Below are 57671 nucleotides of genomic sequence, written 5' to 3' on the forward strand. Positions count from 1 at the left end.
AGATCGCTCAGGACACCGACCGTGACAACTTCATGGATGGTAGTCAGGCCGTCGAATACGGCCTGATCGACGCCGTGCTGGATAAGCGTCCGGTATCCTGATAGCGTTTGAGTCAAGGTTTCACACGACGGCGTGCTGCGCCGTCGTCCTGACGAGGTACACGAATGGCCGACGGTAAAGGCAAAGACGACAACGGCAAGCTGCTGTACTGCTCGTTCTGCGGCAAGAACCAGAACGAAGTGCGCAAGCTCATCGCAGGCCCGTCTGTCTACATCTGTGACGAGTGTGTCGATCTCTGCAATGACATCATTCGCGAGGAGGTTCTGGAAGCCGACGCCGAGAGCGATGAAGACCGTCTTCCCGTACCCCGAGAGATTCGTAATACGCTCGACGACTATGTGATTGGCCAGGATCGCGCCAAGATGGTGTTGTCCGTTGCGGTCTACAATCACTACAAGCGTCTACGCAGTGGTGGCAAGAGCGACAGCATCGAGCTGGGCAAGTCCAACATCCTGCTGATTGGCCCGACGGGCAGCGGCAAGACACTGCTGGCGGAAACGCTGGCGCGCCTGCTCAATGTGCCGTTCACGATCGCAGACGCCACGACGCTCACCGAAGCGGGCTACGTGGGCGAGGATGTCGAGAACATCATCCAGAAGTTGCTGCAGAAATGTGACTACGACGTCGAGAAGGCCCAGCGCGGCATCGTCTACATCGACGAGATCGACAAGATTTCGCGCAAGTCGGACAATCCCTCCATCACGCGTGACGTGTCCGGTGAAGGCGTGCAGCAGGCGCTGCTCAAGCTGATCGAAGGGACGACGGCTTCCGTTCCACCGCAGGGCGGCCGCAAGCATCCACAGCAGGAATTCCTGCAAGTCGACACCGGCAATATCCTGTTCATCGTCGGCGGCGCCTTCGCTGGCCTGGACAAGGTGATTCGTGACCGTGCCGAGAAGGGCGGAATTGGTTTCAATGCTGCGGTGAAGAGCAAGGAAAGCAACAAGGGTGTCGGTGATGTCCTTGCCGACGTCGAGCCCGAGGATCTCGTCAAGTTCGGATTGATTCCCGAGTTCGTCGGACGCTTGCCGGTGATCGCGACGTTGACCGAACTGACCGAAGATGCGCTGGTCCAGATCCTGACCGAGCCCAAGAACTCGCTGGTCAAGCAGTATGCGCACCTGTTCGAGATGGAAGGGGTGGAGCTGGACTTCCGTGAAGATGCCTTGCGAGCCGTGGCGCACAAGGCCATGGAACGCAAGACGGGCGCGCGTGGGCTACGTTCGATTCTGGAATCGGTACTGCTGGAGACGATGTACGACGTGCCGTCGCTCGACGGCGTCACCAAGGTCGTGATCGACAGCTCAGTCATTACCGGCGATAGCGAACCGCTGCTAATCTACTCCAAGCAGGAAGAGAGTCGTGTCGTCAATAAAGACGGGTGATCGGGACGTGTCGTTCCGTTCAGCTATCTAGCGAGGGGGCCTGATGGCCCCCTTTTTTATGGATTCGGTCTTTCAGGGATTCGCTAGTCTATCGGATGCTACTTGTATCTGGCTGATGACGCCCCCACGTACCTTTCATATTGATATTGCCGCTCTGGTGGCTCACCCATCCGAAAGTTTGTCGAGGAAATGCTGTAATGGCGCAGAGCTCTGACCAGACATTGACGCTTCCGCTCTTGCCGCTACGTGACGTGGTAGTCTATCCGCAGATGGTCATACCACTGTTCGTGGGGCGGGAAAAATCGATCCGGGCGCTGGAAACCGCGATGGAGCACGACAAGCGCGTGCTATTGGTCGCGCAGCGTGAGGCGGCTCATGACGACCCCGGTGTCGACGATCTTTTCAGTATCGGCACGGTGGCCGATATCATGCAGCTGCTCAAGCTTCCCGACGGTACGGTCAAGGTGCTTATCGAAGGGAGCTTCCGGGCCGATATCCAGGAGGTTTCGCAGGACGAGGACGGCTTCATCAGCGCGCAGGCAGTGGCGCGGGATAGTGAGCCGCTGAGCGAACGTGAGCAGGAGTCTCTGGTTCGCGTGCTGCTCAATCAGTTCGAGCAGTACGTCAAGCTGTCCAAGAAGGTGCCTGGCGAGGTTCTCTCTTCGCTGCAGGAGATCGAAGATCCCAGCCGGCTCGTCGACACGATCTGTGCGCACCTGTCATTGAAGATCGATGACAAGCAGGAGCTGCTCGAGATGGATCGTGTGCGCGATCGGGTCGAACACCTGATGGCGCTGATCGAGTCCGAGATCGATCTGCTGCAGGTCGAGAAACGCATCCGGTCGCGGGTCAAGGACCAGATGGAGAAGTCTCAGCGCGAGTACTATCTCAATGAGCAGATGAAGGCCATCCAGAAAGAGATGGGCGAGCTCGAGAACGTGCCCAACGAGGCGGAAAAGTACGAGCAGCGCATCAAGGATGCCGGGATGCCCCAGGAAGCCGTCGACAAGGCTACTCAGGAGCTCGGCAAACTCAAGATGATGTCGCCCACCTCTGCCGAGGCGACCGTCGTCCGCTCGTATCTGGATTGGGTCCTGTCCGTGCCATGGAAAAAGCGGACTCGGGTGAAGCATGACCTGCCGCACGCTGCCAAGGTGCTGGACGAGGATCATTATGGCCTGGAAGAAGTCAAGGAACGCATTCTTGAGTATCTTGCCGTACAAAAGCGGGTCAAGAAGCTCAAGGGGCCGGTGCTGTGTCTTGTCGGCCCGCCCGGCGTAGGCAAGACATCACTGGGCCAGTCGATTGCGCGCGCCACCAACCGGCGCTACGTACGCCTGGCATTGGGTGGCGTGCGTGATGAATCCGAGATCCGCGGTCACCGGCGTACTTACATCGGCTCGCTGCCGGGTAAGCTGATTCAGCGCATGAGCAAGGCGGGTGTACGCAATCCGCTGTTTTTGCTCGATGAAGTCGACAAGATCGGCATGGATCATCGTGGAGATCCTTCCTCTGCGCTGCTGGAAGTGCTGGATCCCGAGCAGAACGACAAGTTCAACGATCATTATCTTGAGCTCGATTACGATCTGTCGGACGTGATGTTCCTCTGTACGGCCAATTCGATGAACATTCCCGGTCCGTTGCTGGACCGTATGGAAGTCATTCGTCTGCCGGGGTATACCGAGGACGAGAAGCTCGCCATCGCCAAGCGCTACCTGGTTCCCAAGCAGCTCAAGGCGAACGGGCTCAAGGAAGGCGAACTGACGTTCAGCGACGAGTCCGTGCTCGAGCTGATCCGCTATTACTCCCGCGAAGCCGGGGTGCGTGAACTCGAGCGCCAGGTCGCCAAGGTCTGCCGCAAGGTGCTTCGTGAACGTCTGGAAACGGAAAAAGGCCAGGGCGCCCAGGCCGGGCAGACTCTGTCGGCGGATGATATCGAACGCTACGCTGGCGTGCGCCGCTACAGCTATGGCCTGGCGGATCAGGAGCATCAGGTCGGCCGCGTCACCGGGCTGGCCTGGACTTCGGTCGGCGGCGAACTGCTGTACATCGAGTCTGTCGTGACGCCGGGCAAGGGGCGGGTCAACAAGACTGGCTCACTGGGCGACGTCATGAAGGAGTCCGTCAGTGCCGCTCACACCGTGGTGCGGGCGAGAGCGCGCCAGTTTGGTATCGACCCCGAGCGCTTCGAAAAGGAAGACCTGCATATCCATGTTCCCGAGGGCGCCACGCCGAAGGATGGCCCGAGCGCAGGCATCGGCATGGTAACGGCCATGGTGTCGGCCTATACCGGGCGGCCCGTACGCTGTGATGTGGCAATGACCGGCGAAGTCAATCTGCGTGGCGAAGTCATGCCGATCGGCGGGCTCAAGGAGAAATTGCTGGCTGCACGGCGCGGTGGTATAAAGACCGTACTCATACCGGAAGAGAATCGTCGGGACCTCAAAGAGGTGCCCGAGAACATCAAGAATGCATTGGACATTCGTTCGGTGAAGTGGATTGATGACGTGTTGTCAACGGCATTGACGAACCATGTCGACGACGATGACAAGCTCGCCGAAGATGTAGCTTCTTCGCAAACCAATGTCAGCACACATTGATCTCATCGATGCGTAAATTTCGTGCGTCAGGCCCGATATGACGCGGTTTTTCTGATGATCTCGATTGACAGCAGAAACTCGGCATTGCTATAAAATGCCCACTTGTTGAAATCGTGATCGCGTCTCTGATTGCGCATCGATGTCCTGTTAATTTCGTATACAGTCAAGGGGTGAAGTGTGAATAAATCCGAGCTGATTGAAGCCATTGCTGCGTCTGCCGATATTCCCAAGGCGGCTGCAACACGCGCTCTCGACGCGATGATCGAGTCCGTGTCAGACAGCCTGAAGAAGGGTGACTCTGTAGCACTGGTAGGGTTCGGGACTTTTGCGGTGAAAGAGCGCGCAGCGCGTACTGGCCGTAACCCGCAGACTGGCAAGCCGATCGAGATTAGCGCTGCCAAGGTGCCGAGCTTCAAGGCAGGCAAGGCGCTCAAAGACGCGGTGAACTGAGTTTCGCTCCGTCGCGCGGGCCGATGTTCCGGCGTCCATGGAAGACTTAGGTTTTCCAGTCGGTGAGAGTCCGCAAAACATAAGCGCATCGCCTCAGCGATGCGCTTTTTTATTGTCGTGCTGCAAGAGCGAACCTTTTGCAGAAAGGATAGCCAGTGTTCGTGCACGGATGCGCCGTGGTGGCATGGCGGTGTACGATACGCGCGCGACACATGGGTAATCGACATGCGAGGACAGCATGCTGCAACGAATTCGTGAGGGCTCCCAAGGGTGGGTGGCAAAAGTCATCGTGGGGGCCATCATCGTGACGTTCGCGCTTTTCGGCGCGGAATCCCTGGTCAGTTACTTCTCGGCAGGTAGCAACGATGCGGCGACGGTCAATGGTGAATCCATCAGTCGTCAAGCGGTCGAAACGCAAGTGCAGCGCGGCATTCGTTCGGGGCAAGTGCCGCCCGAACAGGAGCGGCAGTTTCGCGGTCAGGTGCTCGATCAGCTGATTCGTCAGCGTACGCTGGACCAATACGCGAGCGAGGGCGGGCTTCATATCTCGGATAGTCAGCTGGATCGATTGATCGTCTCGCTGCCCGAATTCCAGGATCAGGATGGTCGCTTCTCCGACGAACTATTCACCAATCGACTGGCGCAGGCCGGTTACACGCCTGCCTCCTTCCGTCGCGAACTGCGCGCAGACACGCTGCGCCGGCAGGTCCAACAGGGGCTCGCGGCGTCAGCCTTCCTGTTGCCATCGGAAAAGGCGCGATTGGCATCGTTGCAGCAGCAGCAGCGGACGTTCCGCTATGCGGCATTGACCGCCGCGGATCTCGAACAGCCCGTCACCCCGAGCGATGCCGATCTCCAGCAGTACTATGACCAGCATCAGGATGATTTTCTTCGTCCGGAGCAGGTCAAGGTCAACTATCTGGTATTGAACCAGGAGGACGTGGCCAAGGATGTCGAGGTCACCGACGAGCAGCTGCGCCAGGCCTATGAACAGGCCAAGGCCGCGGCCCCGCGTGAGGTTTCCCATATTCTGGTGACGTTCGGCGACGACCGGACCGAACAGGAAGCCCGCGACCGCATTGCCGAAGTGCAGCAGCAACTCGAGCAGGGAGCGGATTTCACTGCTCTGGCGCGTGAGTATTCTGACGATTCCTCGTCTGCCGGCGACGGGGGCGATCTTGGTGCGATCCAGAAAGGATTCTTTGGCGACAGCTTCGATGACGCCGCGTTCTCGCTCGATCCGGGGCAGGTGTCCCAGGTCGTGCAGACTCAGTATGGCCTTCATCTTATCAAGGTGACGGGCATCGACATTCCTTCTTTCGAGGAGGATCGCGAGGCGCTTACCCGGCAGGTGAAGCTCGAGCAGTCCGAGTCGCTGTTCAACGAGCGAGTGCAGAAGCTGACCGATGACGCGTATGAGGCAGATGATCTTGCAACGGTTGCCGGTGAGATGGGACTGACGGTTCAGACCAGCGACTGGTTTTCTCAGGATGCCGGTGGTGAAGGCGTCCTTTCCAATCCTGATGCTGCCGCTGCTGCGTTTTCCTCGGATGTGCTCGAAGATGGCTATAACAGTGACGTCATCGAGACAGACGACCAGCAACGTGTCGTGCTGCGCGTCGTGGACCATCGTGAGGCAAGCACGCTACCGCTCAACGAGGTTCGCGACCAGGTCCTGGCGGCGGTCAAGACCGAGCAGACTCGGCAGCAGTTGCAGAAGCGAGCGGAAGAGGTATTGGCGACGCTACGCAACGGGGATGTCGTGTCGGGGCTCGACTGGCAGCAGGCCGATAGCGTGACTCGCGATGCCGATAGCGTGCCGGCGCCGATTCTGCAGGAAGCTTTCCGTCTTTCCCGCCCGCAGGCGGATGCCGTTACCTGGGGTCAGACTGAAAGCCAGAACGGTGTTGCCATCGTTGGCCTCGAGTCGGTCACGGCGGGTGATGCCAGTTCGGACGATGCGGATTTCGTGACACGCCTGGCGCAGCGGCTGCAAGCCCAGATCGCCATTCAAGGCTTGAGCCAGACGCTGGAGGAAGAAGCCGACGTCGAGCGTCACTGACGTATCGAGACAGGGCGGAGGCGTTAGTCTGGGTTCATCGAACCGTCACTGCGACCTTGCCCGACTCCTGCCAACCCTCCTAGGCTGAACGGTATATCTACCGTTGGCCAGGAGGGTTTTTCATGACAGTCACCCGATACTTTGCACTGCTCGAGATCCCGCAAGGATTACCGCAGCCGAGTCAATTCGCCATCAGAGAAGAGGCGTTGTCGGACCTCGCGCCGAACGAAGTTCGCATCCGCAATCGCTGGCTATCTGTCGATCCCTACATGCGCGGCCGGATGAGCGGTGTCACGACGTATGTCGAGCCCTACGCGCTTGGCGAGCCGATGTCCGGCGGCGCCGTGGGCGAAGTCATTGCTTCTCGTCACCCGCACTTTCAGCAGGGAGACCGAGTTCGACACATGGCGGGTTGGCGAGATGTCGCTCAATTGCCAGGGGAAGAGGTCGAGCCGCTGCCGAAGTTTGATGTGCCGGAACAGGCTTACCTCGGCGTGCTGGGAATGCCGGGCATGACAGCGTGGACCGGGCTCAACCTCATTGCCGAGCTACAGCCACGGCAGCGCGTCCTCGTCAGCGCAGCTTCCGGCGCTGTGGGCTCGTTGGCCGTGCAGCTAGCCAAGGCGGCGGATTGCCATGTCGTCGGCGTTGCTGGCAGTCCGGCCAAGTGCGAGTGGCTGGAATCGATGGGCGCCACGGCAGTCAACTACCGGGGCAAGGATGTCGACGCGCTGTCACAGGCGCTTCATGAAGCCTCTCCCGAAGGATATGACATCTACTACGAAAACGTGGGAGGCCCTCTGCTGGAGGCGGCGCTCGCCAATCTTCGCGATCATGCCCGCATTGCGATCTGCGGGATGATCGACCGTTACAACGCGACAGGGCCGTCGGGTGGTCCCGGCAATCTCAACCAGCTGCTGTTTCGCAAGGCGCGCATGGAAGGGTTCATCGTCGGCGAACACTGGAGTCACTATCAGACGTTCCTGGAGCAGGTGGCCCCTGAAGTCGAGCGCGAGGAGATCCGTTACCGCGAAACTGTCGTCGAGGGCCTGGAGCAGATGCCTGACGCCTTTCTGAAGCTTTTTTCGGGAGAGAACGAGGGCAAGATGCTGGTCCGCCTCCCCTGAACCCGACAATATCCCCGATGGGGAGGGCGCCTACCGAGTGGCGCGCTCCCATTCTGCCAAAATGCTGAGCGCCTGTTCGCGATCGTCGCTGCATAGCTGTCTGTCGTATTCGAATTGATGGCAGACGGCCGGACGCCGAGGATCGCCAAACAACCGACACAGATTGTTTTCGTCCAGCTGCACGCAGTGCTCCCCGGCGGGTTTGCCGTTGGGCATGCCGGGGATGGGCGAGGTGATCGAAGGCGCGATGCAGCACGCGCCGCAGCCGGCTCGACAGCTCATCGTGTCTTCCTAATTCAGCGTCGTCGTACCGCGGCTCTCGGCGAGCGCACCCTTGTCGATCCCTTCGAATGCCTGCACCCGGATATGCGCACCGATGGATTGCGCAATCTGATTGGCCAACCAGGTCGCGATGTTTTCGACGGTCGTGGGCGCAGGCAAGATGTGACAGCGCTCTTTCGGCAACTGGAGCTGAAACTGCCCTTGGCCGGAGCGGTAGCGAACGCGCATGATCTCATCGTTGCGGCGGGGATCGACGATATCGGCATCGTCGACGAGATACCCGTTGTCCAGACGTTGCGCCCAAAACGCTTCTAGCTCCGGATCACGTTGACCGTTGCGCCAGATTCTCAGGTGCGAGCGGTGACCATGGGCGATGCGCTGGCAGTTCCCCTTGTGGTGCTTGAGGCCATGGCTGTAGCTATAGATCGCGCCATCGGCCAGTTCCTCCCGCAGACGAATGCGGATCGCCTCGACGCGAGGTGGCGGTCTTTTGCTGAGCTCGTTACTGAGATGTGCTCCCAGCCGCTCCGCAGTGATTTCTCCCCACGGGAACAGCGTGAAGCCTTGGCGCGGAGCGCGCACCTCGAAGGGGAAGGGGAGTTCCGCCGCCATGTGCAGCCCTTCGCTGCACTCCTCGATCCTGACGCCCGCCGCCTGGGTCGGCACGAGCAAGGTGTGGTCCAGGCCGGCGTCGAGACGTGACTTGATCCAGGGTTTGACCTCACCGAAATCGAACAGCATGCCGTCTTCCCCCAGTTCGCCGTCGAGTTCGACATCGACGTGCCAGCTGGCGCCGCTCAGGCCGCGTTGGGGTGACCAGATCGAGGCGTCGATATTGGTCAGGTTGTTCACGAACAGGGTCATCAATCGATTCCTGCAATCTTGTGGGTCTGCAGCGACAGTCGCCATTGAGGATGGCGCATGCAGTACTCGACCGTCGCCTCCATCGGGCTGCCATCGGTAACGATGGCGCCTGGCGCGAGATCCATCGGCTGCAGAAAGAAATGGGTGAAATTCAGTCCAGCGAACGTTTCGGGGTCGACGCCGGCCTGGGGATAGACCAGCTTGAGCTCGTTGCCCCGGGTCTGGCGCAATGCCGTGTCGCCTTTCGGGCTGACGCAGATCCAGTCGATGCCGTCGGGTGCCTGAATCGTGCCATTGGTCTCGACGGCGATCTCGAATCCTCTGGCATGCATGGCAGCGATCAGCGCCGGGTCCAGTTGCAGCAGAGGTTCGCCACCGGTGAAGACCACATAACGCGTGAAGTCGCCTCGAACAGGCGTTGGCCAGAGTTGTTCGAGATGTGAAGCCAGGCCGTCGGCATCGTTGAATTGGCCGCCATTCTGGCCATCAGTGCCGACGAAGTCGGTATCACAGAAAGTGCACTGGCTGGCGGCACGGTCCCGTTCCCGACCCGACCAGAGGTTGCAACCGGCAAAACGGCAGAAAACACTGGCGCGACCGGCTTGGGCGCCTTCCCCCTGCAGGGTGTAGAAGGCTTCTTTGACGCTATACATGCAAGTTTCCGTTCTGGGCTGTCAGACTCGACGCACTGGATGTCGACGACATTCTAGGCGTTACCTTTGGCGCCAGGTCTTGCCTGGCATCAGGTCTCGTCGCGAGATTGTCGTGAGATTCGGATATCAGCGTTTGGCATACGGCAGTGGGTCCGTCTTTCCCTGGCTGGCAAACGCAGCGAGCCGCTCTCGACAGCTGCCGCATTCGCCGCAAGCGGTGGCTTCGCCCAGGTAGCAGGTCCAGGTTTGGGCGTAATCCAGGCCCATCTCGATCCCGTCGGCAAGAATCTGCGCTTTATCGCTATGCAAATATGGGGCTTCGATCCTGACGGCCTCGAAGTTGGCGATGGCGGCCACATCGTTCATGCGTTCGACGAAAGCCGGGCGACAGTCGGGATAAAGGACGTGATCGCCGCCATGGGCGCCATAGAAACAGATCGGTGCCCCGATATTGACGGCATGACCGATCGCCAGAGACAACAGGATCATGTTGCGATTGGGGACCACGGTATCGGCCAGATTGTCCTCGGCGTAGTCAGCCTTGGGCATGGCTCGATCGCTGTCGGTCAGCGCCGAATTGCCGATCAACTGATGAATGGCACGGATATCGACGATTCGGTGCGAGACACCCAAATCGCTGCATACCTGGCGAGCGACATCGAGCTCGCGAGCATGGCGCTGACCATAGTGAAACGATAGCGCATGGACGTCATGGCCCTCGCGCAACGCTCTATGCAAGACCGTGTAGGAGTCCATGCCGCCGGAATAGATCACGACGGCCGGTCTGGACGTAGTCTGGGAAGTCGAGGATGTCATGCTGTCAACCTATAACAAGCAAGCTGTCTGGAACTTGAAGTGATGGAAGGACGGCCGACGCGGCGTACGATCACGTCGCGAAGGCGCCTCTTTCGCCGACCAGGGGGGTTAGAAAGCGTTGTCTCAGCGTCTCTTGTGACGATCCCTGGGCGAGCAGATGAATGAGCTTGCAGTGGGCTGCTTCCGGCGTCATGTCATCGCCGGACAGAATGCCGATTTCCTCGAGTATTCGACCAGCGGCGTAGGTGCCGAGATGGACGCCGCCGAAGGGGCATTGGCTGATGGCGACCAGCACCTTGCCTTCCGCGCTGGCGCGGGCCAGAACACCGAGTAGTGCTTCGTCTTCCGGCAGATTGCCGCTGCCCCAGCACTCGATCACGACGCCCCGGATGCGGTCGTCATCCAGCCATCGGTCCACGTCCTGAGCACGAATGCCTGGCCACAAGGTCAGGCGAACGACCACCGGCGTCGGGCCGGTGGCCAGTTCGAAACGAGGAGCACCCTGAATGTCACTGCAGCGTGCAGCGTAAATGACCGGGGCGTGATCCACTATTTCGCCCAATAGCGGCCAATTGGGGCTTTCGAAGCCCTGAGCGTCCTGAGTGTACCATTTTCGTGTCCGGCACCCTCGCATCAGGCGATTTGCGAAACTCACGCAGACTTCTCGCAAGTCGGTTTGTGCCGCGAACATCAACGAGGCTTCCAGATTGTCGAGTGCGTCGCTGCCCTCGATACCCAGTGGCTTCTGCGAACCCGTGACGATGACCGGTTTGGACAAGCCCTGAAGCTGAAATGCCAGACTGGACGCACACCAGGCGAGAGTATCGGTGCCGTGAAGCACCACGAACCCGGCATAATCCTGATATCGCTCGGTGATCAGCAGTGCCAGCGCAGCCCAGTCGGCTGGCGTGGCACTGCTGGAGTCGATCGGGCGTGGTGTTTCCCAGACTGCATACCGGGGCAGCTTGCCCTGTCGGTCGGGCGGCAGTGTCGACAGCGCTGCCGCCATGCGGGAACCGAAGTTACCGGCGGCCACCAGGCCGCGGTCGCTGTCGCGCATGCCGATGGTGCCGCCGGTGTAAATCACCAGAATAGGGAGAGGGGCTTGGTCGTTAGCTGTGAGGCACATGGCTGTCTAGAGATCGTGGCCCAGGATGACCTGACAGATCGACGAGAAGGTACGTGCTTCCGGCGGGTGGTTCAGGTCGACGCCCAATGCTCGGCTGATATTGGAGGCCGAGATGATGCCGCGAATCCTGCTGCCGCCGCTGCCGTCCGGCTCGGTAATCAACACGTGCTGATCGCCCGAAGACTTCAGCGTTTCGACCAGATCGCCGACGCTGGCATGGGAGATCTTGGCATACGAGAGCGAATGCAGCTCGCTGCGCGGGGTCTGGATCATCTCTGCGGTGACTTCGTCCCGGCCGATCTGGTGTTTCTGCATCGCCAGTGTGATGCGACGCCCGCCAATCAGTTCGCGGGCATTGACCACGCCGGTGAAATTGCCGCTAGCATTAACCAGCATCAGCAGGCGTACCCCGGCCTGCTTCATCGTTTCCAGCGCTTGCGCAATAGAGCTCCCGGTAGGCAGGGTATACGGATGACTGACGCTGAAATCTGTGACCAGCATGGTGGCGGAACTTTCCAGCGTCACGGATTGCGTCTGGGTTGCCGGCTGTACAATGCCGCTGACACCATCCAGGTTTTCCAGGGTCAACGCCGAAAAATGGACCTTTGAAGGGTGAAGTGTGTTGGCCATCGAGAAATCTCCAGCAAGCCAAAATGTTGAAATCGAGATTGGGAGGTCAGGTCCGAAACTGGATTGAAGCGTTACAGATACTGACGTAGATCGCCGCGCACGCTGTCCAGGAAAGTGATGAAACGAGTATCGCGTTCGTCGTCCTGACGATCGATACGGCAACCCAGTTTCATGGTCTTCTGGACCAGGAGTTCGTCGTAAATGTCCAGCGTGACCTTTTTGGGGCTCTCCGCGGAGGGCGTGATATCGCCGTCTTCCAGGGTGAAGGTTTCGAAAAGTGTGGCGCGAACTCGCGTCGTGCCACCTTCGGCCAGCACGCGACGCACGAACAGCCAGCCTTCGCAGGCGAAATTGTCGCCGTTGTCACGTTGGCGCTGGAACACCGTGCGATAGCTCGCTCCCTCTTTCGCGGCGCGATCCGCCATGCTGCGATAGGCTTCGGTAACACGGGACGCCATCGCACCGGTATCCGCCAGCTTGCGCAGTGCCGCCTGGTGTTCGCGCCCCAGTTGTTCCTGGCGCTGAAAACGCTGCCATAGGCGATAATTGGCATGCAGGGAGTTCGCGTCCATGTTGTCTCCGGATAGTGGCGAATAGTTCGGTGGCCTATGATCGCTTAAATGGCGGCTACCTGACCACCCACGGTTCGCCTTTCCCCACACCGGCGGAGCGAAAAAAGAAGATCAGCCAGCGCTAAAGTTTACGGATCATCGGCCGATCAGGAAATCAACATACTAAAGTGCGCCTAAATCGGCGCCTGCTGTCGTGATCGGCGTGTTACAAATTGCGCCAGGCAAAGAGAGGTTATATGGCTTCCATATCGTCACTAGGTATCGGTTCCGGACTGGATCTGAGCGGGTTGCTCGATGACCTGGAAAGCGCAGAGCAGGAAAAGCTCACGCCGATCGTCTCGCAGCAGCAGAGTTACAAGACCAGGCTGTCGGCCTTCGGTACGCTAGAAAGCTCGTTGACCGCGTTGCGCGACGCGGCAACCAAGTTGAGCGATCCCGAGACGTTTACCGCGGTCAAGAATTCGATGACCGGCGATGCCGTGACGGCCAGTACTACCGGTGATGCGGTCGCGGGTCGCTATCAGGTCAGTGTTTCGCAGCTAGCGCAGTCCCAGTCGGTAGTATCGAAGGGCTACGGGCTCGAAGACTCTCTGGAAATGTCTGGCACGCTGACTTTTAGCGTTGGAAAAGATACCTTCAACGTAGAAGTGGCGGATGGCGACACCCTGGCGGATCTCCGCGATGCGATCAATGCTAAAAAGGGTGGGGTGAGCGCCACGATCATCAACGACGGAACGGCTTCTCGCTTGGTGCTTTCGTCAGGTGAAACGGGTACTGACTCCGTCATGTCGGTTAAGTCGGCTGTCGCCGACGATGCGTTGGACCAGGCATTTGGGTTCACCACGACGACCAGCGCCGATGAGAACGGGAACTTGAAGTCCTCTATTGTGGGCGCTTCAATGACACAGTCCGTAGCGGCTCAGGATGCGAAGCTTCAAGTCAACGGCATCGATATCACCAGTCAGTCCAATACGGTCGAAGATGCCCTTCAGGGCGTGACGTTCAATCTGACCTCGACCACGGAAAGCGCAGAGACGCTCAGCGTATCCAAGGATACGGCTTCGATGACGAAGGCCGTCAAAGCCTTCGTCGATGCTTACAACAGTTTTCAGAGCACCGCCGACAATCTGACCTCCTACGATTCCGAGTCGGATACCGCTGGGACGCTGCTGGGTAATTCGACCATGCGCAGTATCGAATCCCGATTGCGCAGCGTTCTCAGCTATAGCGATAGCGACGGTACGTTCTCGATGCTGTCGGATCTCGGGATCGAGCGGCAGTTGGACGGCACGCTGAAAATCGACGACGACAAGCTCAGCGATGCCATTACGAACGACACTGATGGCGTCAGCCAGTTCTTCTCCGGTGCCGATGGCAAGAATGGTCTGGTCGCCAATATCGACGAGACAATGGGCTCGATTCTCGATGACGGGGGCCTGCTGCAGACTGCCACCGACGGTATCGATACCACGCTCAGTCGTCTGGATGATCGATATACGCGGATGCAGGAGTCGATTGACGCCACGGTCGAACGTTACCGAACGCAATTTGCCAGCCTGGATTCGCTGGTGGCACAGATGAATTCGACCAGCAGTTACTTGACTCAGCAATTCGATGCCCTTAGCGCACAAACCAATCAGTGATAGGGCGATAAAATGATGAATATCAGGCGTGGTGCCGGTGCGTATGCCAGGGTCGGGGTCGAGTCGGCGGTCATGTCCGCAGATCCTCACCAGTTGATCGTCATGCTCTTCGATGGTGCGCAAGCGGCCATCAACAGCGCTCGTCTGCATATGCAGGATGGCAATCGTGCAGCCAAGGGAGCGGCTATCTCCAAGGCGATAGATATCGTCAATAGCGGTCTGGCGGCAGCGCTGGACCATGAGCGCGGTGGGGATATTGCTGCCAATCTCGGTCAACTCTACGATTACATTGCACGACTGCTGTTGCAGGCCAATCTGCGTGACGATATCGCCAAGCTGGACCAGGCGGCGGCATTGCTCGACGATATCGGTTCCGGCTGGCGCGAGCTTCGGCATTCGTCGGCCGAGTTGGCTGGAGGAGCATGATCACATGACGTCAGGCTCGCCGGTGATCGACCAGTATCATCAGTTGCTGGAAGTGTCGACCCAGATGCTGGGTCTGGCGCGGGAGCAGCAATGGGACGCGCTCGTTCAATGCGAGGCGGGCTATCTGGTGTCTTTGCAGCGTGTGAAATCTCTGGATCGCGAGCAGTCGTTGAATGGCTCGGAGCGTGAGCAGAAGCGCGATCTGCTCGAGCGGATTCTGGAGCAGGATGCCGAGACTCGTCGCATGCTGGAGTCCCGCCGGGAAGAGCTGAGCCATCTTATCGGCAGCTCGCGGCGGCAGCAGGCGCTAGGGCAGGCGTATCAGGCGGGACGAGGCAGCATTGCTTCGCGCCTGCGCGCGGTGCCAACCGATGAACGGCCGTGAGCGGCATCACGCCGCTAATCGACACCCTGCTGCATCAAGTTCTCGGCAGACGGGTCGATACGCCGGTTGTCAAGGATCAGCCATTGCCGGTTTCAGCGACGGCATCGACGGATGCCATCCAGCCGGCGCGTAGCGACTCGAGATTGCATCAGCAGGGCGGGGAAAGAGTTTCCGCCATGCCCTCTGGCGCAGGGCGTGAAGGTGTCTCTCAGCTACCAGTAGCCCCTGGGCTGGCGAAAGTCCCCTCGGCGCAGTTGCACTTGAGCCATACCGCGACCGAGATTGCCGATATCCTCTCGCGCTTTCCTGCGACTCAATCCCCCTCGATTCGGCCATTATTGGCGCTCATGGCTCATCCGATAGAGAAGCCCGACGTGCTGGCGGCGGCGCTTTCACAGAGCGTGCGGGAAAGCGGCGTTTTCTATGAGTCGCATCTGTTGCGCTGGATGTCCGGTCAATACCCTCGTGCATCATTGATGCGTGAGCCCCAGGCCTGGCTGAGTCTGACCTTTCGACCGTTCACGCCAACGTATTTGCTGACAAGTTACGGCTTCCCCTTTGCCGCAAGCGATGGTCGAGCAGCGCCTCGGCCCGGCGCTTCGTCCGGGACGATGACCGGGGCGAATTCGAGCACCCAGTCCGCCTCGTCATCGAGCATGGGCCGTGGGGGCGATGTTCCCGCAGCTTCCATGGTTTCCGACCGAAGCTTGCCGTCTGCCGCGCGGAGCGGTACTGCCGGGGAGTGGGCGTCCTCGGGGAAGGGCATGGCGGAGGATCCATCGTCGCTTTCGATGACGCGCGCCCACCAGTTATCGCAGTCCTCATCGGATGCGCTGCAAGCACTGGTTCGGCAGCAGCTGGAACTGATCGCGGCACCCAATCTGCGCTGGGAAGGGCAGCTTTGGCCCGGCGTGTCCATGACGATGATGCTGACCGAGCTGCCGCGCGAGAGCATTCCTGACGACGCCGGCGACTCTGCCGGTCGGTCGGAGCAAGAGGAGGGCGCCAGCGACTGGCGTGCCGAAGTTCAGGTTCGTCTGCCATCGCTGGGCGTTATCGATATCATCTTTGTGACGCGTCGCAATGCCGCGCTGCAGGTAGAGGTCAAGCCTGCCGAGGAGACAACCCGGGTTCAGCTCCGTCAGGAGTTGATACCCATGCGCGAACGGTTGGCGTCACTGGGAATGAGCGTGGAGCTGATAGTAGGAGAATCGGAGCATGAGTGACGACGATAGTGTGTCCGACTCTCGGCGACGTGCGGTCGCTCTGGCTTATAGCGGCGAACGCACGGATGCGCCACGGGTGGTTGCCAAAGGCTACGGGAATCTGGCTGATCGTATTCTCGAGCTCGCCAATCAGGAAGGGGTCTTCGTCCATGAGTCTCCTGAACTGGTCGCTCTCCTGATGCAGGTCGACCTGGACGCCCGTATCCCCGAGTCGCTCTATCAGGTGATAGCAGAGTTGCTGGTGTGGATCGGGCAGATCGACCGCTCGATAGTATCCAGAACAGACGAAGAACGTTGATTTCTGGCTGCAAGGTTCAACGCTGAAGTATCCTAGTGTATCACTTCGCTTCAAAGCCTTGTGTAACGTACATGTTCTTACATGTAGTGTGATTTTGATATTGTCCAATAATAACAATAGTTTATATAAATAAATGTTCTGCGATGCGAGATCAATCCGTTACTTCGATACAAATTTGGTTACGGAGCTTGATTTTTTTCATCAAAAAGTCGCAAACTAGCTCCATCATAAAGAGCTGATGTGGCCGATGGCTGCAGGCAGATGAAGCATCCGGTCAACGGGTGCCAATAAGACGATACGCAGGGAATCCAAGCATGCACTCGAATAGTCTTCTGGATGACATCCAGGATCTCAATCTTTCCTATCTTCTGCTGGTTCAGCGCCTGCTGAACGAAGATCGCGAGACGGCCATGTTTCGACTGGATCTGAATGCGGATCTGGCGGATGTCATTGGCAGGCTGTCGATCAAGCAGTTGACTCAGCTGTCGCGTAGCAACCAGTTGCTTTGCAACTTGCGCTTCACCGATGCGGACCAGCTGAATCTGTTGATTCACAATCCGCGTGCGCAAGGGCTCGAGCAGACTCATGCCTCGCTATTGATGGCGGGCGCGAGCCATGCCCGGTCTTCTGTTCAGCAGAGGAACTGAGTCATGGCAGATAAGAGTCTCGTTGCGGAAATGCTCCAGGTCCAGCTGGCAATTGAATTGATCGAGTTGGGTGCCCGCTTGCAGGTTCTCGAGACAGAGACCGACCTGAGTCGCGGCCGTTTGATCAAGCTGTACAAGGAAGTCAAGGGGATGTCACCGCCCAAGGGAATGTTACCGTTCTCTGCTGACTGGTTCATCACCTGGTTGCCGAATATCCATTCGTCGCTGTTTTACAACATCTATCGTCGCCTCAATGAAGAGTTGGGGTGCGAGCGGATGCCGGCCTTCGTCAAGGCTTACCGCCTTTATCTCGAACAGGTCGAACTCGATGGCGTGGAGCCGACTCTGGGTCTGACGCGTGCCTGGACGTTGGTGCGTTTTTTCGAGAGCGATCTGCTGCAGTTATCCCGATGCAAGGGATGCCACGGCGACTTCGTGGCACACGCGCATAGTCCCGTGCACGATTATGTCTGTGGTATCTGTCAGCCGCCGTCTCGCGCAGGCAAGACGCGCAAGGCCAAAGAAGTGGCTAAATCGGCAGGGCGTACCTTCATTCCCGTGGAGGTGCCGCTGGCTCGTCGCCTAGCGGTCTAGTCAAACAATGTCTTCCCGAGGCGGGCCATCATGGCCCGCCTTTTTTGCCTTTGCGGTTCCCATTCCAGGCATGAGCATGATGTCGGATTCGTCGCACTGTTGTCGACGAATCACGCTTTTCTGATATTTCTACCCTCAAGAGCAGAGGTCCCGCTGCCGATACAGTTATCAGGTTTGCCACGCATTGTATTCGGGAGCATTTCCGTGCTGATTCTATTGGGCTACATCATCGTTTTGGGTAGTGTGTTCGGTGGCTATGTCGCCATCGGCGGGCACCTTGGTGCCTTGGTGCAGCCTGCCGAGTTCGTCATGATCATCGGCGCTGCACTTGGGGCTTTCGTATGCGCCAACAACGGTAAGGCGATCAAGGCAACGCTGCGTTCGTTCTCGAAGCTCAAGCGCACCAAGCGCTACAACAAGATGATGTACATGGAGCTGATGGCGCTTCAGTACCGGCTTCTGACCAAGGCGCGTCGAGATGGCATGCTGGCGATCGAGCGCGATGTCGATTCGCCGCAGGACAGCGCCATCTTTGCGGATTACCCCAAGATTCTGTCGGATCCCATGATCATGGCATTCCTGACCGATTATCTGCGCCTGATGGTCAGCGGTAACATGGACCCGTTCGAAATCGATGCGTTGATGGAACATGAAATCGAGACCTTTCAGCATGAGGCAGAATTGCCGTCGCATTCACTCGCTGCCGTTGGTGACGGCTTGCCGGCCTTCGGGATCGTTGCAGCGGTCATGGGCGTCGTTCATGCCCTCGGATCGGCCGATCAAGGCGCCGCCGTAATGGGACAAATGATCGCCCAGGCACTCGTGGGAACCTTCGCTGGCATTCTGCTGGCTTACGGCTTCGTAACGCCTATTGCTCACCACATCAACCTTCAGGTAACTGAAGCGACCAAGATGCTGCAGTGTATTCGCGTGACGCTGATGGCCAGCCTCAACGGCATGGCGCCGCAATTGGCAGTCGAATTCGGTCGCAAGGCACTGTTTACTGCAGTTAGACCTTCATTCAGCGAGCTCGAGGAGCACGTACGTTCGAGCGGTCAAACCTTGAGAAGTACGGGGACGGATAACTCATGAGTGCCGGTAGTGAACGGCGCCCCATCATCGTCAAGCGCAAGCGCGTCCGGGCAGCCGGGTATCACAGCGGTTCATGGAAAATCGCCTACGCCGATTTCATGACGGCGCTGATGGCTCTGTTCCTCGTGTTGTGGATATTGTCCACCGTTAACGATCACGAACTCGAAAGTATCGCCGAATACTTCCGTACCCCGTTGGCCGTCGCCTTGACGGGTGGGGACAAAACGACGGCGAGCACCAGTGCCATCCCGGGTGGCGGTAAAGACCCGACCAAGACCGAGGGTGAAGTGCGCCGTGTGAGCCCTCATGAGCAGACACGCCCGAGCGATGAGCAGCGTAACTTGCGCTTTCTGCGCGATCGTCTGGAACGCGTAATCCAGAATGACCCTCAGCTTCGCGAGCTGCGCTCGCAGCTGCGTATGGATTTCTCGCCGGAAGGGCTGCGAGTACAGATCGTGGACAGCGACAAGCGTCCGATGTTCGAACTCGGTAGTGATCGGCTGGAGCCCTACATGCAGAAGATACTCCGGCGGATCGCACCGGTGCTCAACGAAATGCCCAACCCGATCAGTATCAGTGGTCACACTGATAACCTCCCTTATGCCGGGGGGGAGAAGGGATACAGCAATTGGGAACTTTCCGCCGATCGTGCCAATGCTTCGAGACGTGAACTGGTGGCCGCAGGACTTTCTCCCGACAAGTTGTTGAGAGTCGCGGGCATGGGATCACGCGTCACCCTCCCGAATACCCTGCCCAGCGATGACGTCAATCGCCGTATCAGCATCGTGGTGCTGGACAACCGGGCAGCCAAGGCAATCGAACAGCAGGAGCAAGCGCCGCTTTCCGATAGCGTACCGGTGCCCGTCGAGGGGAGTGGGGCGACGGCGACCGGGCAGGATTCAGCGGACTGACGCAAACGCGTTCATGCCCTTATTTTGCGGGGCTTCTATGGCAGGTGCTCATGGATATTTCAGATTTTTACGAGACTTTCTTTGAAGAAGCCGAAGAGCTGCTGGCGGATATGGAGCGCCTGCTGCTGGATCTAGATGTCGACGATCCGGATGTCGAGGATCTCAACGCGATCTTTCGCGCTGCACATTCCATCAAGGGCGGCGCAGGTACCTTCGGATTTACCGTCCTGCAGGAGACGACCCACCTGCTCGAGAACTTGCTGGACCATACCCGGCGTGGCGAACTCGGTCTGCGGCGCGATATCGTCGACACGTTTCTGGAAACCAAAGATATGCTTCATGACCAATTGGATGCCTACCGTAATGGCGGAGAGCCTGATGCCGAGGCGTTCGAAAGGATTTCACGTGTTCTGCAGCAGATAGCGCTGGATGAGTTGGGCCAGCAGCAAGTAGGAACCAAAGCATCAGCGACACCGGTCGCCGAGCCGATACCGCCGGCACAGACGCCGGGGGGCGAGACAGCCCAGTCGTCCGTCGATGACCAGGCGACTCGAGATGGCGCAGAGAACGCAAAGCGACGGCTCTCGATTGCGTTGATGGGCGTCAGCGACAAGGATCGTGCCCTGCTGGTCGAAGAGTTGCAGCATTTCGGCACGATCGTTTCGCAGTCGGGGGATGCGCAGCGGTATCAGGTGTCTCTGGACAGCGCCGAATCCCAGGACGATATCGAAGCCGTTCTCTGCTTCATCATCGAGCCGGAGCAGCTGTCGATCGAAGTCGACGGCAGCGCCTCTCCCGGCGCTGGTACGGAGGCCCTGAAGACCTCGGCGGCGCCAGCAGAGCGCGAGCCAGCCGAGGAAGCGTCAGCACCGGTAAGCGAACCGGCAGCACCAGCGATTCCCGAACAGACCACCAGCCCTGAGCCAGCCAAGAGCCAAGCCGCTCCGGCTCGTGCTGCCGGCAAGTCTGGCGGCAAGAGTGCCAAAGGCAGCGAGTCCAGCACGATCCGGGTGCCGGTCGATAAAGTGGACCAGATCATCAATCTGGTCGGTGAGCTGATCATTACCCAGTCAATGCTCGAACAGACGGCCAGCGATCTGGATATCGTCTCTCACGGGCCACTGGTCAACGGGATGAACCTGTTGCAGCGCAACGCCCGGGACTTGCAGGAATCGGTGATGTCGATCCGCATGATGCCGATGGATTACGTTTTCAGTCGCTTTCCACGCCTGGTTCGGGATCTGGCTGCCAAGCTGGACAAGGATGTCGAACTGGTGACGGAAGGCAAATCCACCGAGCTCGACAAGAGTCTGATCGAACGCATCATCGACCCCTTGACCCACCTGGTGCGCAACAGCCTGGATCACGGGCTGGAGTCGCGGGAGAAGCGGGTAGCCGCCGGCAAGTCGCAGACCGGGCGTCTTACCCTTTCTGCCCAGCATCAAGGCGGCAACATCCTGATCGAAGTGATCGACGATGGTGCCGGGCTCAACCGGGACAAGATTCTGGCCAAGGCCAGATCCAACGGCTTGGCGATCAGCGATACCATGAGCGACGACGAGGTCTGGCAACTGATCTTTGCACCAGGTTTCTCGACTGCCGAACAGGTCAGCGATGTCTCCGGGCGTGGCGTCGGTATGGACGTCGTGAAGCGCAACATCCAGGAGATGGGCGGGCACGTCGAGATTCTCAGCAAGCCCGGCGAAGGGACGACGACGCGGATCGTGCTGCCGCTGACGCTGGCGATTCTGGACGGCATGTCCATTCGCTGCGGCCGGGAGACGTTCTTGCTGCCGCTCAATGCGGTGCTCGAATCGTTGCAGCCTCAAGCCGACGACGTTTACTCGATGGCGGGCGACGACCAGCTCCTCAAGGTCCGCGACGAGTATCTGCCGATCATCGCGCTACACCATGCCCTGGACGTGGTTGGCGCCAAGACCGAACTGACCGAGGCCATTGCCGTCATCGTGCAGGGCGAGGGCCGCCGCTATGCCTTGCTGGTCGATGATCTGATCGGTCAGCAGCAGGTCGTGGTCAAGAACCTCGAAACCAACTATCGCAAGGTGCCGGGAATTTCCGCCGCTACCATTCTCGGCGACGGTAGCGTTGCGCTGATTCTCGATATTGCCGATCTCCATCGCCTCGATCGTCGCAAATCGCAACAGCGACATGAAGCGAAACGCCAACACTTACATGAGGTATCGCGAGTATGAGTCCGCAAGCGAGCACAGATGCCCACATCGCTGATGCAGTGAGCAGTGAATATCTGGTCTTCTCCCTCGGCGATGAGGAGTATGCCGTCGATATTCTCAAGGTGCAGGAGATCCGCGGCTACGAAAATGTCACCCGGATTGCCAACGTGCCCGAGTTCATCAAGGGGGTAACCAACCTGCGTGGCGTCATCGTTCCCATTATCGATCTGCGACTGAAGTTCCATCTCGACAAGGTCGAATATGACGGCCAGACGGTAGTGATCGTGGTCAATGTCGATGATCGTATCGTCGGCATCGTCGTGGATGGCGTCTCGGATGTGATGAGTCTGTCGCCGGATCAGATCAAGCCGGCGCCGGAGTTCGGTGTCACACTATCGTCGGATTATCTCAGCGGCATCGGCAGCCTGGACGATCGCATGCTGGTACTGGTCGATATCGAAAAGCTGCTGACCCACGAAGAAATGCAGCTGGTCGAACGTACGGCCGAACGTGCCTGACTTTTGCCAAGAAAGCTCGTTATCAACCGCAGCCTCGGCTGCGGTTTTTGTATCCAAGGGAAATTCGTCAGCTTTTTAAGGCTTTGGTCTAATAAAGATAAAGTTAATCCATCGGCGGGCCGATAAAGTCTCTGTCGCGCTGAGAAATCGGCTTCATCGGGAGCGAGCGGGGCGCCCATCAAGCAAATTTTCGAGCAATCCGGATGAGATGCCAATGCTGAGTTTTCGTGAATGGACGATGCGTCGGAAGTTATGGACCACGTTAGGGTTGATGTGGGTCGGCTTGATCCTGGTGGCGGGTTGGTCGCTCTATTCCATGCGGGAAAACCTGCTGGAGCAGCGTGTTCAAAGCCTGCAGTACTTCATCGGTAGCGCGAAGCAACTGGTCGATAATTACGTTGATCAAGCTGAAAATGGTGCGTTGAGCGAAGCGGATGCCAAGCAGCTTGCACGCAATGCCCTGGCGCATCTCAGTTTTGGCGCCGATGGCTACATTTTCGTTTTCGATTCCAACCTGGAAATCGTCCAGCACCCGAGGCGCGCAGTCGGCGATAGCATGCGGGATTATCAGGATCCCAATGGTGTCTATCTCTATCGGGACATGTTCGCTGCCGCCCAGCAACCCGATGGCGGACTCGTCTCTTACGCCTCGCGTCGCAGCGACGGCGACGCCATGTACGACAAGCTCAGCTATGCCATGCGCGTGCCGCAATGGGACTGGCAGATTGCCACGGGCGTCTACATCGACGACATCGATGCCATGCTGATCGATGGGGCCGTGGTCTATCTGGCGCTCATCGCGGCGGTCGGTGGCCTGCTCTCTCTTATCGTCGCCTGGATCATTCGCAACGTCCTTGGCCGGCTGGGTGGTGATCCGGGGCATGCCCGCAACAGCATCCAGAAAATTGCCGAAGGGGATTTCTCCCAGGCGCTGGTGCTCAAGTCGAAGGATACCGACAGTCTACTGTTCGCGATAGAGCGCATGCGTCAACGGCTGTCCAGGACCTTTGCCGATGTTCGCGCCAGCGCCGAATGGGTCAATGTCGGTGCCGGACAGATCGCGAGCGGCAATCAGGACCTGGCGGTACGCACCGACCAGCAATCCGCCGCCATCGTCGAGACGGCCTCCAGCATGGAGCAGCTGACCCAGACCGTTCGTCACAATGCCGATAACGCCGAAGCGGTCACCCAGGCCGCAGAGCAGACACGTCAGCGGGCCCAGCAGGGTGGCGAGATGATGCGTGAGATCGAAACCACGATGTCTCATATCCAGGATGGCTCACGTCAGATGTCGGAAATCATCGACATGATCGACAACATCGCCTTCCAGACGAACATCCTGGCATTGAATGCCTCCGTGGAGGCCGCACGTGCCGGTTCGGCCGGGCGCGGATTCGCCGTCGTTGCCGAAGAGGTTCGCAATCTGGCCAGTCGTAGCGCAGAAGCGTCCAGAGATATTCGGGCTTTGATTGCCAGCTCGAGCGAGCAGGTGAACGGTGGTGCCACGTTGGTCGAGCAGGCAGGGCGCGCCATGGAGGAGATCGTCTCCTCGGTGACCAGCGTCAGCGGTTTGATGGATGAAATCGCCAATGCCTCGCGTGAACAGCACAGCGGGATCGAGCAGGTCAACCAGGCGATCACGGAACTCGATCAAGTCACCAGCCAGAATGCCGCTCTGGTACAGCAGACGGCCAATGCCTCGCAGTCATTGGTGAGCCAAGCGCAAAAGCTCGAGTCGACGCTGGAGCAATATCGCGTCGCGGCAACCGACATTGACCGCAATACAGGGTTGACGCAGTGGCAACCGAACGCTGACCGAGAGCGTCATGACGCTGAGCAACTCGTGTGAGCAAGTATCACTGCGGAAGGCTCAAGAGTATTTCCAATCGGCCGATAACAATCCGCAACGACGACGTTTGATCTGCCCATGTCTTTCGGCAGATTGCGAGTGAGCATAACAACACCAGGGATGCTGTGATGCGAAACAACCAGCCTGTCACCGACCAGGAATTCGTCATAAACGAATCGGATTACCTGATCTCGCGAACCGATCTGAAAGGCAGGATCACTTACGCCAATCCGGCTTTCATCAAGGTCAGCGGATTTACCCGGGAAGAGCTGATCGGTGCACCTCATAACATCATTCGTCACCCGGACATGCCTCCGGCAGCTTTCGCGAACCTGTGGGAAACGCTGCAGAAGGGCGAGAACTGGTCTGGGGTCATCAAGAATCGTCGCAAGGACGGGTCGCATTACTGGGTTCAATCGACCGTTACTCCCATCGTCGAAGGGGGCAAGGTCGTGGGCTACACCTCGGTGCGGGTCAAGGTCACCGATAAATCGCGCCGTCTGGCGGAAAAGCACTATCCACAGCTGCTGGCGGGGCGCAAACGGGGCGTCAAGCTCGACCATGGCGAGTTGAAGCCGCGAGGAGTGCTCCCGGCGATCCGGCGTCTCAACTTGCGTTCGCTGAAAGGGCGGCTGGTTTCGATGACGGTGCTGGCGTTGGTCGTGCTGGCGGGTAGCGGTGGCGTTTCGCTGTATGCGCTGCATGAAAGTGGCCAGCGGTTGCAGCAGTTGACCAACGACGGGCTGGAGGATCTGGCACGACTACAGAAGATCGATCAGCTGATGTCGAAAGGGCGAGACTTGGTCGACAAGCCGGTCAGCAATCCGATGGCGGCTGACCTGGCACCGGTCAACAAGCAGGTCGATGCACTCATCGCCGAGCTCAACAATACCTGGAATGCCTACTATCAGGATCGTCCCGTCAATCAGACGGCGGCGGCGGAAACCTTTGCCGCCGATCTCCAGAGCTACCGGGAGGATGGTCTGAAAGGCGTCATGGCGGCGCTCAACGGGGGAGATTTCTATCAATCCTACGTGGCATACAACGACGTGCTGGAGGCCAACAGCGATAAGATCAGCAGTGATCTGAATGTCCTGGTGGAAGCGAAGCGTGCGAGCGGGGCGGAGATGGCAATCAGCGCTGCCGAATCCCAGCGCACCACGATGCTCATCTTTATCTCGTTGCTGGCAGTAGGCGCCGTCCTGCTGATTGCGGTGGGGTGGACGACGATACGCGCGACACTGAAGCCGGTTCGCGAAGCCCTGGAATTCTCACTGCAGATCGCTTCGGGCAATCTGGGTGCCACGTTGAAGCAACGCGGTGATGATGAGGTGGGGCGTCTGGTCGGCGCACTCAATCGCATGCGCCAGAGCCTGGGCACGATCGTGGGAGACGTCAACTCGAACGTGGCGGTTGTGGTCCCGGCCACGCGGGATATCGCCAGCGGTAACGAAGATCTCTCCTCACGTACCGAACAGCAGGCCGCTTCACTGGCGGAGACCGCGACCAGCATGGAGCAAATGACGGCGACCGTGAAACAGAATGCCGACAATGCTCGCCAAGCCAGTCAGCTGGCTGACGGCGCGACCGACACCGTGCGCCGAAGCGGCGAGGTGATGGGGCAGGTCGTTGGCACCATGGATCGTATTACCGATAGCTCGCGCAAGGTCGCCGATATTATCGGCGTGATCGACTCGATCGCGTTCCAGACCAATATCCTGGCACTCAATGCCTCCGTCGAGGCGGCGAGAGCCGGCGAACAGGGGCGTGGTTTTGCCGTGGTGGCCGGCGAAGTGCGCAACCTCGCCAGCCGCAGCGCCGATGCCGCGAAGGAAATTCGCAATCTCATCGAGAGTTCGACCCAGGAAGTGGGGCGCGGTGCCGACCTGGTACGTCAGGCCGAAGGATCGATCGAGGAAGTGATCAGTGCCGTGACGCGCGTCAACGATATCATCAGCGAGATTTCCGCAGCCTCCGAAGAGCAGACCAGCGGGATTCAGCAGATCAGCCAGGCGGTCACGCAAATGGATCAAGTGACCCAGCAGAACGCCGAGCGTGTGCAAATCACGGCAACCACGGCCGCCGAGTTGCGGGCCAGCGTCGAACATCTGACCACGTCCATTGACGTATTCCGCCTGGCGGGTAGCGGTGACGAACGCGTGATTCGAATCGGAAACTCTGCCTCCGACGCGCATGCAGACGACCGGCAGCATAAAGCCAAGCCGGCGAAATCCCTGGCCAAGCAACCAGAGGCCGATCGTCGCGCGGTGACGGATGACAATGAGGAGTGGGAGGCATTTTGAAAACCGAGGCAGCCATGTTTTCGAGCCCCGGATCCCAGGGTGGCAACGGTGACAATGGCACAGGTTTCACGCGAGACCTCGATTTCACCTCGCGCGATTTCGAGCGGGTTCGAGACCTGATCTACCGCCGTGCCGGTATCGTCATGGCGGACAATAAGCGCGAAATGGTCTACAGCCGCCTGGCCAAACGGCTGCGGCTGCACGGCATGAATCGTTTCAGCGATTATCTGGACAGGCTCGAGCGTCGGTCAGATTCCAAGGAGTGGGAAGCCTTTACCAACGCCTTGACCACGAACCTGACAGCTTTCTTCCGTGAAGCCCATCACTTCCCGGCATTGGCCGAAGAGGTGCGTCGGCGCGGGCCCGGCATCAAAATCTGGTGTGCCGGTGCGTCTACCGGGGAAGAGCCTTATTCCCTGGCCATGACAGTGAGGGAGACGCTGGGAGCCGCAGCCTCCCAGGTCAAGATCCTGGCGACGGACATCGATACCGAAGCGCTCAATGTCGCTCGCGCCGGTATCTATCCGCTGGAAGTGGTGGAGAAGCTCGGTGAGGCCCGTTGCCGGCAATTTTTTCAGCGTGGTAGCGGGGCCCGCGCCGGCAAGGCGCGAGTGCGCCCCGAACTGGCGGCCATGATCGATTACCGGCCGCTCAATCTGGTCACGGGAACATGGTCCATCAATGGCCCGTTCGACATCATTTTTTGCCGCAACGTCATGATTTATTTCGATAGAGAGACACAGACGAATATCCTGCGTCGTTTTGCGTCCCAAATGAAACCGGATGGCTTGCTGTTTGCCGGTCACTCCGAGAATTTCTCCTTCCTGAGTCAGGCTTTTCGCTTGAGAGGCCAGACCATCTATACGTTGGCATCGCCGTCGGCGCGAACGACGCCGGACGTCTCGCGCTAGGGAGTGAAACGGTGAATCCGAAGATCAAAGTACTTTGCGTCGATGATTCGGCGCTCATTCGCGACTTGATGACCAAGATCATCGATGCTCAGCCGGACATGACCGTGGTTGCCACGGCGCCGGATCCGCTGGTAGCGCGGGACCTGATCAAGAAGCACAATCCCGACGTCCTGACTCTGGATGTCGAAATGCCGCGCATGGACGGGCTGGATTTTCTCGAGCGTCTGATGCGTTTGCGTCCGATGCCGGTGCTGATGGTTTCCTCGCTGACGCAGCGGGGCTCCGAAATCACGCTGAGGGCATTGGAATTGGGTGCCGTCGATTTCGTCGCCAAGCCGGAAGTCGGGATCCGCGATGGCATGCTGGAATATGCCGGCATGATCGCCGAGAAGATCCGGGCTGCCGCGCAAGCCCGGCCAAGCCGCCAAGGCGCTCTGGCCAAGCCGGCTGCACCGCGTGAGGTGTTGAGGGCTCCGATGCTCTCGAGCGAGAAAATCATCATTATCGGCGCCTCGACGGGGGGGACCGAAGCCATTCGCCAGGTCATCGAGCCATTGCCGGCGAACAGTCCCGCGGTGTTGATTACGCAACATATGCCGGGAGGCTTCACGCGTTCCTTTGCCGAGCGGCTCGACCGTCTTTGCCGGGTCACCGTCAAGGAGGCCGAAGACCGTGAGCGTGTCCTGCCCGGGCATGTCTATATCGCGCCGGGGGACTGGCATATGCGCCTGACCCGCTCGGGAGCGAACTACGTGATTGCGCTCGATGACGGACCTCCCGTCAACCGCCACCGGCCCTCGGTCGATGTGCTGTTCCAGTCCGCCGCCGCCTGCGCTGGCCGTAATGCGCTGGGTGTCATCCTGACCGGGATGGGGCGTGACGGTGCCGCCGGGCTTCTCCAGATGCGCGAGGCAGGCGCCCATACCGTGGCGCAGGACGAGGCGAGCTGCGTGGTGTTCGGCATGCCCAAGGAAGCGATCGCGCTTGGCGGGGCCACAGAGGTCATTGCACTGAATGACATTGCAGGACACCTGGTTCAGCAGATGCACTTGGCCGGACGCGCGCAGCGCGTATAAACAGGATGTTTAAAGCGAGCAGGCATGCTGCCGATAACTTCAACATGCCCGCCTAATGAAGTGAAGAGGAAAGACGATGGCTGACAAGAACATGAGCATTCTGGTAGTGGACGACTTCCCGACCATGCGTCGGATCGTCCGCAGTCTGCTCAAGGAACTCGGGTTCGAAAACGTGGAAGAGGCCGAGGATGGGCAGGAAGCGTTGACCAAGTTGCGAGCCGGTGGCTTCGAATTCGTGGTTTCCGACTGGAACATGCCCAATCTCGATGGCCTGGAGATGCTCAAGGAAATCCGTCAGGACCCAAAGCTCTCCTCGCTCCCCGTGCTGATGGTGACGGCCGAAGCCAAGAAGGAAAATATCATCGCGGCTGCTCAGGCCGGCGCCAACGGCTACGTCGTCAAACCGTTCACGGCGGCGACGCTCGAGGAAAAGCTCAACAAAATTTTTGAAAAACTGGGCAAGTGACGCCTACGGAGGGTAGATCATGAGTGGTGCCACCCCTCAAGGCAGCGGTGCGGAAAGCGTGCCTTCCGACGATCTGATTCGCCGTATCGGCCACCTGACTCGCATGCTGCGCGAGAACATGCGTGAGCTGGGCCTCGATAAAGAGGTAGAGAAGGCGGCACAGGCGATTCCGGATGCTCGTGACCGGCTCAGCTACGTCGCGTCGATGACCGAACAGGCGGCGGAACGCGCACTCAATGCCATTGATCATGCCCAGCCTCTGCAGAATGCACTCGAGAGCGAAGCGAGTGCGCTCGACAAGCGTTGGGACGAGTGGTTTGCCGAACCCAAGGCGCTCGACGAGGCCAAGGCGCTGGTCAAGGACACTCGCTCCTATCTGCAGAACGTGCCACAGCAGACCAGCGCCACCAACGCCCAACTGCTCGAGATCATGATGGCGCAGGATTTTCAGGATCTCACCGGCCAGGTCATCAAGAAGATGATGGACGTGATCCACGAGATCGAGCAGCAACTGCTCCAGGTGCTGATCGATAATGCGCCCGAGGGAACCGAGCGTCGCGAACGTACCACTCGCGTGGCCGATCAACCCGACTCGCTACTCAATGGCCCTCAGGTCAACCCGCAGGCTGCCGATGTCGTCAGCAGCCAGGATCAGGTCGACGACCTGCTGGATAGTCTCGGGTTCTGATCCCGGCTGAGAGGGCCTGTCCCGGCCTTCGACAATGTCCAGCCTCTCGAAATAGCAGGGTGTACATCCTGCTATTTCTCCGTTTGATATTCCTTCTCTCCAAGCAGAATAGCGTCCAGGTATTCATCCCCTTTCGTGGCGGAGTGCGCGCTTGGCCGAGCAGAACGACAGCGATCAGGAAAAGACCGAACCGGCGACGCCCAGGCGAATCGAGAAAGCGCGAGAGGAGGGGCAGGTCGCGCGGTCACGTGAACTCGCCACCTTCCTGCTGCTGGTCAGCGGTGTGCTGGGTCTATGGGTCATGGGCAATAATCTCTATGACGAGTTGAGCCTCGTCATGGAGCAGTCCTTCCTTTTCGATCACGGCCTGGCATTCGACAGCGCCCGGATGTTGAGCCACGTCTGGGTGTTGGGGCAACATACGCTGGTTGCGTTGCTGCCTCTGTTTCTGTTGTTCACGACCGCGGCGATCCTGGGGCCGACGATGCTGGGTGGCTGGCTGATCTCGGCGAAATCGCTTCAACCCCAGCTGAGCAAGCTGAACCCGCTCAAGGGTTTGAAGCGCATGTTCTCGACGCAGGCGTTGGCGGAACTGGCAAAGGCCATCGCCAAGTCGATGCTGGTTGGTGGCGTCGGCGTGGCGTATCTTTGGTCGCAGCACGGTACGCTGCTTGGCCTCATGGAAATGCCGATCCAGCAGGCGCTGGCCACGGCGATGCGATTGGCGGCCGTGGGATGTGCGCTCATCGTGACCTCTTTGATACTGGTTATCCTGATCGATGTTCCCTATCAGCTCTGGAGTCACAGCAAGAAGCTGCGCATGAGCCGCGAGGACATTCGCCAGGAACACAAGGAGAGCGAAGGCGACCCGCACGTCAAGGGCCGCATACGTTCCCAGCAGCAGGCCATGGCGAGACGGCGGATGATGAGCAAGGTACCGACCGCCGACGTGATCGTGACCAACCCGACGCACTATGCCGTGGCGCTGAGCTACCAGCAGGATTCCATGTCCGCTCCTCGGGTCGTCGCCAAGGGGGCCGATCACGTCGCTGCCAGGATCAGGGAACTGGGCGACGAAAATCGCATACCAAGGCTGGAGGCGCCGCCGCTGGCACGCGCCCTGTATCATCACGTCGATCTGGAACAGGAGATTCCCGGCGACCTCTATACGGCGGTTGCCGAAGTCCTGGCCTGGGCATTCCGTCTCAAACAGGTCGAAACCGACGGTGGCGATATACCGCCAACCCCCCGCGACCTGCCCGTGCCGCCAGAGCTCGACGAAGCGGCGTCAGATTCATCCAAGGAGAGTGAATGAACGCGCTCACCCAGTGGTTCGGTCAGCGCAAATGGCCGGCAGAAACGCAATACAAGGTGCTCGCGGGCCCTGTACTGATCATCATGATCCTGAGCATGATGATCCTGCCGTTACCGCCATTCGCGCTCGACCTCTTCTTCACCTTCAATATCGCACTGTCGATCATGGTGCTGCTGGTCAGCATGTTCACGGAAAAGCCGCTGGATTTCGCGGCGTTCCCGGCGGTTCTGCTGTTCTCGACGCTGCTGCGACTGTCGCTGAACGTGGCATCCACCCGGGTGGTGCTGATGGAAGGGCACGAGGGGGGCGATGCCGCGGGCAAGGTGATCGAGGCCTTTGGCGAGTTCCTGATCGGCGGCAACTTCGCCGTCGGCCTGGTGGTGTTTCTGATTCTGGTGGTGATCAACTTCATGGTCATCACCAAGGGTGCCGGGCGAATCGCCGAGGTGGGCGCGCGCTTCACCCTGGATTCCATGCCCGGCAAGCAGATGGCGATCGATGCCGACCTCAATGCCGGTCTGATCGGCGAGGAAGAGGCTCGCAGGCGGCGTACCGAGATCAATCAGGAGTCGGAGTTCTACGGCTCCATGGACGGTGCCAGCAAGTTCGTCCGCGGCGATGCCATGGCGGGCCTGCTGATCATGGTGATCAACCTGATCGGCGGGTTGATGATCGGCGTGGCGCAGCATGGCCTGCCATTCGGCGAAGCCGTGAAGACCTATACCCTGCTGACCGTGGGCGACGGCCTGGTCGCCCAGATTCCGGCGCTGGTGATATCGACGGCGGCGGGCGTCACGGTATCGCGCGTCAATACCGATCAGGACGTCGGGCAGCAGCTGTTGAGTCAGCTGTTCAACAACCCGCGGGTCATGTTCCTCGCGGCTGGCGTCATGGGGCTGCTCGGTCTGATCCCTGGCATGCCGAACGTGGTCTTCCTGCTGTTTGCCGTGATCCTGGGATCGCTGGGCTGGTGGATGTCCCGACGCGAGCAGGTCAAGGCCGTGCGCGCGGTGGAAGAAAAGGCACCGCCGGCAGTGCAGGAAACGCCGGAGGCGAGCTGGGACGACGTGCAACTGGTCGATACCCTGGGCCTGGAAGTGGGGCACCGCCTGATCCCGCTGGTAGACCAGCGCCAGCAGGGAGAACTGCTGGGACGCATCAAGAGCGTGCGCAAGAAGTTCGCCCAGGATGTCGGCTTCCTGCCGTCGGTCGTCCATATTCGCGACAATCTCGAACTCAGCCCCAACACCTACGTGATCACCCTGAAAGGCGTGGAAGTCGGTCGTGCAGAGGCATTTCCGGGCAAGTGGCTGGCAATCGACCCGGGCCAGGTTTCCGGAACGCTGGACGGCACCAAGACCCAAGACCCTGCATTTGGCCTGACCGCCTACTGGATCGATACGGCGCAACGGGAACGGGCCCAGATCTACGGCTATACCGTGGTGGACGCGAGCACCGTGATCGCCACGCATCTCAATCATCTGCTGCATGAAAACGCCGGTGACATGCTGGGACGCGCCGAGGTTCAGCAGCTTCTGGACAAGGTGGCGGAGCAGCAGAAGTCGCTGGTGGAAGACGTCGTGCCCAAGCTGCTGGCGCTGACGACGTTGCAACGCATCCTGCAGAACCTGCTTGCCGAAGACGTCCCGATCCGCGACATGCACACGATTCTCGATGTGCTGGCGGAGTACGCGCCGCAGCAGTCGGATGCCAATGAATTGACCGCGCTGGTGCGTGTTGCGCTGGGCCGGGCGATCACCCAGCAGTGGTTCCCGGGACGCGAGCCGATGCATGTGATGGGGCTGGAGCCGCGGCTGGAGCAGGTCCTGGCGCAAGCGCTCAACAACGGTGGGGCGCTCGAACCGGGGCTGGCCGAAACACTGATGCAGCAGACCGCCGCCGCGGTGGAGAGACAGCAGAACCGTGACGAACCGACCGTGCTGGTCGTTCAACACGGCCTGCGGGCGCTGCTGGCGCGTTTCCTGCGTCGCCAGATCAAGTCTCTGGTCGTGCTTTCCCAGGCTGAAATTCCCGACGATCGCAACTTGCGAGTCACGACGACCATCGGGGCGCCGTCGTCATGACGGTCGGTATTCGACCGGTGAGGAAGAGAGCGCTATCTGCGGTGTCGACGGTGGCGTTGCTGCTGCGAACGTCTTCCCTGGTGCCGAGAATGCGCGCAATGATCATTCGCATGCTAGGCGGGGCGATTGCCATGGGACGGCCGGTCGTCATAGGTACGGTTGCCATGGGTACGGTCGTCATAAGTACGATCGCGCCGGCTTCGGCGGCCCAGAGCACCTGGGTAGGCCAACTGCCGCGCCAGACGGTCGTGGTGTCGGAGCGACCCCTGGAAAGTGCGCCGATCACGCTGCCGTCATCGGCGGAGCAGGCCGAGATCGCGGCCGTTCGTTGGGTATTCGAGACCGATGCGCCCGCGCCGACGTTGAAGACCTGGCTCTGCCATGGCCAGCTCTGTCTACCGCTGGTTCGATCGCGAGGCGAAACGCAGCGCTTTGCGGGGCGGGCCGCGTCCCTTCCGTTCCGGCTGCGTTTCCTGTGGCCACCGGGAAAGCATGCCAGTGGCGATCGGGTGATCACCGGCGGGCAACTGATCGTCGACTATCGCCAGTGAGGCTGACAAACAGCCGAAATAGCCACTGGAAAACAGGCAGTTTGCCGCCTTGGCTTGGCGTCCGCGCGGCATAATGGGTATAGGTCATGCCCCCATGACCGTAAGGTGTTTTGCACGAGGCCATTCGATGTATACCGCACAGGGCAAAATCGATCAGCACGCATTGATTGAGCAGTACATGCCGATGGTGAGACGCCACGCGCTCTCCCTCCAGGTGCGTCTACCCGCCAGCGTGGAACTCGATGATCTCGTTCAGGCCGGCATGCTGGGCCTGCTGGACGCCATGGGGCGCTACGACAATTCACACGGCGCGAGCTTCTCGACCTATGCCAATCAGCGCATTCGCGGCGCGATGATCGATGAGCTGCGTAGTCGTGACTGGATGCCGCGCAGCGTGCGGCGAAACGCCCGGGCGCTGGATCAGGCCGTGCGCCGGCTAGAGCAGCAGTTGGGGCGGGCGCCGGATGAACGCGAGATCGCCCAGGAGATGGGCATATCCCGGGATGACTATCATCAATTGCTGATCGATGCCAACAACGGTTTTCTGCTGACGTACGACGAGAGCGACACCGAAAATGGCGTCGCCACGGTCGCGGAAGGCAGTCTGCCATCGCCGCTGGAGGCACTGCTCGATGCGGACAACCGTACCAAAGTGATGGCGGCGATCGATGCCTTGCCGGAACGGGAAAAGCTGTTACTGGGGCTCTATTACCAGGAAGAGCTCAACCTGAAGGAAATCGGCGCCGTGCTCGGCGTCAGCGAATCCCGCGTCTGCCAATTGCACAGCCAGGCGGTAACGCGTCTGCGAAGCCGTCTGAACCACTGAACGCCTGAATCACTGATCGCCTGAGCCACGGATCATCTGATTCCCTGATCGACGTCCGGCTCCCGGCCGAAGCCGGAATCTCTGCCCACCCGCAAACACGCAAACATTCGATGGCACCCGAGCGCCTATCGAGCCCGGCATGGCGACTTTGTCTGACTACATTGCCATGCAGGTTCGATAGGCGCTCTGTCGTTGGGCGCTGCTCTGTCGTTGGGCGCTGCTCAATCGTTGACTGGCGACGTCGTCGAGACTGCGCGGATATCGGCGGCGATCTGCCGCGCCACATCGTTCCACACGGCACCGAGAGTGCGCACCAGGGCAGGATAGCCGTCGTCGCTCAAGGGTTGCGTGACCTCGAAGTGACGCTGCGCCACCAGGTCGTTGCCCTCGTGAAGCTGCCATTCCCCCGATGCCACGGCCTGACCGTCATAGCGGCCCTGGAACTGGTCGACACTGAGCGTCAGTCGTTGCGCACCCGCTTCGCTGCGGGCGGTGTTCAGGACCACGACATTCGGCAGATCCGCCGCCAGCGATTGCCGCAGACGGCGTGTCAACTGCTGCCCCAGCGACTCGGCCCACAGGTTCTGGTTGGCCGCGTTGAGTTCGATATCGCTGGTCTGCATGACGATCCCTTCCTGGTCGAGGTAGCTGGCCACCTCGACAGGACCGACCGCCAGCGCGGGCGCTTGCAACGAAGGCTCACCCGTCTGCTGCGGACTGTCGGTCTTCGGCAGGGTATATCGATTGGTCGGCGTCGATTGGGCAGCACAGCCGGCGATCGCCATAGTGGCGATCGTCAGCAGGGCGGTGGCGCCAACTCGGCGCCAGCGAGACAGGGACGACTTCATCATTGGGGAGCCCTCGGCACGGGATCGGTTTGGACTTCACGGTCGAAAATCAGCGCGTTGGGTTTTTCGCTCAAGGTCTTGGCGACCGGCTGCAGATCCCGCATCAGCACCTCCAGCTGCTTGAGCGTGTCATTCAACTGACGATACCCCGAAGAACCGGCAGAGAAACCATTCAGCGTATTCTGGAGTTCTTCCAGCGTGTCATTGAGACTGCCTGGCAACTGCTGCGTCGCGGGATCGGAGACGATGGCATTGACCGATTCGGCGATCTGACGCACTTGCTCGAGCGTCTGCTGGGAGGTCTGCATGGTCTCGTCCAGGCGATCGAGAATCGGTTCGACCTGCAGCTCGTTGAGCTTGTCGAGCAGATTGGAAACCTTCTGCTCGATCTGTGCGAAGCCGCCGGAAATGGTCGGGAACACCGGCTTGCCGTCGAACGTCATCGCCTCGTAGGGAGGCGCGTCGTCGCTGAAGTTGAGATCGACAAACAGCGCGCCCGTCAGCAGGTTGCCCGCCTTGAGCGTGGCGCGCAGACCGTACTCCTTGAACATGGTCTCGAAGCGGTTCCGAACCTCCTGGTCGTCGATATCCGTATTGATATCCTCGTTGCTTTCCAGGCGCTGCGGTTCGATACGAATCAATACCGGAATCGCGAACTGGGTCAACGAATCGGGTTGGGGCGCGGTGAAGTGCCAGGGCACGCTGACCACGGTACCCACCCGGACGCCACGATATTCGACGGGCGCGCCGCGGCTGAGCCCACGAACGGTATCGTCGACCAGCAATACGTATTCGATGTACTGATCGTAGGTGCCTTCACGCGCGCTCTCTTCGTTGTTGTAGAGCGTATAGGTCGCATCCTGCTTGGCGGGGTTGCCACGCGTGATGTCTTCCGGCACGCCAAAGGTCACGCCGCCACTGATCAGCGTCTCGAAGGAGTCCAGGTTGACGTTGACGCCCTCGGAATCGAGCTGCACGTCGATGCCTGACGAGCTCCAGAACCGCGTGGTATCGGTAACCAGACTGTCGTAGGGCGCCTGAATGAAGATGCGGTGGCGCATCTCCCGCTTGTCGGGATCGAAGTCGGTACTCTCGACGCGACCGACGGTATAGCCCTGATAGGTGATGGGATCCCCGGCGCTGAGCGAGTTGCCCACCTGGCTCACCAGGTTGATGCGCAGACCCGGGGCGTCGGGCGGCGCGACCGGCGGCTGCTCGAGCACGTCGAAACTGTCCTGGGGCTCTTCGCTCTTGCCCGGCGCGAGCTGGATGTACGCCCCCGAAAGCACAGTGTTCAGGCCGCTGATGCCTTCGCGTCCGATACGTGGCTTGACCACCCAGAAGCGTGTATCGCTGTTGAGCATTCTTCCCGCGTCGTTGGACATGCGCGCGGTGATGACGGTATGCGAAAGGTCCTCCGACAGCCGCACGGCCTCCACGTGCCCGACCTGGACGTTGCGCGTCTTGATCAGCGTCTTGCCGGCTTCGATGCCCTCGGCATTCTTCATGTTCAAGGTGATCAACGGCCCGCGGCTGGAGAAATTGTCCCAGACCATCCAGGCGCCAATCAGCGCGGCCAGCAGCGGCACTATCCAGATCGGGGAGAGCCGCGATTGCGACACCCGTTTGGCGCGTTGCATCGAATCAGGCATCGTCGACTTCCTTGACAGGCGAATAGGGGGATTGTCGCTTGAGCGCGGCCGGCATGGGAGGCTGCATGTTGCGCGCATCCCAGATCAGGCGCGGATCGAAACTGATGGCGGCCAGCATGGTGATGACGACCACGGCGGAAAAGGCCAGCGCCGCTGGGCCGGGCGTGATCGACAGCAATGACCCGGCATCCACCAGCGACACCAGGATGGCGACCACGAAGACATCGATCATCGACCAGCGGCCGATCAGCTCGGTGATGCGATAGAGCGTCTGACGCTTGTGCTTGAATCGGGATTCCCCGCTGCGCCGGACCGTGACGCAGAGCCAGGCCAGCGCGAACACCTTGCCGATCGGCACCACCACGCTGGCGGTAAAGATGACCAGCGCAATCGGCCAATCGCCATGACCGAGAAAGATCAGCACACCGCCAATGATGGTCGAAGGAGTCGAATCGCCCAGCGATGTCGTGGTCATGATCGGGTAGAGATTGGCCGGGATATAGCACAGGGTCGCGGCAATCAGCAGGGCCCAGGTCTTTTGCAGGCTATGCGGGCTTCGAAAGCGCAGCGGTTCGCCACAGCGTATACAGCGGCCACGGCCGAAGTGGCTTAACCGGGTGACCAGCCCGCAGGTCGGGCAACCGGCGAGATCCTGCTCGGCCGCCGGTTGGCCGGGGCGGCAGCCCTCCGGTGCCAGCGGCTCTCCCGCCAGCGAGAACCACATCCAGTCGGTATCGATCGAGCGCATGGTCAGCAGCAGCAGCAGGGCATAGACGCAGAAAGACCAGAACGACAGCCCCAGGTCGACCGATGCCATGCCGGCGATCTTGATCAGGCTGACGAGGGCGCCGATCACGAAGACATCGGCCATCATCCAGGGACGCAGATGCGTGAGCGCACGCGCAATGCGATAGCTGCGGGGCAGCGGGCGACGTTGCAGCAAGCCGAGATGCAGCCAGATGACGGCGAACAGATAGACGGCGGGCAATATGACGATGGTCAGCAGTACGAGAATGCCGACGAGCGGTTCGTGCAGTGCTACCAGGCTGGAGGACGTATCCGCCAGCTGGATGGCGTTGCTGACACCGCGTGACTCGAAGCGAATGAACGGAAAGCAAAGCGCTGCCAGCAGGGCGATCAAGGCGCTGATGGCAAACGCAAGGCTGCGTTCGGCCGGACGAAAATGGCGATGACTCAAGGTATGGTCGCAACGCGGGCAACTGGCTCGCTGGCCGGGATGCAGTGGCGGCAGCGCGACCAGCAAGTCACATTCGTGACAAGCGCGAAGACGGCGTCGCGTACGCCAGGGCGCAAGGGAAGTCGCCTTTTCGGTGCCGTCGTCATTCGTGCCTGATGCCAAAGCAGTACCTAACACGGAAACAGAATTGAGGAAGCGTCACGCTGCGTAAACGGCCATCTTACTCGAATACATACGCGCGTGCATGTTTATCGGTGGCCGTTTCGACGGCAATGCCGTCGCTGAAAAATACCCGATAGTTCAGTCGTTTGGATACTCTAGTTCAGTCGTCTGAACACTATGGTTCAGCCGTTTAAACACTTCAGCCCAATCGTCTGGACACTATAGTAGGTGATGACCACTTTGCCGAAGAAGTACAATCACCAACATTTCGTTTCTCTGCCATTTTTTCCGGCGGGGTAGGATGCCAGAAAGCCGATGAGTGGCTCGTTCGTCGCGAACCGGCAGCGGGATGCAAGATGATCAACGCCCTGGATGGCATGGGCGATGAACACGATTGATGAAAACACGAACGATTGATGAAAACACGATTGATGGAAACAAGGAGAGCATGACGTGTGGATGGCGCTAGGGGCGATTGTGGCCGGTCTTGTCGTACTGGTGTGGAGCGCGGATCGCTTCGTGGATGGGGCGGCTGCTACCGCTCGCCATCTCGGGCTGCCGCCGCTGTTGATTGGCATGGTGGTGATCGGTTTCGGCACCTCCGCGCCCGAACTGATGGTCTCCGCGCTGGCGGCCGTCCAGGGGAACCCCGGCCTGGCTTTGGGTAATGCCTATGGTTCGAACATCACCAACATTGCCCTGATCGCGGGCCTGGTGGCGTTGATCAGCCCGTTGACCGTGCATTCCCAGGTGATTCGCCAGGAGCTGCCGGTGCTCGGCGTGATGACGCTGATCTCGCTCTGGTGCCTGTACGACGGTGTGATCTCACGCATCGATGCCGTCATCCTGCTGTTGCTGCTGGGTGGATTCCTGGGTTACAGCATCTGGCGCTCGCGACGCCCGGGGACCAAGGATGCCTTGCAGACCGACGTCGAAGCCGATGCCGCAGGGCAAGACATGTCGCTCAAGCGCAGCGTGGTCTGGACGCTGGTCGGGCTGGTGCTGCTGATCGTCAGTTCGCGTTTTCTGGTGTGGGGCGCGGTGACGATCGCCGAGGCGTTCGGCGTCAGCGATCTGGTCATCGGTCTGACCGTGGTCGCCATCGGTACGTCGTTGCCGGAGCTTGCCTCTTCCATCAGTGCGGTGCGCAAGAACGAACATGATCTGGTGATCGGCAACGTGGTCGGCTCCAACCTGTTCAATACGCTGGCGGTGGTCGGGCTGGCCGGCGTGATCCAGCCCATCGGCGTCGATCCGGAAGTGCTGGTTCGGGACTGGCCCGTGATGGCCGCGCTGACCCTGGCCCTGCTGGTATTCGGCATCGGGATCAAGGGGCAGGGGCGGATCAATCGTCTGGAGGGCGCTTTGCTGCTTGCCAGTTTCGTGGCCTACACCGCATGGCTGGTCTACAGCGTGATCGGCGCACGGTAGGTGATCGGCATGTGGGGCAGGTGTTCGACACGTGAAAGACGATAGACTAAGGCCTGTCCTTCAGGCGTGAGCGTGCCAGGGGGCCAGCCCGCCCAGCGCCTCCTGGAGCGGCGTCAGGTCGTCGCAGGAAGCCGGCGCATGGGGCTGGTGGTCGATGCGTATGCGCTCGCGGTCGGGGAAAGACGCCTCGAGATGCTCGATCCAGGGGCGTTGCTCCTCGCGCCAGTTGGCGAGCCATTGACTGTCGACTTCGGCGGGCAGGCACTTGTTGATGACCACGGCGCCGACGTGCAGGCCGTGGCTTTCCAGCAGCTCGCGGGTGCGTGCGGTTTCCAGTGCCGGCAAGCGTTCCGGGTTGGCGACCAGAATCACCGCCGAATGCGCGGGGCAGGTCAAGTGCTCGCGGGCAGCGGCGAGGCGTCCGCGGCGGCGCATCAGCGTTTCCTGAATGGGATCGTCGACGACCTCGCCGTCGCCGAGCCATGCCTTGTAGTCGCTGCGCACCTTGCGCCGGCGTTGCATCAATCCTTCCACCCAGGCGCCCATGATCTCGGGGAGTGCCAGCAAGCGTACCGTGTGCCCGCCGGGCGCGGTGTCGAAGATCAGCCGATCGTACTTATCGCCGGTATCCAGCAACAGGCCGACCAGGGCGTCGAACAGGGCGGCTTCCTCGGTGCCGGGAGCGTGCCGTGCCAGATCGAGCTGGCGAAACACCGTCGCGCTACGCTCGCCGCTGACCAGAGGTCGCAGCGTGGCCTTGACCTGTTCCAGGTAGCGCTGCGTTTCATGGTCGGGGTCGAGTTCGACGACATCGAGGCCAGCCTGCATGCGCGTTGGTGTCGGCCCCGGCGCGCGTCCGAACAGGTCGGCCAGGTTGTGCGCCGGGTCGGTGGAAACCAGCAAGGTACGCCAACCGGCCGCCGCGCAGCTCAGCGCGTAGGCGGTGGCGCAGCTGGTCTTGCCGACACCGCCCTTGCCGCCGAAGAAGAGGCTCTTGGCCATGGAAAATTCCTCGTTGGACATGCTTCTAGCTAACCGCTAACCGCTAACCGCTAACCGCTAACAGCAGCGAAAGCCCGCCAGGGGCGAACGTGGCATGCCCTGGCGTGTGTGCCACTCGTGAAAGCGGTCGAGCATGTGCGGGTAGAGCTCCAGGGTCATGTCGCTGGCGGGGTTGGGGATGCCCATCATGTCGCAGAAGCACAGCAGCATGAAGAGGTCTTCCTCATCCTGCAGCTCCCGGGCGATTTCGCGGCGATGCGGCAAGCTCAGGACCGCATCGTAACCCTGGATCGCGCGGTGTAACCGTGATCGCCACAAGGCGATCACGGAACCCTTGTCGTCAGCGTGACTCATCGGAGCTCAGCGATTGCTGCTGCGGAGCCACGTCACCCTGGCGGAAGCTGCGCGACGCCTCGAGCAGAATCCACAGCGTGAACACCATGATCAGCCCACCGAAGGTGAACAGCAGCCAGTTGCGATCGGCATCGCCGAAGCCCGACCAGGTGAAAATCACCTGTTGCCCCATGGCCCACAGTGTCATGACCAGCAGGAACAGCATGGGTGCCAGGGTGTAGATCACCGGACGGCCCTGCCGTTTGAGCCATACCGAGACCAGCATCAGCGTAATGCCGGCCAGCAACTGGTTGCTGGTGCCGAACAACGGCCACAGCAGGTAGCCGCCCGAGCCGAAGCCGTTGGGGCCTTCCGGCAGGATGACCAGCGCGGCGCTGGTGACGACGGCGATGCTGGTCGCGACGTGCTTGCGAGCGATCACCGGCATGCCGTACTCGTTGCCCAGCTCGGCGATGATGTAGCGCATCAGGCGCACGGCGGTATCCAGGGTGGTGGCGGCGAAGCTCACCACGATCACCGCGATCAGGGTCGACCCTACGTGCGCGGGAATGCCGAGATTGCTGGCGAGCTGCCCGGCGCCGCGCACGAACGAGCCCAGGCCGTTGGAGCCGGCCGCGGAAAAGCTCGAGTAGGTCGCGGTGAAATCGGCGCCGGAAGCGAACAGGGTGCCCACCGCGATGATCGCGATCATCGCCAGCATGCCCTCGCCCAGGGCGCCGCCATAGCCGATCATGCGAGCGTCGGTCTCCTTGTCGAGCTGCTTGGACGTGGTGCCCGAGGCGACCAGACCGTGGAAGCCGGAGATCGCCCCGCAGGCGATGGTAATGAACAGCAATGGATACCAGCTGATGTCCGCTTCACCGTTGATGCTGGGCGCGGTCATTTCCGGCGCGCCGAACAGCAGCCCCAGATACAGCAGCGCCAGGCCGACCACCAGCTGATGCGAATTGATGTAATCGCGCGGTTGCAGCAGCTTCCAGACGGGGAGCGTCGAGGCGATGTAGACGTACACCATCAGCACCACGATCCACACCAGGAAGGCCATCGAAGTGCCGTTGAAGCCGCCGACGACCGGTGCGTCAGGGCCACCGAACCAGCTCACGAGGTCGAACTGCAGCCAGGGCACTTCGCTGGCCAGCAGCACTGCACCGTACATCACCGCCAGCGCGATCACCGATGGCAGCAGCATCGAGCCCGAATGACGGTAGACGCGATAGCCGATCCACACGGCGAGCGGAATCTGGATGAAGACCGACAGCACACTGGCCGGAAAGGTGATGAACAGCTTGGCGATGACCCAGGCGAAGACCGCGTTGACCATCAGCACCAGGATCAAGATGATGAACAAGAACAGCAGCTTGGCGCGCTGCCCGATCAGCCGGTTGGCCAATGTGCCGATCGAGTGGCCCTTGTGGCGGTTGGAAAGTACCACCGCCCCGAAGTCATGCACCCCGGCGGCGAATACGGTGCCCAGCACGACCCACAGGATGGCCGGCAACCAGCCCCAATAGATCGCGATGGCCGGCCCCACGATGGGCGCTGCACCCGCGACCGAGGTGAAATGGTGGCCCCAGAGAATCCACTTGTTGGTGGGGACGTAGTCGACGCCGTCACGATAGGTATGCGCCGGGGTTTGGAAATCGGCGTCGAGTCGGTAGATGCGTTCGGCGATGAACTTCGAATAGAAGCGATAGCCCATCACGAAACACACGGCGCCAAACAGGGCGATCCAGATAGCGTTCATGCGCGTTCCTTGATTGTTATGGCGAGCGTGGAACGGACCACGCCCACGTGCGTTGTTGTGGTACGTCTACCCTACCGAAGAAGAGAGGCGCGCTCCGTTAGACGAATGCATCAGGCGCGAAGGGGGTAGGGGTATTCGAGGCGTCCCGCCGGCGCGGTAGGCACGCGATCAATGATGCTGGCGATCGAACCGCAAGGCGCTCCTCAGTGCGATCTGGCCAATGATGGCAGCGGTGGCGAGCACCATGGCTGCCGCCTGCGCCGGGTTGTCTCCCAGCCCGGCAAGCCCGGTGCAGAGCGCGCCGATACCCATCTGCGCGAATCCGTAGAGGCCGGCCGCCGAACCCACGACCCGAGGATTGACGCCGACGGCCAGCGTCAACGCCGTCGGCCCGGTCATGCCCACGCCGAAGGTGAACAGCAGCATCGAGGCTTCGAGGGTGACGACCGAGGTCCAGCCGGCGAGCACGATGGCCAGCATCGATATCCCGCCGGCCAGGCTCAGAAAGCTGGCCGACAGCATCAGGCGAACCAGCCCGATGCGATGGATGGTGCGGTTGGTGATGAAATTGCCCAGCGAGATGCTCAGGATCAGCAGCGAAAGATAATACGCCACATGGCTTGCCGGCTTGCCCAGTTGTTCGACGAAGATGAACGGCGCCGAGGCAACGAAGGCAAACATCGCGGTGGTGACACAACCGCCGCCGATGGCATAACCGATGAAGGCCGGCGAGCGGATCAGCGTCCGGTACTCATGCGCCAGGTTGGGAAGGTCGACCCGGCCGCTGGGCTTCGCCGTCTCCGGCATCAGCCGCCAGACGAACAGCAGGTTGCCCACGCCCATCAGGCACAGCGCCAGCAGCACGGTGCGCCAACCCAGCGTAGCGGTCAGCAGGCTGCCGATGAGCGGCGCCATGGCCGGCCCGATGGCCACGACCAGATTGAGCACGGCCAGCCGTTGCACGGCGCGGTCCGGCGCAGCGGTATCGCGGATCATGGCGCGCCCCAGCGCCAGCCCGGCGCAGCCGCCGAAGGCCTGGAAGAACCGCGCCGTAATCAGCGTCTCGACGCTTTGCGCCTGCCAGGCGACGATCCCCGCCACGCTGTAGATCAGCATGCCCAGCATCAGGGCCGGTCTTCGGCCCAGGGCATCGGACAGCGGTCCGTAGAAGAGTTGGCCGATTGCCAGCCCCAGGATGTAGAGACTGATGGTCAACTGCATCTGGGCGTTGTCGGCGCTCAGCGCCTCGCCGGCAATGGGCAGTGCCGGCACGAAGATATGCATGGCCAGCGTACCCGCCAGCGTGATGAGCACCAGCATCCATAGCGCTGGCACCGCGCGTGCCGGCGTGGCTTGCGTAGCGGAGGAAGACGTCGAAGTGGCGGGGTCGGTCACGAAGCGCCTCGTGAAGTGACAGTGGTTGGCGAGCGATCGAATAGCACAGTAGCCATTAGGACCTTACGCGATTCGACTTTGTATGACTATTTGACCAAAGCCTTGCGTCTGACCGGAACGCTTGCGCGTCGCCGAAGCGCTTGCATATCGTCGGCAAGAGCCTGGTTCACGAACAGCACCCGGCGAATGGAGGGATTCCGCCTGGAGCAGCGAGGGCGGGCGAGGAGAGAGGCGGGTAGGCGGATTCGATCTGACAGATTGTCGCAGAGATGAATTCCATGGAGGCCATGACGTCGCACTCGGTAAGCCTCGAGGCTGGTCGCAAGCCCTCACCATTGGCGCCTTTCGGCACTATTGCCTAGGTTGTCTAGGGAGAAAAAGGGAAAGGTCGGCGCTGGCATGCGACATCAGGACACGGCGGCCGACGGGAGCACTTTCCTTATGATGTAAAGCGATGTTAAGCATCGACGGCTGCAATGGTCGTTCGACGGGCAAACAGAACGAAGAAACATCTGTCGTCGGGGCATGAGGGAACCGCTGCCCTGAACGCTTGCGAGGAGTCAGCCATGGCGTTAGATCCTATCCTGCTTTCACGATTGCAGTTCGCTTTCGTGGTTTCTTTTCATGCGATCTTCCCGGTCTTCACGATCGGACTCGCCTCCTATGTGGCGGTTTTGCAAGGTCTCTTCGTCGCGACGGGCAATACGGTCTGGGATCGTCTGGGCCTGTTCTGGACCAAGATCTTTGCCGTCGTCTTCGGCATGGGCGTGGTTTCCGGCATCGTCATGGCGTTTCAGTTCGGCACCAACTGGAGCAACTTTTCCCAGTTCGCCTCGAACTTCATCGGGCCGATGCTGAGCTATGAGGTCATCACGGCGTTCTTCCTGGAAGCGGGCTTCCTCGGGGTGCTGCTGTTCGGGCGCCACCGCGTTTCGCCATCGGTGCATTTCTTCGCCGCCTTGATGGTCGCGGTCGGTACCTTCATCTCGGCATTCTGGATTCTGGCGACCAACAGCTGGATGCAGACGCCGCAAGGCTACGAGATTCGCGAGGGCATGGTGCATGTCACCTCCTGGATCGAGGCCATTTTCAACCCTTCCTTCCCGTATCGCTTCGCGCATATGGCGATGGCGGCGTTTCTGACCGGCGGTTTTGTGGTTTGCGGCGTCAGTGCCTGGTTCCTGCTGCGGCGGCGTGATGTGGAAGCGCACAAGCGAGCGCTCTCCATGACCATGTGGTTGCTGCTGATTCTGACCCCGCTACAGGCCTGGATTGGTGACGAGCACGGGCTGAACACGCTCGAGCATCAACCAATGAAGATCGCGGCCATGGAAGGTAACTGGGAAACCCAGTCCAATGTGCCATTGCTGCTGTTCGCGCTGCCGGATCGCGACCTCCAGGCCAACCGCGCCGAGATCGGCATTCCCAATGGCGCCAGCCTGATTCTGCGTCACGACGCCGACGGCGTCATACCGGGGCTCAAGGAGATTCCCGTCGAAGAACAGCAGCCGGTGTGGATGGTGTTCTACAGCTTCCGCGTAATGGTCGCGCTGGGCATTCTGATGATCGCGTTCGCCATCGCCGGGCTGGTGCTGCGCCGCGGAGGGCGGCTGTATACGTCGCGCTGGTTCCTGCACGGCTTGCAGGGAATGAGCCTGGCACCCTTCGTGGCGGTACTGGCCGGCTGGTTCGTGACCGAAATCGGGCGCTCGCCGTGGCTAGTCTATGGCGTTCTTTCCTACGCCGACGCCGTCACGCCTTCGCTTTCCGGCGGGATGGTGCTGGCGACGCTGATCGGCTATCTCGCGGTTTATGCGGTGATCTTCTGGGCCGGTATCTACTACCTGTTCAAGGTCGTGCGCCAGGGGCTGGATGATCTTCGCGGCGATGAAGAAGTCCACGATGCCGATCGCCCCATGCGTCCGATGTCCGCCTCCCATGTGCCGTTCGATGGCACCACAGTGTCTTCCAGGAGTTAAGCCCATGGAAATGTACGATCTGTCGCTGATCTGGGCCATCATCATCGCCTTTGGCGTCATCATGTACGTGCTGATGGACGGTTTCGATCTGGGATTGGGGATCCTGTTCCCGTTCGCGCCGGACGAGGATGCCCGAGACGTGATGATGAATTCCGTCGCGCCGGTGTGGGATGGCAACGAAACCTGGCTGGTGCTGGGCGGCGCCGGGCTCATCGCGGCCTTCCCGCTGGTCTACACCATCTTGCTGCCGGCACTTTATCTGGGCGTCTTCCTGATGCTGGCCGGCCTGATCTTCCGCGGGGTGGCGTTCGAATTCCGCTTCAAGTCCAAGCGTACGCGCGGCTGGTGGAATGCCGCCTTCGCCGGTGGCTCCTTCGTTGCAGCGTTCGCGCAGGGCTGCGTGGTGGGTGCCTATATCCAGGGTTTCGAAACTGCCGATCGTGTCTACACCGGCGGGGCGTTCGACTGGCTGACACCGTTCTCCATCCTGACCGGTCTCGGGCTGGTGGTCGGCTATACCCTGCTGGGCGCGACCTGGCTGGTGCTGAAGTCGGAAGGGCACGTTCGCGAATGGGCGCGTGGTCTGATTCCCAAGCTGCTGATCGGTGTGCTGGCCGTGTTCGTCATCGTCAGCCTGTGGACCCCGTGGATCGATCCGGGCGTGTTCGATCGCTGGTTCGATCACATGCAGGTGATCTGGCTGCTGCCGTTCGCGGCGCTGCTGTGCGCCGTGGGCATCTATGTGGCGACTCGCCGCCGGCGTGAAGGTCTGGCCTTCCTGCTGACATTGGGCCTGTTCATCTTCACCTACCTGGGACTGCTGGTGAGCCGCTGGCCTTACGTCATCCCGCCGGACTACACGCTCTGGGACGCTGCCTCGGCGCCGGAATCCCAGTTCTTCATCCTGATCGGCGTGCTGTTCGTGGTGCCGATCGTGCTGACCTACACCGCTTGGTCCTACTGGGTCTTCCGCGGCAAGGTCCGCGTGGGTGAGGGCTACCATTGAGTGCCGCGAGGCGAACCGCAGGACTATCATCCACGAACGCGTCACGCACGAACGCTTCGCCACGCACGAGCGCTTCGAGAGCGTGGTTGAAGCAGCAAGCGGCCGGCGTCCGGCCCTGGTATCGAGGCGCCGTCGGCTGCGGCCTGCTGGCGGGCCTCGCCACCCTGGTCCAGATGGGCGCACTGGCCTGGGTCGTCGACGATGTCGTGTCGAACCAGGCCACGCTGGGCGATGTCGCCTTCGGCGTCGCGCTGATCGCGATCGCCATCGGCGTCCGTGCCGTGGCGCAATGGGGGCAGGAAGTCTGCGGTCAGGCGTGCGGCCTGCGGGTCAAGCAGCAGGTGCGGGCGCGTCTGCTGGTGCGCCTGCAGCAGCTGGGGCCGGTGCGCCTGGCTGCCCGCCACAGCGCGGGACTTGCCAGTCAACTGGTGGATCAGGTCGAGTCGCTGGAAGGCTATTATTCCCGCTTCCTGCCGCAGATGGTGTTGGCGGCGCTGATTCCGCTGGTCTATCTCGTGGTGGTGTTCTGGCTCAACTGGCTGGCGGCGATCTGGCTGTTGATCGCCGCCCCCTTGATTCCGCTGTTCATGGCGCTGATCGGCATGGGCGCCCAGCGTCTCAACGAGGCGCAGTTCCAGGCGGTCACCCGGCTTTCCGGGCATTTCCTCGATCGGGTGCGGGGGATCGCCACGCTTCAGCTCTTCGGGCTCGCCGAGCGCAGCGTCGAAGAGGTCAGCGAGGTCGCCCACGACTATCGCCGGCGCAGCCTCAAGACGCTGCGGGTGGCGTTTCTGTCATCGGCGGTGCTCGAATTCTTCGCTGCCGTGTCGGTCGCCGTCGTGGCCATCTATATCGGTCTCGGCCTGCTGGGCTACATCCAGTACGGGCCGGCCGAGCAGCTCGATCTGTTCAGCGGGCTGTTCATCCTGCTGCTGGCGCCGGAGTTCTTCCAGCCGCTGCGCACGCTCTCCCAGCACTATCACGATCGGGCCTCCGCTCTGGGGGCCGCCGAAGGGCTGGTGTCACTGCTCGAACCGGATGCCGACGAAGCCGCACCTGCGGAAAGCGACCGATCCGACGAGACGGCCAGTCGTGAGCTTGTCCCGGGTGCCGTCGAGCTCGTGAACGTCGAACTGCGCCACGCAGGGCGCGAGCGAATTCTCGGGCCGCTGTCGCTGCGTGTCGATGCCGGTGAAGTGGTGGCGCTGATCGGCCCATCCGGCAGTGGCAAATCCAGTCTGCTGCAACTGATCGCCGGCTTCATCGCGCCCAATGAGGGAACTGTCGGCGTGCAGCGAGAACCTGCGATTGCCTGGCTGGATCAACGCCCGCTGATCATCCAGGGCACGCTGGCCGACAACCTGCGGCTGGTCGCGCCCGATGCCAGCGACGAGTCTTTGCGCAACGCGTTGACGCAGGCCGGGCTGGGCCAGTGGCTGGCATCGGCACCGGGCGGGCTCGAGACGCCATTGGGCGAGCGCGGCGTCGGGCTATCCGGTGGCGAAGGGCAACGGCTGGCGCTGGCCCGGGTGTTTCTCTCCCCGGCCAGGCTGGTCCTGCTGGACGAGCCGACGGCGGCGCTGGACCCGGAGACCGAACAGCACGTGATCGCGGGGCTGACGCAACTGGCGGCGAGCGGGCGGACGCTGATCGTCGCTACCCACCATCCGGCGATCATGGCGATGGCCGGCCGGGTCTTCGCGATCGAACAGGGGCGGTTGTCACGGATCGAGCGCTCGGCCGATGCGCGGGAGACGAACTCATGAAAGCACTGCTATCTCTGCGGCCGTGGCTTGGCGTCCTGGCCGAGCGGCGCGGGCGCCTGCTGCTGGGGGCAGTGCTGATGCTCGCCACGCTGCTCAGCGCGTTGGGGCTGCTGTCGCTCTCCGGCTGGTTCATTACCGCCACGGCGATCGCGGCGGTCAGCGCCTCGGGCTATCTGGACGTGTTCACGCCGGGAAGCGGGATCCGGTTCTTCGCCGTCTCGCGCACGGTCAGCCGCTATCTGGAGCGGCTTTACAATCACGACACCATACTGCGGCTGCTGGCCGATCTTCGCGGACGCGTGTTCGCGAGGCTGGTCACGCTGGATGCGCGCACGCTGGCACGGGCGCGAGCTTCCCAGTGGCTCAACCGGCTGACGGCGGACATCGACACCCTCGACAACCTCTACCTGCGCCTGCTGGCGCCGCCGCTGGTCGCGCTGCTCAGCATCCTGGCGTTCGCGGCCTTCGCGGCGGCGTTTCTGCCCATCGCGGGGATCGTCCTGCTCGCCATTCTGTTGCCGCTCGGGCTGGTCGCCACCGCCGGCTGCGCCTGGTGGGGGTGGCGAGCCAGCCATCGCCGGGTCGATCGTCAGGAACGACTGCGCGTCCGCGCGATCGAGCAGGTCGAAGGGCTGGCGGAACTGACCAGCTACCGCGCGCTGGATGCCCACCGCGCGCTCTGGCATCGCGAAGAGCGGGCGCTGCTCGACGACCAGCGCCGACTCGGCCAGCGCACCGCCATGGGCAATCTCGTCGTCACCGTGGGCATTCAACTGGCCACACTGGCCGTGCTGCTGCTGGGGCTCGAAGCCTTTCGTAGCGGGCAGGTGAGCGGTCCGGTCATGGTGATGCTGGCGCTGGGGACGCTCGCGGTGAGCGAGGGCCTGGGCAACCTGCCGATGGCCTTCACGCAACTGGGCGCAACGGTGCGGGCGGCGGAGCGACTCAACGCCCAGGCCGAACTGAAGACACCGCTGACCGGAGAGCGCTTGACCTCAGGCGGCGCCGCGCCGTCGCTGGACTATCGAAACGTCGAGGTCGCCCACGGGGCGCGCGTCGTGTTCAGCGGCCTGAATCTTTCCCTCGACCCCGGCCAGCGTGTCGGCATCATCGGCGCCTCGGGGATCGGCAAGTCGACGCTGGCGCAACTGGCCGTGCGCGCCTTCGATCCGCAGGGCGGACGTGTCGAATTCGATCATCAGGATATTGCCGGGCTCGCCCCCGACTCGCTGAGAGCCAGAATCGGTTACCTCACCCAGCGCAGCGAGCTGTTCCACGACACCCTGGCCGCCAACCTGCGCATGGGCGACCCGGATGCCAGCGACGCGCAGCTGTGGGATGCGCTCGAGCGCGTCGAGCTCAAGGCCTGGGCGGAGGCGCTGCCGGAAGGGCTGGAAACCTGGGTCGGCGAGCAGGGGCGCCAGCTTTCCGGCGGTCAGGCGCGCCGGGTCGCACTGGCGCGGGTGATGTTGCGCGATTCGCCGCTGGTGATCCTGGACGAACCCTTGAGTGGACTGGACGCCGCCACCGCCGCGTCGCTCGCAAAGACACTGGATGCCTGGCTGGCCGGCCGCACGGCGCTATTGCTGGGACACGACGAAGCGGCGCTGCCCCGATGCGACCGCTACTGGCGGCTGGTGCCCAGCGGTGTAGGCGGAAGGTCGGGTAGTGAGTTGGTAAAAACGTAGACATTTTGCCAATAGTGTCGACATTGTGAATGGCGCTATCGTAGTGGCTTCTCACGAACGGCATCGACGGTGCCAGGAGCCAAAGACATGTCCGTCTTCCAATGGGACGATCCCTTCCTGTTCGACCAGCAGCTCAGCGACGAAGAGCGCCAGATTCAGCAACTGGCGCGCGACTATTGTCAGGAGCGCCTGCAACCACGCGTGCTCGAGGCCTTCGAGAAGGATCTCTTCGATCGCGAGATCCTGCGCGAGATGGGCGGGCTCGGCCTGCTGGGCGCGACGGTGGCCGAGAGCTATGGCGGCGCCGGTGCCAATCACGTGGCCTACGGGTTGATCGCGCGAGAGGTCGAGCGGGTCGACTCCGGCTACCGTTCCGCCATGAGCGTGCAGTCCTCGCTGGTGATGTATCCGATCGAGGCCTACGGCACCGAGGCGCAGAAGCAGCGCTATCTGCCCGAACTGGCGAGCGGCGAAATGGTGGGCTGCTTCGGCCTGACCGAGCCCAACGCGGGTTCCGATCCCGGCAGCATGCAGACCCGGGCGAAGAAGGTCGAAGGCGGCTATCGTCTCAACGGCCAGAAGATGTGGATCACCAACAGCCCCATCGCCGATATCGCCGTGGTCTGGGCCAAGTCCGATGCCCACGAGGGCAAGATCAAGGGCTTCGTGGTCGAGCGCGGTGCCGAGGGCTTCTCGACGCCGACCATTCACGCCAAGGCATCGCTGCGGGCCTCGGTGACCGGCGAGATCGTGCTGGATGACGTCTTCGTGCCGGAAGAGGCGCTGTTGCCCGGCGCTTCCGGGCTCGGCGGGCCGTTCGGTTGTCTCAACAAGGCCCGCTACGGCATTAGCTGGGGCACCATGGGCGCGGCGGAATTCTGCTGGCATGCCGCGCGTCAGTACACGCTGGATCGCCAGCAGTTCGGGCGGCCGCTGGCGGCGACTCAGCTGGTTCAGCTCAAGCTGGCGGACATGCAGACCGAAATCGCCCTGGGCCTGCAGGCCTGCCTACGGGTCGGCCGCCTGCTGGACGATGGCCAGGCGACGCCGGAGATGATCTCGCTGATCAAGCGCAATCACTGCGGCAAGGCGCTCGATATCGCCCGCGTCGCGCGGGACATGCACGGCGGCAACGGCATCTCGCTGGAATTTGGCGTGATCCGCCACATGATCAACCTGGAGACGGTCAACACCTACGAGGGCACGCACGATGTCCATGCCCTGATCCTGGGCCGCGCCCAGACCGGCATCCAGGCGTTCGGGTGAGCGCGATGGGCGACGTCACCCAGCCGCTGGCCGGGCTCAAGGTGCTGGATCTCTCGCGGGTGCTGGCTGGCCCGTGGTGTACGCAGCAACTGGCGGATCTCGGCGCCGAAGTGGTCAAGATCGAAAGGCCAGGGCAGGGCGACGACACCCGCGCCTGGGGGCCGCCGTGGCTGGAAGATGCGGAGACGGAATCGCTGGCGGGTACGGGGCAGCAGACGAAAGCCTCCGCCTATTTTCTCAGCGCCAATCGCGGCAAGCGCTCGGTCGCCATCGATCTTTCGACTGCCGAGGGGCAGGAGCTGGTCCGCCGGCTGGCAACGAAGGCCGACGTGGTGATCGAGAACTTCAAGGTTGGCGGGCTGGCCGCCTACGGGCTCGATTACGCCAGTCTCAAAAGGCTCAAGCCGGAGCTGGTCTACTGTTCGATCACCGGCTTCGGGCAGGACGGCCCCTACGCCGGCCGCGCCGGTTACGACTTCCTGATCCAGGGCATGGGCGGATTGATGAGCCTGACCGGCGAACCCGACGACCTTGGCGGCGAACCGATGAAGGTGGGCGTCGCGATCACCGATATCTTCACCGGGCTCTACGCCGCCAACGCGATTCTCGCGGCGCTGCGCCGACGGGATGCCACCGGCGAGGGCGGCTATATCGACATGGCGTTGCTGGACGTTCAGGTCGGCGTGCTCGCCAACCAGGCGCTCAACTATCTGACCAGCGGGCAGACGCCGCAGCGCATGGGCAACACGCATCCCAACATCGTGCCGTATCAGGCCTTTGCCGCGTCGGATGGTCACCTCATCGTCACCGTGGGCAACGACACCCAGTTCCGGCATCTCTGCGAGGCGCTGGACGAGAGCGAATGGGCGGCGGACCCGCGCTTTGCCACCAACGCCCAGCGGGTCGCCCACCGCGAGCTTCTCGTCGAGCGCTTGAGCGAACGCCTGATCGCCAGGCCGAGGGATGAATGGCTTGCGCTGCTGGAAGCCCACGGCGTGCCTTGCGGCCCCATCAATACGCTGGATCAGGTATTCGACGATCCGCAGGTGTGCCACCGGGAAATGGTGGTGGAGCGCACCATGAGCGACGGCCACCGTGCGCGGCTGGTCGCCAACCCGATCACTCTGGATGGTCAGCGGATGGCCTCGTCCCTGTCACCGCCGCGCCTGGGTGAGCACACCGAGAGCGTGCTGAGCGATTGGCTGGCGCTGGACGCCGAAGCGGTCGCGGCGTTGCGTCTGGAAGGCGCGATTCCCTGAGCGGGGAAGAGCTCAAAAGCTCGGGGCGTTGAAACCAGAGACGCTTAAACCCAGCCCTGTTCCTGCAACCGCTCCCGGGTGATCGGCACCGGCGTCATCAGGTGTTCCCGCATCAGTAAACTGGCGGCGGAGGCGTCGCGGGCCAGAATCGTATCGAGCAGTGCCTGATGCTCGCGCTGCTTCTCGGCGAGCGCCTGCTCGGAAAAGACGGTCTGGCGCAGCCACAGGTGGCGATAGCGCTGGGCCTGATCGAACAGCGCCGCACGGGACTGCAGTAGCGGCAGGCAGCCGCAACCCGCCACCATCGCATCGTGCAGCGCCTGATGGCGGGTATCCCAGCGTTCGAGCATCTCGTCGGCGTCCTGTACCCGTGTGACCTTGGCCAGGGTATGGGTACGTGCCAGCACCGTCGCCTCCCATTCGTCGTCGCCGCGCTCGATGGCGAGCCGAATCAGTAACCCTTCCAGCTGCGCCCGCGCGTCGTAGATCGCTTCCAGTTCGGCGATCGACATCGGCGCCACCCGATAGCCCCGCTGGCTGATGCCGGTGACCAGGCGCTCGCCGATCAGCCGTGTCAGCGCCTCGCGCAAGGGGCCGACACCGGTGTCGTAGCGGGCCTTGAGCCGGCTCATCAGCAGCTTTTCCTGCGGCGCGTAGAAGCCACGAATGATGTCCGCCTTCAGGCGATGATAGACATCGAGCGCGGTGGGAGAACGGTCGGAAATCGCGGTCATGTCTCGGGCCATGTCGGAATCGATCAGTGTGTTATTCGGGTCTGTCGATATTGAATAAAAATATCGACGCCTGTGTCGAGACAAAAGGTACTCGACGAGAGGCGCATTGTGATGGGCCGGACCGACGACCAGACTAGCAAGGAAGACTTCGACGTTGCCAAGGTCAGGCGCATTCAGGCGCATGGTTCGTCGTGAGAGACGTTCGCGGCGAAACGTCGTTCTCGATCACGAGATATGCCCGATCAAGGAACGTTCGTGATGAAGCGTTTGCGATAGAAGCGTTTGCGATAAAGCGTTTGCGATAAAGCGTTTGCGATGAAGCGTTTGCGATAGAGAGAGATCCGTCATGCCGCTGACCACACCGCACCAGATCGAGCAGCACATCGCCAGGATCATGGCGTTCTATCACCCGCGCTGTATCGACCCTCAGGCAGGGTTCCATCACTACCTTACCGACGACGGGCATCTCTACAACCGCCACCATCGGCATCTCGTCTCCAGCGCTGGCTACGTGATCCTCTATGCCCGCTATGCCATGCAGACGGGCGACCCGGAATACCTGGGTTGGGCGCGGCACGGACTGAAGTTTCTGGAAGAGAGCCATTACCAGACCCGCACCCAGGGCTATGCCTGGACGCTGGACAACGGCAAACCCGATGACACCACCCAGCACTGCTACGGGCTGGCCTCGGTCATGCTGGCCTACGCCACGGCCCTGAAGGCAGGAATTGCCGAAGCCCGAGCCGGACTCGACCGCGTGCATGCGTTACAGACCCGGCGTTTTTTCGAGCCCCATCGGCAGTTGTACGCCGCCGAAGCGGACGACCAGTGGCAGCTGACCGGCTACCGGGGCCAGAGCGCCAACCTGCGCAGCTGCGAAGCGTTGATCGGCGCCTTCGACGCGACCGGGGATGCCGCCTTTCTGGAGCGGGCGCTGAATATCGCGCGGACGCTGTGGCACAAGCTCGCGCCGATGGGGGATGGCTGGCTCTGGGAGCATTACGACCGCGATTGGCACCCCGATTTCGATTACCACCGCGACCAGCCCGACGACCTGTTTCGCCCCTGGGGCTTCCAGATCGGGCATCAGACCACCTGGGCCAGGCTGATGGTAATGCTTTCGCGCCATTGCCCGAGGGAGACCTGGTTGATCCCCACAGCCAAGCGTCTGTTCATCGAAGCGGTCGAGAAGGGGTGGGATAGCCGATACGGCGGGCTAGTCTACGGCGTGGATTTCAACCGCCAGTTTCTCAATCGCGACAAGGTGTACTGGGTGCAGGCCGAAAGCCTCGCCGCCGCCGCGCTGCTTGGCGACCTGACGGGCGAAGCCCGCTACTGGCGCAGGTATGACAAGATCGCCAATTACTGCTGGCAGCACATGATCGATCACGAGCACGGCGCCTGGTATCGGATCCTGACGCCGGACAACCGCCGCTATTCCAGAGAGAAGAGCCCGGCCCCCAAGACCGACTGCCAGACTCTCGGCGCCTGTTGCGACATTCTGCCGATCATGCGGCGCCAGCATGGCGAGCGGCAGGCAGCGTCATCGGCCTGAGGTTTCGGAAGCCGTCCCGGTCGACGACGCTTTCGACGCCAGAAGCGCGGCCCGTTCATCGTCGAGCCGATGGCGGATGTTGGTCCAGGCCGAAAAGGTGCTGAGGTAGGACTCCCCGGTCAGGTGCTCCAGGAAGTCGCTCTTGCTGAGTCGATCCATGACCGGCCCTTTCACCTCCGCCAGATGCAGCGTGACCTGCGAGTCCTTCAGGCGGGCATTGATCGCCTCCAGGCTTTCCAGCGCCGAGGCATCGATCAGGTTCACCGCCGAGCAGATCAGCACCAGGTGCTTCAGGTTGGCGCGATCGGCCAGCAGGCCGTAGACGGTATCCTCGAGATAGCGGGCGTTGGCGAAGTAGAGGCTTTCGTCGATGCGCAGCAGGGCGATTTCGTCGTCGACTTCCGCCTCGTGGCGCTGAATGTTGCGGAAATGCTCCGTGCCCGGCAGGCGGCCGACTTCCGCCGTGTGCGGCCGGCTGGTGCGATAGAGATAGAGCGCCAGCGACACGCCGACGCCGGCCATGACACCGGCTTCCACGCCCTCGACGAACGTCAGCACGATCGTGATCAGCATCGCGGCGAAATCGCTGCGGGAATAGTGCCAGGTCCGCTTCAGGCCGGGCAGGTCGACCAGCGTCATCGCCGAAACGATGATGCTGGCCGCCAGAGTCGCGATAGGCAGGTAGGCGATCAGCGAGGTCAGAAACAGGATCACCAACCCGACGCCCAGCGCCGCGAATGCCCCCGCGGCCGGCGTGCGGGCGCCCGAATCGAAGTTGATCACCGTGCGTGACAGGCTGCCCGTCACCGGCATGCCGGAGGTGAAGGCCGCCGCGAGGTTGGCGGTGCCGAGGCCCACCAGCTCCTGATCCGGCGAGATGCGCTCGCGCCGGCGCGCCGCCAGCATCTGCGCCAGCGAGACCGACTCGATGAACCCCACCACGCTGATCAGGAACGCAGGCAGCAGCAGGTCGCGCAGCAGGCCCGGATCGAACGACGGCAGGCTCAGCGGCGGCAGGTGAGCGGGGATATGGCCGACCACATCCACCCCGAGCGCCGGCAGGTCCAGCGACCAGGAAACTAGCGTCGTGATCGCGACCGCCATGACCGGCCCCAGGCGCACGATGAACGTCGCGACGCCGGCCCGCAGCCCCATCTTCCGCAACACCGGGCCGGCGCGGCGCATGAGCAGCAAGAACACCAGCGCCGAGGCGCCCAGTATCAGAGTCGGCCAATGGATGTCGCTCAGGTGGGTCAGCAGATGGGCCAGTTGATCGATCAACGTGAAGCCCGAACCGCCGACGCCGATCAGGCTGGCGAACTGGCTGGCGGCAATCAGCACACCGGAAGCCGTGAGCAGGCCGGAAACCACCGGATGACTGAGGAAATTGGCGAAGAAGCCGAGCTTCAGCAGGCCCATGACGGCCAGCACCAGACCCGACAGCATGGCAAGCGTCGTCGCGGCCTGGCTGTAAGCCGCCGTACCGCTGGCGAACAGCGGCGAGAGCGCGGCGGCCGTCATCAGCGAAACGATCGCCATCGGCCCCACGGCCAACGTCCGGCTGGTCCCGAAGATCGAGTAGAGAATCAGTGGCAGCATGCTGGCGTAGAGGCCGGTAATCGCCGGCAGCCCGGCGAGAATGGCATAGGCCAGCGCCTGAGGGATCACCATCAGCGTGACGATGAGGGATGCCACCAGATCCTCGTTGAGGAGATGGCGGTTGTAATAGGGCGCCCAACTGATAATCGGAAAATAACGTGCCAGACGAGCACGGAAATGGATCTGCTCTCGCGTATCGGTTCCCCTCAGTCGGCGCCAAAGGCTCATCGTGCTATGTAGCTCCCTTGCATAAGCTTATCGTTCGAAACGATAAATGGTGCGCCTCAAGGCTGGCGCATGCAAGCCGGACGCATGCAAGCTGGAAAGGGAAGCCGGCCGCCCGCGCTCCACGCACCGTCAAGCGGTCTGGATGGCCCGCGCCCGCTCATAGAGTTTCCTGGC

General features: G+C 61.3%; 51 protein-coding genes (1 of these 51 only partly in view). 35 read left to right on the plus strand and 16 right to left on the minus strand.

Annotated elements, in window-relative coordinates; all coding sequences use genetic code 11:
• The 6 genes from clpP to BC443_RS02075 form a co-directional block, all read left to right on the plus strand.
• Positions 1-101, plus strand: the 3' portion of a protein-coding gene (clpP, locus tag BC443_RS02050) for an ATP-dependent Clp endopeptidase proteolytic subunit ClpP (protein ID WP_071230174.1). It extends 520 nt beyond the left edge of the window; only the last 101 of its 621 coding nucleotides appear in the window; its start codon lies beyond the left edge, outside the window; the stop codon is at positions 99-101.
• Positions 102-164: 63 nt separating this feature from the next.
• Entirely contained in the window at positions 165-1445 is a 1281-nt protein-coding gene (gene clpX / locus BC443_RS02055; protein ID WP_071230175.1) for an ATP-dependent Clp protease ATP-binding subunit ClpX, read from the plus strand.
• A 197-nt stretch (positions 1446-1642) separates the two neighbouring features.
• The gene (gene lon, locus BC443_RS02060; protein ID WP_071230176.1) at positions 1643-4045 is read left to right on the plus strand and encodes an endopeptidase La; all 2403 of its coding nucleotides are present in this window, start codon (positions 1643-1645) and stop codon (positions 4043-4045) included.
• A gap of 177 nt (positions 4046-4222) precedes the next feature.
• Positions 4223-4495, plus strand: coding sequence for a nucleoid-associated protein HU-beta (gene hupB / locus BC443_RS02065; RefSeq protein WP_071230177.1), 273 nt, complete (start codon positions 4223-4225; stop codon positions 4493-4495).
• A 238-nt stretch (positions 4496-4733) separates the two neighbouring features.
• Positions 4734-6557, plus strand: coding sequence for a SurA N-terminal domain-containing protein (locus tag BC443_RS02070; RefSeq protein WP_071230178.1), 1824 nt, complete (start codon positions 4734-4736; stop codon positions 6555-6557).
• Positions 6558-6679: 122 nt separating this feature from the next.
• On the plus strand, positions 6680-7684 hold the full coding sequence (locus BC443_RS02075) for an NADP-dependent oxidoreductase (RefSeq protein WP_071230179.1): 1005 nt from the start codon (positions 6680-6682) through the stop codon (positions 7682-7684).
• Between the two features lie 30 nt (positions 7685-7714).
• Here the strand turns inward: BC443_RS02075 and BC443_RS02080 are convergent, their stop codons facing one another.
• From BC443_RS02080 to BC443_RS02110, 7 genes are all read right to left on the minus strand, one after another.
• Positions 7715-7966, minus strand: a complete 252-nt coding sequence (locus BC443_RS02080) for a YkgJ family cysteine cluster protein (protein WP_071230180.1) — start codon at positions 7964-7966, stop codon at positions 7715-7717.
• Between the two features lie 9 nt (positions 7967-7975).
• On the minus strand, positions 7976-8830 hold the full coding sequence (locus tag BC443_RS02085) for a 6-carboxytetrahydropterin synthase (protein WP_071230181.1): 855 nt from the start codon (positions 8828-8830) through the stop codon (positions 7976-7978).
• Positions 8830-9483, minus strand: a complete 654-nt coding sequence (gene queE, locus BC443_RS02090; RefSeq protein ID WP_071230182.1) for a 7-carboxy-7-deazaguanine synthase — start codon at positions 9481-9483, stop codon at positions 8830-8832. Before queE ends, BC443_RS02085 begins: the two co-directional genes overlap by 1 nt.
• A 126-nt stretch (positions 9484-9609) precedes the next feature.
• Positions 9610-10299, minus strand: coding sequence for a 7-cyano-7-deazaguanine synthase QueC (gene queC / locus BC443_RS02095; protein ID WP_071230183.1), 690 nt, complete (start codon positions 10297-10299; stop codon positions 9610-9612).
• 70 nt (positions 10300-10369) lie between these two features.
• Positions 10370-11428: an asparaginase gene (locus BC443_RS02100; RefSeq protein ID WP_071230184.1), complete on the minus strand. Its 1059-nt coding sequence runs from the start codon at positions 11426-11428 to the stop codon at positions 10370-10372.
• 6 nt (positions 11429-11434) lie between these two features.
• Positions 11435-12058, minus strand: a complete 624-nt coding sequence (locus BC443_RS02105; RefSeq protein WP_071230185.1) for a CBS domain-containing protein — start codon at positions 12056-12058, stop codon at positions 11435-11437.
• A gap of 71 nt (positions 12059-12129) precedes the next feature.
• Positions 12130-12630, minus strand: coding sequence for a hypothetical protein (locus BC443_RS02110; protein ID WP_071230186.1), 501 nt, complete (start codon positions 12628-12630; stop codon positions 12130-12132).
• Between the two features lie 236 nt (positions 12631-12866).
• Here BC443_RS02110 and fliD point away from each other — a divergent pair, with 236 nt between their 5' ends.
• The 21 genes from fliD to BC443_RS02220 all read left to right on the plus strand — a co-directional run bounded on the left by fliD (position 12867) and on the right by BC443_RS02220 (position 34631).
• The gene (fliD, locus tag BC443_RS02115) at positions 12867-14273 is read left to right on the plus strand and encodes a flagellar filament capping protein FliD (protein WP_071230187.1); all 1407 of its coding nucleotides are present in this window, start codon (positions 12867-12869) and stop codon (positions 14271-14273) included.
• Positions 14274-14288: 15 nt separating this feature from the next.
• Positions 14289-14699, plus strand: a complete 411-nt coding sequence (gene fliS, locus BC443_RS02120) for a flagellar export chaperone FliS (RefSeq protein ID WP_071230188.1) — start codon at positions 14289-14291, stop codon at positions 14697-14699.
• 4 nt (positions 14700-14703) lie between these two features.
• A complete protein-coding gene (fliT, locus tag BC443_RS02125; protein ID WP_071230189.1) occupies positions 14704-15084 on the plus strand; it encodes a flagellar protein FliT in 381 nt (126 codons plus the stop codon).
• Positions 15081-16310 carry a flagellar hook-length control protein FliK gene (locus BC443_RS18420; RefSeq protein WP_139284227.1) on the plus strand — a complete coding sequence of 410 codons (1230 nt, stop codon included), beginning with the start codon at positions 15081-15083 and terminating at the stop codon, positions 16308-16310. Before fliT ends, BC443_RS18420 begins: the two co-directional genes overlap by 4 nt.
• Positions 16303-16608 carry an EscU/YscU/HrcU family type III secretion system export apparatus switch protein gene (locus tag BC443_RS02140; protein ID WP_071230192.1) on the plus strand — a complete coding sequence of 102 codons (306 nt, stop codon included), beginning with the start codon at positions 16303-16305 and terminating at the stop codon, positions 16606-16608. Before BC443_RS18420 ends, BC443_RS02140 begins: the two co-directional genes overlap by 8 nt.
• Positions 16609-16922: 314 nt before the next feature.
• Positions 16923-17255: a flagellar transcriptional regulator FlhD gene (flhD, locus tag BC443_RS02145; protein ID WP_071230193.1), complete on the plus strand. Its 333-nt coding sequence runs from the start codon at positions 16923-16925 to the stop codon at positions 17253-17255.
• 3 nt (positions 17256-17258) lie between these two features.
• Positions 17259-17849: a flagellar transcriptional regulator FlhC gene (flhC, locus tag BC443_RS02150; RefSeq protein WP_071230194.1), complete on the plus strand. Its 591-nt coding sequence runs from the start codon at positions 17259-17261 to the stop codon at positions 17847-17849.
• A 204-nt stretch (positions 17850-18053) separates the two neighbouring features.
• Complete coding sequence (gene motA / locus BC443_RS02155) at positions 18054-18941, plus strand: flagellar motor stator protein MotA (protein ID WP_071230195.1); 888 nt, start codon at positions 18054-18056, stop codon at positions 18939-18941.
• The gene (motB, locus tag BC443_RS02160; RefSeq protein ID WP_071230196.1) at positions 18938-19852 is read left to right on the plus strand and encodes a flagellar motor protein MotB; all 915 of its coding nucleotides are present in this window, start codon (positions 18938-18940) and stop codon (positions 19850-19852) included. Before motA ends, motB begins: the two co-directional genes overlap by 4 nt.
• Positions 19853-19902: 50 nt before the next feature.
• Positions 19903-22065, plus strand: coding sequence for a chemotaxis protein CheA (cheA, locus tag BC443_RS02165; RefSeq protein WP_071230197.1), 2163 nt, complete (start codon positions 19903-19905; stop codon positions 22063-22065).
• Complete coding sequence (locus tag BC443_RS02170) at positions 22062-22562, plus strand: chemotaxis protein CheW (RefSeq protein WP_071230198.1); 501 nt, start codon at positions 22062-22064, stop codon at positions 22560-22562. The genes cheA and BC443_RS02170 overlap by 4 nt, the downstream gene beginning before the upstream one ends.
• Positions 22563-22776: 214 nt before the next feature.
• Entirely contained in the window at positions 22777-24411 is a 1635-nt protein-coding gene (locus BC443_RS02175; protein ID WP_071230199.1) for a methyl-accepting chemotaxis protein, read from the plus strand.
• A 128-nt stretch (positions 24412-24539) separates the two neighbouring features.
• A complete protein-coding gene (locus BC443_RS19190; protein ID WP_071230200.1) occupies positions 24540-26714 on the plus strand; it encodes a methyl-accepting chemotaxis protein in 2175 nt (724 codons plus the stop codon).
• Positions 26715-26728: 14 nt separating this feature from the next.
• On the plus strand, positions 26729-27625 hold the full coding sequence (locus tag BC443_RS02185; protein WP_071230201.1) for a CheR family methyltransferase: 897 nt from the start codon (positions 26729-26731) through the stop codon (positions 27623-27625).
• A gap of 11 nt (positions 27626-27636) precedes the next feature.
• Positions 27637-28701, plus strand: coding sequence for a chemotaxis response regulator protein-glutamate methylesterase (locus BC443_RS02190; protein ID WP_083387160.1), 1065 nt, complete (start codon positions 27637-27639; stop codon positions 28699-28701).
• 76 nt (positions 28702-28777) lie between these two features.
• Positions 28778-29167 carry a chemotaxis response regulator CheY gene (gene cheY, locus BC443_RS02195; protein ID WP_071230202.1) on the plus strand — a complete coding sequence of 130 codons (390 nt, stop codon included), beginning with the start codon at positions 28778-28780 and terminating at the stop codon, positions 29165-29167.
• 19 nt (positions 29168-29186) lie between these two features.
• A complete protein-coding gene (gene cheZ / locus BC443_RS02200) occupies positions 29187-29855 on the plus strand; it encodes a protein phosphatase CheZ (protein ID WP_071230203.1) in 669 nt (222 codons plus the stop codon).
• A gap of 151 nt (positions 29856-30006) precedes the next feature.
• Positions 30007-31170 (plus strand): flagellar biosynthesis protein FlhB, encoded by a 1164-nt coding sequence (gene flhB / locus BC443_RS02205; protein WP_071230204.1) that lies wholly within the window; start codon positions 30007-30009, stop codon positions 31168-31170.
• Positions 31167-33254 (plus strand): flagellar biosynthesis protein FlhA, encoded by a 2088-nt coding sequence (gene flhA, locus BC443_RS02210; RefSeq protein WP_071230205.1) that lies wholly within the window; start codon positions 31167-31169, stop codon positions 33252-33254. Before flhB ends, flhA begins: the two co-directional genes overlap by 4 nt.
• Positions 33255-33343: 89 nt before the next feature.
• Positions 33344-33805, plus strand: coding sequence for a flagellar protein FlhE (locus tag BC443_RS02215; protein WP_170835836.1), 462 nt, complete (start codon positions 33344-33346; stop codon positions 33803-33805).
• A gap of 127 nt (positions 33806-33932) precedes the next feature.
• On the plus strand, positions 33933-34631 hold the full coding sequence (locus BC443_RS02220; RefSeq protein WP_071230207.1) for an RNA polymerase sigma factor FliA: 699 nt from the start codon (positions 33933-33935) through the stop codon (positions 34629-34631).
• Positions 34632-34852: 221 nt separating this feature from the next.
• Here BC443_RS02220 and BC443_RS02225 read toward each other — a convergent pair whose 3' ends face one another.
• The 3 genes from BC443_RS02225 to BC443_RS02235 are packed head-to-tail and all read right to left on the minus strand — an operon-like array spanning position 34853 to position 38395.
• Positions 34853-35482 (minus strand): ABC-type transport auxiliary lipoprotein family protein, encoded by a 630-nt coding sequence (locus BC443_RS02225; protein ID WP_071230208.1) that lies wholly within the window; start codon positions 35480-35482, stop codon positions 34853-34855.
• Entirely contained in the window at positions 35479-37131 is a 1653-nt protein-coding gene (pqiB, locus tag BC443_RS02230) for an intermembrane transport protein PqiB (RefSeq protein WP_071230209.1), read from the minus strand. Before pqiB ends, BC443_RS02225 begins: the two co-directional genes overlap by 4 nt.
• Positions 37124-38395 carry a paraquat-inducible protein A gene (locus tag BC443_RS02235; RefSeq protein WP_348769666.1) on the minus strand — a complete coding sequence of 424 codons (1272 nt, stop codon included), beginning with the start codon at positions 38393-38395 and terminating at the stop codon, positions 37124-37126. Before BC443_RS02235 ends, pqiB begins: the two co-directional genes overlap by 8 nt.
• Before the next feature lie 555 nt (positions 38396-38950).
• On the opposite strand from BC443_RS02235, the gene BC443_RS02240 reads away from it, so the two are divergent.
• Positions 38951-39922 carry a calcium/sodium antiporter gene (locus BC443_RS02240; protein WP_210766229.1) on the plus strand — a complete coding sequence of 324 codons (972 nt, stop codon included), beginning with the start codon at positions 38951-38953 and terminating at the stop codon, positions 39920-39922.
• A gap of 60 nt (positions 39923-39982) precedes the next feature.
• Here the strand turns inward: BC443_RS02240 and BC443_RS02245 are convergent, their stop codons facing one another.
• From BC443_RS02245 to BC443_RS02260, 4 genes are all read right to left on the minus strand, one after another.
• Positions 39983-40924, minus strand: a complete 942-nt coding sequence (locus BC443_RS02245) for an ArsA family ATPase (RefSeq protein WP_071230212.1) — start codon at positions 40922-40924, stop codon at positions 39983-39985.
• 57 nt (positions 40925-40981) lie between these two features.
• Positions 40982-41278 carry a cory-CC-star protein gene (locus tag BC443_RS02250; protein ID WP_071230213.1) on the minus strand — a complete coding sequence of 99 codons (297 nt, stop codon included), beginning with the start codon at positions 41276-41278 and terminating at the stop codon, positions 40982-40984.
• Complete coding sequence (locus BC443_RS02255) at positions 41265-43022, minus strand: carbon starvation protein A (protein ID WP_071230214.1); 1758 nt, start codon at positions 43020-43022, stop codon at positions 41265-41267. Before BC443_RS02255 ends, BC443_RS02250 begins: the two co-directional genes overlap by 14 nt.
• 168 nt (positions 43023-43190) lie before the next feature.
• On the minus strand, positions 43191-44417 hold the full coding sequence (locus BC443_RS02260; RefSeq protein ID WP_210766227.1) for a multidrug effflux MFS transporter: 1227 nt from the start codon (positions 44415-44417) through the stop codon (positions 43191-43193).
• 566 nt (positions 44418-44983) lie between these two features.
• Here BC443_RS02260 and BC443_RS02265 point away from each other — a divergent pair.
• From BC443_RS02265 to BC443_RS02290, 6 genes are all read left to right on the plus strand, one after another.
• The gene (locus tag BC443_RS02265; protein WP_071230216.1) at positions 44984-46396 is read left to right on the plus strand and encodes a cytochrome ubiquinol oxidase subunit I; all 1413 of its coding nucleotides are present in this window, start codon (positions 44984-44986) and stop codon (positions 46394-46396) included.
• Between the two features lie 4 nt (positions 46397-46400).
• Positions 46401-47402, plus strand: a complete 1002-nt coding sequence (gene cydB / locus BC443_RS02270) for a cytochrome d ubiquinol oxidase subunit II (RefSeq protein WP_071230217.1) — start codon at positions 46401-46403, stop codon at positions 47400-47402.
• 86 nt (positions 47403-47488) lie between these two features.
• Positions 47489-49168 carry a thiol reductant ABC exporter subunit CydD gene (cydD, locus tag BC443_RS02275; protein WP_071230218.1) on the plus strand — a complete coding sequence of 560 codons (1680 nt, stop codon included), beginning with the start codon at positions 47489-47491 and terminating at the stop codon, positions 49166-49168.
• Positions 49165-50856: a thiol reductant ABC exporter subunit CydC gene (gene cydC, locus BC443_RS02280; RefSeq protein WP_071230219.1), complete on the plus strand. Its 1692-nt coding sequence runs from the start codon at positions 49165-49167 to the stop codon at positions 50854-50856. Before cydD ends, cydC begins: the two co-directional genes overlap by 4 nt.
• An 87-nt stretch (positions 50857-50943) precedes the next feature.
• Positions 50944-52122 carry an acyl-CoA dehydrogenase gene (locus tag BC443_RS02285; protein ID WP_071230220.1) on the plus strand — a complete coding sequence of 393 codons (1179 nt, stop codon included), beginning with the start codon at positions 50944-50946 and terminating at the stop codon, positions 52120-52122.
• A gap of 5 nt (positions 52123-52127) precedes the next feature.
• Complete coding sequence (locus BC443_RS02290) at positions 52128-53381, plus strand: CaiB/BaiF CoA-transferase family protein (RefSeq protein WP_071230234.1); 1254 nt, start codon at positions 52128-52130, stop codon at positions 53379-53381.
• A 44-nt stretch (positions 53382-53425) separates the two neighbouring features.
• On the opposite strand, the gene csiR is transcribed toward BC443_RS02290, so the two are convergent.
• The gene (gene csiR, locus BC443_RS02295; protein WP_071230235.1) at positions 53426-54115 is read right to left on the minus strand and encodes a DNA-binding transcriptional regulator CsiR; all 690 of its coding nucleotides are present in this window, start codon (positions 54113-54115) and stop codon (positions 53426-53428) included.
• 346 nt (positions 54116-54461) lie between these two features.
• Here csiR and BC443_RS02300 point away from each other — a divergent pair, with 346 nt between their 5' ends.
• On the plus strand, positions 54462-55670 hold the full coding sequence (locus BC443_RS02300) for an AGE family epimerase/isomerase (RefSeq protein WP_071230221.1): 1209 nt from the start codon (positions 54462-54464) through the stop codon (positions 55668-55670).
• Here the strand turns inward: BC443_RS02300 and sulP are convergent.
• Positions 55659-57497 (minus strand): sulfate permease, encoded by a 1839-nt coding sequence (gene sulP, locus BC443_RS02305; RefSeq protein WP_083387164.1) that lies wholly within the window; start codon positions 57495-57497, stop codon positions 55659-55661. The two genes, BC443_RS02300 and sulP, sit on opposite strands and share 12 nt — an antisense overlap.
• Positions 57498-57671 lie beyond the last annotated feature (174 nt).

This window comes from Salinicola sp. MIT1003 (genome assembly GCF_001858555.1).
Taxonomy (GTDB): Bacteria; Pseudomonadota; Gammaproteobacteria; order Pseudomonadales; family Halomonadaceae; genus Salinicola; species Salinicola salarius.

What these genes read in the sequence shown, in the direction of transcription:
- lon (WP_071230176.1), top strand. Translation starts at nt 1,643, where the DNA reads ATGGCGCAGAGCTCTGACCAGACATTGACGCTTCCGCTCTTGCCGCTA.
- sulP (WP_083387164.1), bottom strand. Translation starts at nt 57,497, where the DNA reads ATGAGCCTTTGGCGCCGACTGAGGGGAACCGATACGCGAGAGCAGATC.
- fliD (WP_071230187.1), top strand. Translation starts at nt 12,867, where the DNA reads ATGGCTTCCATATCGTCACTAGGTATCGGTTCCGGACTGGATCTGAGC.
- queC (WP_071230183.1), bottom strand. Translation starts at nt 10,299, where the DNA reads ATGACATCCTCGACTTCCCAGACTACGTCCAGACCGGCCGTCGTGATC.
- cheY (WP_071230202.1), top strand. Translation starts at nt 28,778, where the DNA reads ATGGCTGACAAGAACATGAGCATTCTGGTAGTGGACGACTTCCCGACC.
- BC443_RS02255 (WP_071230214.1), bottom strand. Translation starts at nt 43,022, where the DNA reads ATGAACGCTATCTGGATCGCCCTGTTTGGCGCCGTGTGTTTCGTGATG.
- pqiB (WP_071230209.1), bottom strand. Translation starts at nt 37,131, where the DNA reads ATGCCTGATTCGATGCAACGCGCCAAACGGGTGTCGCAATCGCGGCTC.
- BC443_RS02070 (WP_071230178.1), top strand. Translation starts at nt 4,734, where the DNA reads ATGCTGCAACGAATTCGTGAGGGCTCCCAAGGGTGGGTGGCAAAAGTC.
- cydC (WP_071230219.1), top strand. Translation starts at nt 49,165, where the DNA reads ATGAAAGCACTGCTATCTCTGCGGCCGTGGCTTGGCGTCCTGGCCGAG.
- cheZ (WP_071230203.1), top strand. Translation starts at nt 29,187, where the DNA reads ATGAGTGGTGCCACCCCTCAAGGCAGCGGTGCGGAAAGCGTGCCTTCC.
- motB (WP_071230196.1), top strand. Translation starts at nt 18,938, where the DNA reads ATGAGTGCCGGTAGTGAACGGCGCCCCATCATCGTCAAGCGCAAGCGC.
- BC443_RS02075 (WP_071230179.1), top strand. Translation starts at nt 6,680, where the DNA reads ATGACAGTCACCCGATACTTTGCACTGCTCGAGATCCCGCAAGGATTA.
- BC443_RS02085 (WP_071230181.1), bottom strand. Translation starts at nt 8,830, where the DNA reads ATGACCCTGTTCGTGAACAACCTGACCAATATCGACGCCTCGATCTGG.
- BC443_RS02105 (WP_071230185.1), bottom strand. Translation starts at nt 12,058, where the DNA reads ATGGCCAACACACTTCACCCTTCAAAGGTCCATTTTTCGGCGTTGACC.
- BC443_RS02300 (WP_071230221.1), top strand. Translation starts at nt 54,462, where the DNA reads ATGCCGCTGACCACACCGCACCAGATCGAGCAGCACATCGCCAGGATC.
- clpX (WP_071230175.1), top strand. Translation starts at nt 165, where the DNA reads ATGGCCGACGGTAAAGGCAAAGACGACAACGGCAAGCTGCTGTACTGC.
- BC443_RS02290 (WP_071230234.1), top strand. Translation starts at nt 52,128, where the DNA reads ATGGGCGACGTCACCCAGCCGCTGGCCGGGCTCAAGGTGCTGGATCTC.
- BC443_RS02110 (WP_071230186.1), bottom strand. Translation starts at nt 12,630, where the DNA reads ATGGACGCGAACTCCCTGCATGCCAATTATCGCCTATGGCAGCGTTTT.
- BC443_RS02175 (WP_071230199.1), top strand. Translation starts at nt 22,777, where the DNA reads ATGCTGAGTTTTCGTGAATGGACGATGCGTCGGAAGTTATGGACCACG.
- fliT (WP_071230189.1), top strand. Translation starts at nt 14,704, where the DNA reads ATGACGTCAGGCTCGCCGGTGATCGACCAGTATCATCAGTTGCTGGAA.
- csiR (WP_071230235.1), bottom strand. Translation starts at nt 54,115, where the DNA reads ATGACCGCGATTTCCGACCGTTCTCCCACCGCGCTCGATGTCTATCAT.
- BC443_RS19190 (WP_071230200.1), top strand. Translation starts at nt 24,540, where the DNA reads ATGCGAAACAACCAGCCTGTCACCGACCAGGAATTCGTCATAAACGAA.
- BC443_RS02265 (WP_071230216.1), top strand. Translation starts at nt 44,984, where the DNA reads ATGGCGTTAGATCCTATCCTGCTTTCACGATTGCAGTTCGCTTTCGTG.
- flhA (WP_071230205.1), top strand. Translation starts at nt 31,167, where the DNA reads ATGAACGCGCTCACCCAGTGGTTCGGTCAGCGCAAATGGCCGGCAGAA.
- flhC (WP_071230194.1), top strand. Translation starts at nt 17,259, where the DNA reads ATGGCAGATAAGAGTCTCGTTGCGGAAATGCTCCAGGTCCAGCTGGCA.
- BC443_RS02140 (WP_071230192.1), top strand. Translation starts at nt 16,303, where the DNA reads ATGAGTGACGACGATAGTGTGTCCGACTCTCGGCGACGTGCGGTCGCT.
- cheA (WP_071230197.1), top strand. Translation starts at nt 19,903, where the DNA reads ATGGATATTTCAGATTTTTACGAGACTTTCTTTGAAGAAGCCGAAGAG.
- fliS (WP_071230188.1), top strand. Translation starts at nt 14,289, where the DNA reads ATGAATATCAGGCGTGGTGCCGGTGCGTATGCCAGGGTCGGGGTCGAG.
- queE (WP_071230182.1), bottom strand. Translation starts at nt 9,483, where the DNA reads ATGTATAGCGTCAAAGAAGCCTTCTACACCCTGCAGGGGGAAGGCGCC.
- BC443_RS02285 (WP_071230220.1), top strand. Translation starts at nt 50,944, where the DNA reads ATGTCCGTCTTCCAATGGGACGATCCCTTCCTGTTCGACCAGCAGCTC.
- flhD (WP_071230193.1), top strand. Translation starts at nt 16,923, where the DNA reads ATGCACTCGAATAGTCTTCTGGATGACATCCAGGATCTCAATCTTTCC.
- BC443_RS02245 (WP_071230212.1), bottom strand. Translation starts at nt 40,924, where the DNA reads ATGGCCAAGAGCCTCTTCTTCGGCGGCAAGGGCGGTGTCGGCAAGACC.
- BC443_RS02220 (WP_071230207.1), top strand. Translation starts at nt 33,933, where the DNA reads ATGTATACCGCACAGGGCAAAATCGATCAGCACGCATTGATTGAGCAG.
- BC443_RS02100 (WP_071230184.1), bottom strand. Translation starts at nt 11,428, where the DNA reads ATGTGCCTCACAGCTAACGACCAAGCCCCTCTCCCTATTCTGGTGATT.
- BC443_RS02240 (WP_210766229.1), top strand. Translation starts at nt 38,951, where the DNA reads ATGGCGCTAGGGGCGATTGTGGCCGGTCTTGTCGTACTGGTGTGGAGC.
- BC443_RS02250 (WP_071230213.1), bottom strand. Translation starts at nt 41,278, where the DNA reads ATGAGTCACGCTGACGACAAGGGTTCCGTGATCGCCTTGTGGCGATCA.
- cydB (WP_071230217.1), top strand. Translation starts at nt 46,401, where the DNA reads ATGGAAATGTACGATCTGTCGCTGATCTGGGCCATCATCATCGCCTTT.
- BC443_RS02170 (WP_071230198.1), top strand. Translation starts at nt 22,062, where the DNA reads ATGAGTCCGCAAGCGAGCACAGATGCCCACATCGCTGATGCAGTGAGC.
- BC443_RS02185 (WP_071230201.1), top strand. Translation starts at nt 26,729, where the DNA reads ATGTTTTCGAGCCCCGGATCCCAGGGTGGCAACGGTGACAATGGCACA.
- BC443_RS02080 (WP_071230180.1), bottom strand. Translation starts at nt 7,966, where the DNA reads ATGAGCTGTCGAGCCGGCTGCGGCGCGTGCTGCATCGCGCCTTCGATC.
- BC443_RS02225 (WP_071230208.1), bottom strand. Translation starts at nt 35,482, where the DNA reads ATGATGAAGTCGTCCCTGTCTCGCTGGCGCCGAGTTGGCGCCACCGCC.
- BC443_RS02215 (WP_170835836.1), top strand. Translation starts at nt 33,344, where the DNA reads ATGCGCGCAATGATCATTCGCATGCTAGGCGGGGCGATTGCCATGGGA.